We start from the raw sequence: 57671 nt of genomic DNA, 5'->3' as shown, positions 1-57671 counted from the left end.
ATCATTAATAATGTAACGCAACTTTCATCTTATGCTACAACACTTAGCTTGGCTCCGGCTAAGCAGGTGTTGCGGCTTAGGGATGAATTACTTGCCTTACCAAATGAAACTAAGTGGACACTAGGCGGTAAATCAGGATTAAATTCTGATGGAAGCCCTCTTCAATATTGTATTAGCTCTTCTAATAGTGGATTGCAAGGACGGTTTATAAGTGATCCTTCTTGTATAATAGGTCCACCCAAAGAAAGATATCAACATAGCTATTTGGCTTTACAAAAACTCTATAAAAGAACAGGATCCGATGATATCAAGAAGATATGTGAAGAGATGCTTGCATATCATTTACCTAAAGAACAAGAAGTATTAGAAGAGTATCCAGATGGGGTATTTTGGTTAGGAGCTTCACCTGATAGATCGGGAATGGCCGTATATATAGACGGAAGAAGAGGAGGACATGATGCTTCTTGGGAACGCTTAAGAGGTTGGATGACTGATTTAATGCCAAATAATACCGAGGTGGATTCTTTTATTGATTCTGTTAAACCTTTTGCAGATATTATGAGTATAGGTTTAGAGGGTAGTAATTTCGAAAATCTACGAGCTAAAATCTATTTCCGTTTATCAAAGCCTACTTCGCTTATGGATTTAGATATCCCTCTATTAAAGGAAGATAAGTTTACTGCTTTTTTAAATGATGTGGTTGGAGATAATAAGATAAGACTTTCTGGACTTGTTTTTAACATAGGTTTTCATATCGCTTCATCCAAAATGTTTGATGCTAAAATAGATGTATGTGGTTGTAATTCTTGTGTAAAACTGAACTCTAAAGAATGGATTGCTTTACTAAATAAAACAACATTAACGAATGATGTAAAACCATTTCCGGTAGATGATAGTGTTCTTGATAATCAGTGTGCCGTTTCTTATTACGGAATAGGGGTTGATAGAAAAGGTAACGTTAGAATAAATTTATACTTAAAAAATAAATTACCCAGACAAGATGATTAGATACTTCTAAAGACTTTCTAATCAAAAGTAATAGAGTAAAATAAAAATTTATAGATGAAACAAGATGTAATTATTCCTAGAAATAGAATTCTAATTTATTACCAGGGGTATTGTGGGAAATGTAAAGTTTTATCAAAGTTAGTGGTGTTACTTTCTTTCAACTTTGTGAAAAGAATTCCTCTGGAAGTGGATGAAAGTATTAAACTATTTTTTGAAGACTATCCAAAAGCTAAAGGGTATCCTATTCTTTTTTTAGGTGCCAGACCAATATATAATTATTGGGTGTTTCCAGCTGTTCCTTTTGCAATCATGCTATCCTGGGTGTACAGTTTACAAATAATTTTTGGTAAAAAGCAATAATTTTTTATGATCTAAATAGTAACGATTACTAATTAAAATGATGCTATTAAGACAATTTAATATAAACATTATATGAGAACTATTTTTAAAGATCGAAAACTTCAATTAGAATTTGAAGATAAAGGGTATGTGGTTATAGACTTTTTAAATTTAGAAGAAGTAACCCAGTTAAAAGAGATATATAAAGAGCTAAATGGGCAACCTATCCAAATGGGTTTTTCGACATCTAATATGAGTATGGATGCCGATTATAGAAAAAAGGTATCTAATATCATTACTTCGGTATTTGGTAATGCAGTTAACAAACATTTTGATCGATTTAAAATGTTTTTTGGAATATTTACTTCCAAACAACCCAATCAGGAAAAAGGTCTTTGTTCGATGCATCAAGATCCAACATATGTAGATGAAAGTAAATATCAGGGAATTACCATATGGGTGCCATTAATAGATACGGATGAAACTAATGGAGCACTAGAAGTAATTGACAGAAGTCATTTGCTTAATGAATACCCCAGAAGTACATTACCTAGATTTCCATACAACAATTTAGTGCCTTTACTATTAGAAAAGTATTTCAAAAGATTAGACATCAAAGCAGGACAAGCTTATATAGGTAACTCTAAAGTTTTTCATTGGTCACCATCAAATATGAGCAGTCAGGAAAGAGTTGCGGCTTTAGCGTGGATGGCAGAAGAAGAAAGCCAAATGAGATGCTATTATCAAGATTTTAAAAACCCAGGCAAGACCATGGAAGTTTTTGAATTAGAAGCGGGTCATTATATAGAAAATCCACTTTTTAGCAGACCAGATGAAAGTAAAGCAAAAAAAATTGAAGAGGTAGCTAGTCAATTCGAACCACTAAACGAAACAAAAATAGATGCTATTATCAATGGTGTAACAACTGTCTAGTTTAGTGTTTGTTTTAATTGCCTAAAGAGAATTAAATAATAAGAAGTCATGAGCATTAAAGAAGAATTATTAAATAACAATTCTTTTGAAAAGAAGAAAAATACTAGAGTACTTTTTAAAGATGATATTTTAAATAAATTTTTTCTTAAAAATGGTTTTGTAGTTATTGATTTTTTAAATACTTCAGAAGTCCAGGAATTAATAAATTCTTATAGAATGCTTGAAGGTGATTTGGGACAAGCAGCATTTGCTTCTACAATAATGAGTAAGAATACTGAATATCGCTTTGCCGTGTCTTCAATTATAAATACAACTTTTCAGAGAGCGATACAGGGGTTGTTTGTCGATGTCAAGTTCTTCTGGGGAAATTTTAATATAAAGTATCCTAATAAAAATAATGGAGTAGTACCTCTTCATCAAGACCCATCATTTCTAGATGAAAGAAATTTCAACCCTTTAGGGATATGGGTTCCACTTGTAGATACAAATCCAGAAAATGGTGCTTTGGAAGTTATTCCAGGTAGTCATACAATTTTAGATAACCCGAGATGCGGCGGACAATTGTTTCCATATTCATCAATACAAGATTCCTTATTGGAAAATTTCGGGAAATCATTGTCTATGAAAGCTGGCCAGGCATATATAGGAAGTCCAGCTTTATTTCATGCTTCGCCTTCTAACAAGAGTCTACATCCAAGAATTGTTGCTGCTTGTTTGGCAGGACCTAAAGAAAGTGAATTGAGGTACCATCATTATAAAGCTATAGAAGAAAAGGAAGTAGCAGAAATGTTTGAAGTGGATAATTCATACTATTTATCTACTCCGCTATTTAGTAAACCTAATGAGACTGAATATGAATTATTAGAATCGATTAATATTCAAAAATCGCCAAGTAAAGAAGTGCTATTTCAATTATTAAATCAATTTAATAAAAGAGAAGAACATGTTTAAAATAAATAAGGAGGAAAGTAAAGTAGAAAATCTAATTATTCAACAAATAAATTTTTCAACTAAAAAGAATACCTGGAAGAATATGTTCTTGAATGGTGTTGATCATTTGATCGATGAGTATTATAATGGATATGTAAACACAAAACATGTGATGCCTTTTTCTCCCGAAGTTTTTCAGGTAGCAGAAGAATTTCAAGAAGGGGATATTTTTCAAAGAGCTTTAATTTTGGACACTTTCCTTGATGCGAATACCGTACTAGATGATCAACTAGAAAATATTATTAGATCTGAAGCTAATTATCTCATTGAGTCCAGACGAAAAGAAGGAGTAGGTGGTTGGGCCTATTTTCCAAAATTAAGAGAGTTACCTCCTGATGCAGATGATTTAGCACAGGTTATACAAGTACTGTGCAGAAGTGGATACAAAAAAGAAACAACATCCTTATTTGAAGAACCATTAAAAGTATTATTCAGGGATCAAGCTAATATAGATAAAGGATGGGAATCTTGGATTATTCCTCAAGAAAATCAATCATTAGAGGAGCAATTACAAACTATTTGGGTAAATAAAGCTTGGGGTAAAGGATCAGATATTGACGTTGTTGCTAATGTTTTGTATGCATTAAGTATTTATGATGAGGATAGATTTTCTAAAGAAATAAAACAAGGACTGTCTTTCATGTATAATAGTCACGAACAATATTCATGGAAAAGTACCTGGTACTATGGGAAAAATTATGGCACATATATGAGTATAAGAGCTATTTGTGCTAATAATGGGGATAAACAAATTGTAAAAAAAGCGGTAGACTTTTTAATTAATTCGAGAAAAGCAGATGGTGGTTGGGCATTGGAGAATGAAGTATCAAGTTCGTTACAGACAGCCTTAGCTTTATTAGGAATATATGAAGCTAATACATACCTAGGGATTAATATTGATTCTAATTGGTTAGAAAAGAGTCGCGTTTTTTTACAAGAAAAATATAATAAAATACTGGGGTGGGAGTCAAGCCCATTTATCCGCATGCCAATGGGAAGACCGAGTGGTTATATCCATACAATTCTTACTTATGAGAGTGCAACAATTACAAACAATTTTGTAACCAAAGCCTGTCAAAAATTCATATTAAGAACTAATAAAAAATAAGCAGACATGAGTTTTAATTCACACAAAAACAGTAATGAACAAGGTTTGCCGCAGGTAACCACATTTCAGTTTAGCAATGATGCAGTAGGTCAGATAAAAGATAGTGTTAATCTTTTTACCGGAACAGCAAATATTCCTATTAACATAGCTTCTTTTCCTGGGCGAAAAGATTTAGACGTAAACATTGGTGTTATGTATAATAGTAATGTGCAGAATAGTGTTAAAAACTGGAATTTACTTAATCCTACAGGAATATTGGGGTTGGGATGGGATATGTCTTTTGATAAAATTTCAGTCAATAAAAATGGAAGTGGATCTGAATCTTCTAATGAATATTACTTGTTAGATAGTGGTTCTGGTAACCAGTTAGTTCAGGATGGAATTCTTCCCAATAAACCATCAGATATATTATTGTTTCAGTTAAGAAATTTTGAGTTTTGGGATATTAGTTATGATGAAACTAAGGAGAAATGGACTATCGTAAAAGAAGACGGTACTGTTCATATTTATGGAGATAAAAATAGCGGTCGGAATACATTACAATATGGTGTAGAATGGGGTAACTGGCAAGGAGCAACGTCCGTGTTAAACGGTCAGGAACAGTATGTAAGTTCTTGGAATTTGTCAGAAATCAGGAACTCTTGGGGAGAAACTATTTTGTATTCATATGATAATATTGAAGTTAGTGTTGGAGATAAAAATGGATTAAAGTATACGCAAGCATCTTATATAAATACAATTAAGGATAGTTTTAGTAGAACTATTTCTTTTCACTATGGAGAAAAGTTTGGAGCCAATAATGTTGGGAGCAAAAATATTATTGAATATAAGGCTTTGCATACGCAAAAAGACACACCAAATGCGTATCAGGATCAATTAGAAACAAGATTTCTGGATTACATAGAGGTATATAATCATATTGATATACTTCAATTTTCAATTTTATTTGAGTATGATTTTATAAACTTAGGAAACAATAGTCAGGATACCATATATCCACTCATGTGGAAACGAGTTCTAAAAAGTTTTTGGCAAGTACAACCTACAGGAAGTTCACTTCCTGGAATTGAATTTGATTATTATGATAGAGTTCAGGACACGTATCCTGGAGCATTAAAAAGCATTTTGTATCCACAGGGATCAAAAGCTGTTTATACATATAAAGATCAGGCTTTAAATACTGCTCGTAATATAAAACTAGATAGCCCTATAGCAGGAGCAACACCAAGGGTATGGTTTGGTTCAGATTACACGATGGTAACTTGGTATGATAAAACGACGAAAAAGTTAATTGCTAAAGTGCATACATGGTCTGGTAACTGGACAGATTTCCAATTGAATAGTGATGATCCCTCCAATCATTATTTTGATAATGTTGATTTTGATATCGATACATTAGGTGTTATTACTAAAAAAGATTTTATTGGTTTATATTTTACTGAGAAAACAAAAAAACAACTTCAGTTATTCTTATATCGCCGAAATCCTGAAAATTTTGGGGTATTTAATTTAACAAATGGGCCACAATATTTTCCACTTAAATCGGATATATCAAAAGTTAGTGTCGAATCGGGGAAAGATTTTGTAATAGTATCTAGTAAAGATATTACCACCAACCCAATTACAGCTTTTCAGTGGGATTGGAAACAAAGAATTTGGAGTATCTCTCCGTCTAATCAACAAAGTGGAATTTCTATTCTTTTACCATCATCTACAGATGTTGCCAAAGCAACCGATATAAAGATCAATGCAAGAGATAACTATTACATAACCACATTTTATAATAGTAATACTAAATTATTACAGTTTCAATTGTTTCACTATAATGGTAATAATGTATGGAGTAAAAGTCCTTTATACAATACACCAAACGTAACTATTTATCAAAATCCATCGGAAGGCTTGGATTTTGCGTTTAATATTACTTTAAATACCTCTTTCGGAGTTGCTACTTATATTACTAATCAAACGAGTACAGACGTAAATTACACGCTAAGGATTTTGCAATGGGATAAAGACTTTAATTTATTAAGTCCAGGTAATCCATTACTCAATAACTATAAGTCCCCAATTGTCAATGGAGAATCACAGTTTCAATTATTTAATACATTGTTAACTGACGCTTTGGTAGCAAATAATCCTTATTTGAATAGATACACGGGTGGTTTAGGAAATAATAATAATCCAGTAAATTGGAAACAGACTTCGTTTCTTACTGCAAAAGATGATGTAGTAAGTTTTACAGTTGGACAAGATGTCTCTACAATGTCTAAAGAACAAGGGACAGCAAATACAAATCGGTATTTCCAATTCAATCCTAATACAGGTACTTGGGGTATTGAACAAAATTTACCATCAATAGGAAAAAATGTAACAATAAGTGGTAATTACATGACAGCCGGTAAAGATATTTTTTATCAGAATACAGATGGACAATGGATAAAACAAACACAACAGCTTATAAATTTAGGTGCCACAGAAACAGTACAGAATCGAGGATCCATGTATATTGCTTATCAAGATAGCACGGATAATAATGCCCAAACATATTTTACAACTCCTTTAAACAGTGTACCTGGTTCTCCTGTGAAATTACCACTAACCGCTGGAGGTAGTGGTCAAAAAATAATGGTTGATCAAGAAACGGTGAGACCTGGAACTTTGTTAGCGGGCACTGATTCTTTTGTAACATTTCCTGCTGATCAAGATTTTGATACAGCGACTTCTATTGCTTTATACAAGGTAGTAGATCGAAAAGTAACAGATATCGTCCAAGTACAACCAGTATCTTATATTGAAATCTCTGCTGGGTTAGATTTAGAAGAAAAATACTATCAATCATATGATTATGCACGATCAGCACAATCGATAATTACATATGATAGTCGTTCTGGTTTGGCACAATTTCCAAAAGTTACTGTTTTTACAGGGACTAAGATTCCTGATGCAGGATTAACTACAAATGGAATTACAATTAGCTATTTTTCTAATGGAGTTGCAACACAAAACGAAATACCATATAATAATTGGATCTATAATTATAATCAGTTGCTGAATGGAGCTTTACTTCAAAAAGCACAATATGATAAAGCTGGTAATCTCGTAACTAAAGAAACTAATTATTGGAAGATATTTAGCAATGATGTAGTGCAAAAAAGGTATTTATATAGTGCTTTTTTTAGATTAAGTAAATCGGTTACGCTTAGAGACGGTGTTAGTCAAACTTCTAGTATCACATATTATCAAGATCTAGGGTTGCCTATGAATAGTGTAACTACTTATTTTGATTCTAATGGAGTAGAAAAAACCATCACAAGTAATAAAAAATATGCTATTCAAATTTCTGAATATGAAACAGCAATGCGACAAAAACATTTTCTTAATGCGATAGTTCAGGAATCAGTAGCTGTAACAGGAAAAGATGACGTTAAAAAATATATAAACTCTAGGGTGGTTACTTGGAAAAATTGGTCAACTAATAATGAATGGAGATGGTCAGCTCATCAAAATTATGATTGGTTAGATAATTCACAAAATAATCCTGTTTTTGATTTTTCTGTCAAACAAAGTAATCCTGATTGGTTAAAGAAACAAGAAATTATTACAAGAGGTGTGTTCGATACCGTAGACGAAATGATGAACGTAGACGGTGTGAGTTCATCATATATTTATGATAAAAGTGGACAATTTCAAGTTGCAGAATTTATAACAGCAAGTAGAATAGAAGAAGAAGCTTCTTTTTATAGTTTCGAAACATATGAAGAATTAGATGGTTGGGAAATTAATTCAAATGCATCCATAATTCCAAACACTATCGATAATACTATTGATGCAAGAATGGGGGTTTCATCATTAAAAATACAGAAAGGTGCAGGAATTCAACGACAATTTAACCCGACGAATCAAAAACAGGATTATGTCTTTTCTAGTTATATAAAATTACCAGATACTTTCGATAAAAATAAAGGAGAAGCTAATTGGATCATAACCTTTAGTAATAATGGTGTTCCTGTTGGTGACAATATAGTTCTACCTTTCGGAGAAACCGTAGGGTCTTGGCAATATGTTTATTGCGTTTTAAATTTAAAAGATTATAATCCAGCTGGTACAGCTAAATTAATAACAATAACGCTGAAAGCACAAAATGATAATTCAGATGCTACAGTGTTAATAGATTGTTTGCGGTTTTCACCATTACAAAGTCTTTTTTCTGCTATTTCTGTAGACACAAAAGTTGACCTTATAAATGAAAGTCTAGGTTCTAATGGAGAAATAAGAAGTAAATTTTTTGATAATTATCAGAGAGTTATTGCTACCACTGGTTTTTCTGATGAAACAACTTCCATGGCTACAAGTTATTTTTCTCGGACAGGGAATGATAATAAATATGTAGCTGCAGATCCAAATAATAAGCTTAAAGTATTATCAGCAGGTGGAGGTCCAGCACTTTCTTTTACAAAAGGAAACCAATGGAAAGAATTTTGGACACCAAATGATGAATCTGATTGGCAAGTAGAAAATGAAATACTAAAATTTACTCATTCATCATCAGAAGGTACATTAACTTATAAAGAAGAAATGACCAATAAGTATGGAGTAATGTTGAACCTTTCTCCATTAGAAACTATCAATGAATCTCTAGGAATTAAAATAGGTGATCAGTATACAATACAGTGGGATCCATCAGCTGGTCAATGGCAACTGTTAGATAGAAATAATCAAATATTAGAACAAAAAAGTAGTAATACAATTGAGGTTGATATAGCTGCTTCAAAAAATACAGATTATACTTCTGCTCTAAATTCAAAGCTATTAAGATCAGGTTTACATATGAACCCTGAAGTGAATCTGATTGAAGGACAAAGTCATGGTGTATATGATGAAAAATATAGCAGATATTATACTGTAGATAGATCATCTGGTCGTATGATTGTAAGTAACTTAGAAAGTCAATGGTTTTTATTAGTTAATGAAAATAGCATGCTGTTTTTTGCTGATGGAGCTCTTATATTTAATTACGTAAGTAATTCTATAATTTCTGGAAAAGCATCTTTATTTACAAAAAATACAATAGGAATACATTGTCTATTAACCTCTTTTGAGAATTTATCTACACTAACTTTTGCTAATGCTACTGGAAATGATATTCAATCACAGTTATTAGACAATACGAGAATGACAATGGTAGAGAATATCTATAGTAGTCAAGGAATGATAATAGCTAACACAAAACCAGCATTCGTAGAGGCAGATCAAAAGAATTCATTGTTTAAATATAGTAGTGATTTCGCAACTTATAATTCACAAAATGGTATTATAAGCGGGTTAGTTTCTAATTTCTATCCTGAGGATGAGGGGTATCCATATTTTGGATACCGTTATGAAGACTCTCCATTAAATAGGGTAGTAGAAAAATCGATGCCAGGAATAGCATATAAGTTGGGTGCAAATACTCAAAAATTCATGTATGAAGCTAATACGGGAGAATTAGGATTGCCGGTCGGAGAGTATTTCAAAACTACGATTATTGATCAAAATGGAAATAAGTCATATTCTATAGCTGATAAACGACAACAAGAAGTCCGGAAGATAAGTCAAAAAAATACTAATGAAGAGATTATCTCTGCTGTTTATTACGATGATTCTGGTAATCCAATAGCCATGCATACACCAAATGCAATGACCGAACAAAAGGGTAAAGAAAACTGGATAAATCATAGTATTTATAATTTTGTTGGTCAATTGATTACTACCAAATCGAATACAAGTGGTATAACCGAACTAATTTATGATCAAGCTAATAGGTTACGTTTTAGACAAGATGCAGAGGCCAAAACAGAAGGAAATTATCAATACTATAAATATGATAACTCTGGTAGAATTGTAGAAACCGGTTATGTAACTGGTATATGGAATCGGGATGATTTACAAGAAAAAGCTAATCATAACCCGGACTATCCTGTTAATTTGAATACATGGAGATTGAAGACTTTCTACGATTATAATGGTACAGATAGTCCTTTTCAAATTGGTCAAGTAGTTCAAACATTAAATAATCATTCAGACAATGGTTTACCTGATGTAGAAGAGAATTTCTTGTATGACGTATATGGAAACGTGATTTCCAGAAGCCAAAAAGTTATGGAATTTGAAGATACATATTATACTACAAATTTTAGATACAACAATTTAGGGGGAATACTTCGAATTGATTACCCTGTACAGAAAAATAAAACTGCATATAGTGTTTACTACACCTATAATAGTATTGGGCAAATAGAAGGTATAAGCAATTCCCCAACGTTTAGCAATGAGATTGCTGCCTATACATACAATCCAGCTGGGAAACCAGAACAAGAGATTTTGTACCCCAATGGAAGCAACCCAGTGACAAGGAATTATGGATATAATTCTCCAGTTTGGTTAGATGGAATGGAAGATGTAATAAACAGTACGGATCAAGTTTTCAAAGAAACCTTAAAAACGGATGCTAGTAGTAATAATGGACCAAAATACTTTAACGGACAATCAGCCGAAATTGCTTTCCAATACCCCAAAAACATAAAGGCAGGATCTACTTATACAAATTGGTATAATAGTCTTAATGCTTTAGAAAAAGTAGATGAAACAAGTAGTCATATTTCTCCTAAAACAAGACTGTATGATTTTGATAACAATGGTAATTTTGATACGATATCTATAGATGCAGATACGTATAAATTCATATCTGAGCCGGATAAAGGAGATCGTCTTCAGAAAGTAGATAACGGTGTTACTAATAAATCTTTATTTAACCTTTCTTATAATCAGAATGGATCGGTAGATCTTTATACTGCTTCAGGAGCCGATGGATATGAACCACAAAACCTTTCTTTTAAGTATGATGCTGGTAATAGGATGACTTCTAAGATTGAAAATTTAGCTAATTCAAAAGATTATAAATTTTATTATAATAGTTCTAATGATAGAGTATTAAAACAAGAAATATCTGGAACAACCATTGAAAAAACGATATTATATATTAAAAGCTTATCAGGTAATCCTTTAGTGCAAATAGGAAGACAACAAAATAAAGAGGATAGCACGTATATTGTATACGGTCCAATTGGAATTATATCTTTTGTTAAAAATGACAATCAATTTACTACTTTAAAGGATCATTTAGGTTCAGTACGTGTTATTCTGGATGATAAAGCAACTGTAGTTGCAGCTTATGATTATGATATATATGGAAACGTAGAGGTATTAGCAGAACCAGAGAAAGGCTTTTTCCCTTATTTATATACGAGTCAGGAATATGATTTAGAATTAGGGATATACAATTACAAGGCACGTTTCTATTTTAGTAGAATAGGTCGTTTTGGAGTTGTAGATAATTATAATCAATTTTTTAGCCCATATATCTATGCAGGTAATAGTCCTGTAGTTTATATAGATCCATCAGGAAATTTTTCTATTGGTAATTTCTTTTCTGCTATCGGAGGAGCTATTATAGGAGCTTTCGAAATTTTGATAGGTGTAGCCATTGATGCTGTGGCAGGTATACTCGAAGTGGTTACTGGTGGTTTGGCAACACCTGTGAGTATTGGTCTTGCAGCACTAGCCGGAGGTTTTATAGGATCAGGAGTCAGCGCAGTATCTTATTCTGTTGTTAGTCTGATAACCAATGAATTTAGTTGGAAAGAATATGGTATAAATACAGCGATTGGATTTGTTGCTGGAGCAATAACTGGTGGTTTTGGAGCAGCAGGCGCCATTGCTGCAGAAGCTGCAACAGGCGTTAAAGCTGCTGCAGAAGCAGGGCAAGCGGTGAGTACTTTAGCAAAAGTAGCAAATGCAGGTATTAAAGCTGGATTTGCTATTACTGGAGCAGAAATCGCAGGTGTTTCATCTACTTTAATTAATAATGGAGCACACGGTAATAGTTTAACTACTGGTCTAGATGAGGCGTTAGTTAAAGGTGTACTGAGTTCTACTTTATCTTGGGCTATTCCAGGAATAGATTATAAAGCAGGATGGGGAAATCTTTTCAAAAGAATCTCAGCAAGCGTTGCTAAATCCGAAGGAATTGGAGTCTCTATTCAATTAGGGTCTAATGCTGTACATGGTAACAGTTTAGATACCGGATTAATGAATACTGTGATCAAAGGATTTGTGGGAGGAAGTATTGGAGCCTTAGGAACAAAGTCATATGCTAAAGAGAAAACAACAAGTGAGCTTAATTTTATGGGAGCAAGAGCACCACAAAATCAAATTCCTGAAGATGGTATTATTAGACTTTAGCTTTTCACTTCATTAAAGTAAATAAAAATACAACGATGAGTCATCAGGAGCTTGGACAAACTATATGAATTTTTTTTTGAACTAGAATATTAAAATGAAAAAAAAATAGAATGATAAGTACAACTATAGACAGACGAAATCATATAGAATATACTTTTCTAGAAACGATTTATGCTAAAGATGTAAATCATCGAACAAAGGATTTTCATTTGAAAATCACGACCATTAAAGAGATACAGAAGTTAGAAATATATTCATTCACAGAAAAACCTAAGGATGGTTTTTGTCTAGCAGGATGTTATATTCAGGATATTCCTGATCAAAAGTCGGATGTATATTATGAACACACTGACAATCCTTTAGTTTCTTGTATTATTTTATTGACTTTTAATGACCAGTTTGTACATAATTTTTTAATTCCATCCATCCTTGCTAACACCACCATTGCTTATGAAATCATCATTGTATATAATGGTAGTAATGTCAATTTAGAGTTGTTTAAAGATTTTACCATTATTGAATCAGAAACAGGATGTGTATCAAAAGCATACAACATTGGTGTTGCAAAAGCTAAAGGAAAATACATAGCTTTATTTCATGATGATTGTTTAGTTACTTCGTATCAATGGCATGATTTAATGTTAGGAGAACTTAGAAAAGAGACTTTTGCTGTAAGTACAGAAGTAGTATATAATGAGACGTTTGATTTTGATTTTTTAAAAGGAACCCCATTGGTAATGACTAAAGAAGATTATAAAACTATAGGAGGACATGATGAATTTTATTTTGCTGGTATTGAAGATGTTGATTTTTCATATCAAATGATAAAAAAAGGATGGAAGATTAAAAAAGTTATAATGCCTTATAGACATTTTAATGGTATGAGTACGGTTATATTATTGAACGATCAACCTGAAGTTATAAAAACATTATTTGGATATTGCTTAATTCCCGAAAAGGTTATTGAACAGTGGAAAACGCAAGTAATGAGTTTTTCTGAAATAATACTTTTAATTCAGCAAGTCAATGGAGAAAACTTAAAGTATTTCAATAAAAAAAATACTTTTTTGTCAGACGAAAACAAACAATATAAAGCTTCATTAACAGCGACAGATTTTCCTGCTTTATTTTCAATTCGTAAAGTGTATAAAGAATGGCTCGAAAAACAATTTGGATCTTCTCAATACAAGGTAAACAACCCATATTAGAATTCAGTATTTATAGTGTAAAAACAAGGATTTATACGGGTTTATAAAACTAATATTCGACTTAAATTGTAGCGTAAACTATTGCTAATTAGTGTTCTTGATTTAAGAATTGTAAAAGTAATAGCATCATTTTTGTCAATAAATAATTAACTAAAACATATCAATTATGTCTGATTCAAAAACATTTAAAGGAGTAAGTACTTCTACTTGGGAATGTGTAAAAAAAACTAGTTTAAAAGAACATGGAACAATTTATGCTCCGACAGGAGCTAATAAAGGAACAGCAAAAACGAGTACAATTGTTGGTGATGTTGTTCTTGACTTTGACTTTAACTCAACCGAAGAAAGTGTTGCTTATACCATTGTAAAAAAACCTCTTTTAGCACCAAAAAGTGAGATATGGAGTGGTATTCAAGATACTATAAACGGATGTTTAGGGAGTTGAATTAAGGCTAATACGGCCTTGTCAGAATAAACAACAAGTCAAATTATCAACTAGATAGTTTGATTTGTTGATGGTATCAAAGAGTAATAAATCAGCCCTTCAATAGCAATTGTAAACTTTTATACTATTCATATAATATCTTAACCCCCACTTTCCCTAAACCAAACATCCACTTCACTCAATATCGATTGTAATTAGTCACATCTCAGCGTAGTTTTATTTCATAATTAAAAAACTATCCAATATGAAATCACTACACTACTTTATGATCTTATTCTTAATCACAGGAATATTACAAGCACAAGAACTTACCATTACAGGAACTGTTACAGAAAATAATACCAACGATCCAATTCCTGGAGTAAACATATTAATTAAAGCTACAACTACTAGAACCCAGACTGATTTTGATGGAAACTATAAGATAAAAGCTAATATAGGAGATGTTGTATCTTTTTCTTTTGTTGGCTATGAATCAGAGGAAATAGAGGTTAAAAAGGGTAGTTCTATTATCAATGTAACTATGGGCATATTTGCCGCACAGCTAGAAGAAGTTGTTGTCACAGCTTATGGTGCCAGAAAAGCAAGAAAATCATTGAGCTATGCAGTCTCTGCAGTTAGTAGTGAATCTATAAGTATGTCGAGAGCAGAAAGAAGAAAAGCAAGAAAAGCAAGAAAGAAATCAAACACTTCTTTAATAAATGCGCCAAGCGGTCGAGTAGCAGGGGTAAATATAACTAGCAATACTAGTTATGCGAACTCAAATAGCTCTTTACAAATTAGAGGTGCTAGTACTACGTCTCATATACAACAACCCTTATACGTTATTGATGGTATGCCTGTTGACATAAAAGATATAAGTAAGGTTCAACAAATGAATCCATCAAAAATTGCCGATGTACAAGTTTTAAAAGACAAAAAAGCTACTTCATTATATGGGTCTAGAGCTGCTCAAGGATGTATCATCATTACCACACATAAAGGAAATTACAAGTTAGATAATAACGAATCCTATAAAGAGATTGTAGAAAATAACTTCGAAAAAGTACAGACTTCGCCATTATCTACATTCTCTATTGATGTAGATAAAGCATCTTATAGTAATGTACGCAGAATGATTAACAATGGACAACAAATACCTGCAGATGCTGTAAAGATTGAAGAAATGATCAATTATTTTGAGTACGACTATAAACAACCAAAAGGAGATCATCCTTTTGCTATACATACCGAATACGGTAAAACCCCTTGGAATAAAGAAACACAGTTGGTAAAGATAGGTTTAAAAGGAAAAGAAGTTCCACAAGATGCTATTCCTGCATCGAACTTGGTATTTCTACTTGATGTATCAGGTTCTATGAATCAAGCTAATAAATTACCATTATTAAAGAGAGCTTTTAAACTATTGGTAAATCAATTAAGAGAAAAAGATAAGGTTGCTATTGTAGTTTATGCTGGAGCTGCTGGAATGGTATTAGAACCTACATCTGGAGCCTATAAAAATGAAATTAATCAAGCTTTAGATAACATAAGCGCTGGAGGATCTACCGCTGGAGGAGCTGGAATCCAACTGGCTTATAAGATTGCTCAGGAAAATTTTATAAAAAACGGTAATAATCGTGTAATTCTTGCTACAGATGGAGACTTTAATGTTGGAATAAGTAGTGACAAGGATATGAAAACCTTGATAGAAGAAAAGCGTAAATCCGGAGTATTTCTAACTTGTTTAGGTTTTGGTATGAATAATTATAAAGATAGTAAATTAGAAATTTTAGCAGATAAAGGCAATGGAAATCACGCATATATCGATACTATGCAGGAAGCGCAAAGAGTGTTAGGTAAAGAATTTGGAGGAACACTGTATACAATAGCGAAAGATGTTAAAATTCAAGTAGAATTTAATCCTGCAAAAGTACAAGCATATCGTTTGATAGGATATGAAAACAGAATGCTAGCTGATGAAGATTTTGTGGATGACACTAAAGATGCAGGTGAATTGGGAAGTGGTCATACCGTTACCGCATTATATGAAGTTATTCCTGCAGGTATAAAAAGTAAATACTTAAAGCATATTCCGGACCTGAAATATACAGGTTCTCAAACTAATAAAACTTTTGGAGATGAGTTACTAACGGTGAAATTTCGATATAAAAGACCGCAAGAAAATAAAAGTATAGAGATGGTTCATATATTAAATACGGAAGAAAATAAAGTGTCAAAAGATTTCAAATTTGCAGCATCTGTAGCTTGGTTTGGAATGAAAATTAGGAAATCAAAATATATAAATAATGAGCAAATAAAAGATATTGTTGCTTTAGCAGAAGAAAATAGAGCATCAGATAATCAGGGGTATAGAGCTGAATTTATTAGATTAATGAGTAGTTATCAGACATTATAATAAAGTTTGGTGAGTTTGATTGGTAAAGAGACATCGGCAAAGCATTGCAGGTGTCTCTTTTTTGTAATACTTTTATTCGAACTTAATGAATCACGCACATGAAAAAATTACTTGTTCTTACACTACTTATAATTACGAACATATCCAATGCACAAATCCTTCCGGAACGAGAGCGAGCGGATATAGTTGATCAAATCCTTTCTGATAGGTTTAATAATCTATTACCTAAGCTTATGGATCGTACGGATATTGATATGTGGATATTGATTTCCAGAGAATACAATGAAGATCCAGTTCTTAGAACAATGTTACCTGCTAAATGGCTTAATGCCAGAAGAAGAACCATTCTTGTTTTTTATAGAGATAAAGAAAAAAATACGATCGAGCATTTAGCTGTGGCAAGATATAACGTAGGTAAGAATATAGATTCTGCTTGGGATAAAGAGAAACAACCGAATCAGTGGAAAGCACTTATGGATATCATTACAAAAAGAGATCCTAAAAAAATAGGTATTAATTATTCTGAGCATTTTGGTATTGTAGATGGTATTGTGAAAACAGATTATGAAGAGTTCATAAAAGAACTTCCGGAAAATTACCAGTCTAGAGTTACTTCTGCAGAGAAATTAGCAATTGGTTGGATAGAAACGAGAACCGAACAGGAAATGGAACTATATAAAGAATTGGTTCAAACCACACATGATATTATAGCAGAGGCATTTAGTACAAAGGTTATTAAACCAGGAACAACAACAACTGATGATGTTGTTTGGTGGTTACGTCAGAAGGTTACTGATATGGGACTAAAAACGTGGTTTCACCCAACAGTAGATATCCAAAGGGCTGGAGAGAAATTAGAAAGTCATATCACTTCCTTTTCTAATAGGCCTGATAAGAAGATTATTCGCAAAGGAGATTTAATTCATTGTGATTTTGGAATTACATATTTACGATTGAATACGGATTGTCAGCAGCACGCATATATCCTTAATAATGAAGAAATGGTTCCTCCAGAATTTCTGACTAAGGCTTTTTCTGATGGAAATCGTGTTCAGGATATTTTTACTGCAAATTTTGAAACCGGAAAAACTGGAAATCAGATTTTACTAAAATCATTAGAAGAAGGTAGAGCAGAAGGATTAGTACCATCAATATATACTCATCCTTTAGGATTGTATGGACACTCTTCTGGTACAACTCTTGGGATGTGGGATTCACAAGGGGGAGTGCCTGTAAATGGCGACTATCCATTATATGAAAACACTGTGTACGCTATAGAATTAAATACTACTGTTACTTTAACCGAGTGGAATAAAGATATTCGAATTATGCTAGAAGAGGCAGGTTTTTGGGGACCTAAAGGTTTTAGATATGTAAATGAAAGACAAACTGAATTAATAACGATTCCAAAGAGAAAGTAAAAAAAACATCCGTAAAATATATTTTTACGGATGTTAAAGATTTTAAGAAATCAATTTTAAATTTGACTATAAATCAATTTCTTCAGTTGTACCATCTGGATATGTTACAGTTGCTTTGTTATCACAAGTACCATCTCCATAATTAATAGAGGCACTTAATGCATTCTTTGTCATAATTAATGTTCCAGCAGTAATATAACCGCAACTAAAAGTTCCTTCTAAAGTAGGATCAGTCGTTAATGTATATGTATCTGCATCAACAGTTACTGTCCAGTTTCCGTTTAGTGTATAGGCAGCTTCAGTAGTACCAAGTCCTGTTATTGTATATGTCTTAGTTCCTTGTTCTGAAGCAGTAGTTCCGTCTGCAAAAGTTATCGATAAATCCGAAGTGACAGTATACATAAAACTTCCTCCATTAGTGGTATCTAAAGAATACGATGTAGTTTTACTACCATTAATCGAATTTCCAGCATACATTAAATTATCAAAAGTAATAGATGTAGAAACAGCATTATTTTCGATCACTACAGTCACATTAATAGACCCGCTTATCGTTTCACCATCTTCATTGGTACAGTCGGTAAAAGTAAGAGTGTATCCGGTATCAGTAATACTGAAATCTGCACAATCCGGTCTGTTAAATTTTGAAGAAATTTTAGCGTTGGATCTGTTCATAGAAATATTATCTAATGTCAAATCGTCAATAAAATTAGAAATTTCTTCTACTTCTAAACTCTTCATTACATCTTCCTGAGTAATATCAGAAGAAACATTGTTATTACTATCATCGTCACTACAACTCACTACGAATAGAGAAGCCATTATAGCGATACCTAATACTTTAATTTTAAAAAATGGTTTATTCATTACTTTTGCTTTTAAGTTATAAATATTGAACTTAAATATATGTTTTTTAGTATATTATGATCTATCTTTTTAGCAATAAAAGCCGTGCGATACATAAAATATAAAGGCAATACATATTTGCATCACCTTTATAATATTCTTTTAAAGAAATAAAAATTGTTATTCTATTTGGCACATTCCTCTAAAACAGAAAAGAACCTTCTAATTGAAAAAAGGGTGTCGAGCTTAAAGGAATACAATCGGCATCAGTATAGCAACGTATACCTGTATTACCTCCATCAATAGATTTTTGCGCTTGTTTTTTTATAATTTGGATATCAATTTGTAGACTGATTAGTTACGATTTTTTATATCAAAATCACATGAATTAATGATTATCCCATTTCATAATATTTATCATTTGAATTTTGCCAGAAAAATAGAACCTGGTATTTACAGATCCTTGTGGATCTGCCCCGATGACAACAGGACTATTATTTTGTGTTATACCACCAGATATTGATACAGATGGTTGCGCATGGTTTTCGTCTACCCAAAGGTGTACACCTCCATTGCCATCATACGCACCAATTATTACATAAGAATTATTAGTGTCTAATAATGAGGTAGGTAATGAAGAATAATGATATGATCCATTATTATGAATTCCAAACCTTAGTACAGGAACTCCACTATTTGATCGATGAAGTTCCAAAGCAAATCCTGCTGCATCTGCTTTTTGTATAATAGCTTGTGTTTCATTTGGGTTAAGGTTAAGATTGTCGAAATTTACAATCGTAGTAATCAAAAAACCACCATTAAAATTATTGTCTCTATCCCAAGTTTTTATAAACTGATTTTTTGAGGCGTTAAAAACTAAAGACTTTCCATATCTATCTTTCCCAATTGATAAGTTTTCAAGGATAGGGGAGTTAGAAGCGTTTAGATTTAAGCTTCTAAGCACCGTGCTGTCATATATATTATATCTGTTCAAGGAGAATGTTTGCAAAGCAAAATTAGAATATATAAGTTGAGATTGTTCTTGTACTACTTGTCGAGAAAGTGCTATGTTTCCGACTTTACTTCTTTGCCCAGCTTCAATAGTAACAGCATCTAACTCATTACGTAACCCAGCTACATAAACTTCTGCAAAATTAGTCAAGGTGTAGAGGTTAGTTGCTAGACCAAGTGATTTGGAATACATGATTTTTGACATAAGATTTGAAGTCTTATAATTAAATTCAACCATTTTTCTTCCTTTTTGCATTTGTGACCTTATTTCATTATGCCATTGCAATTCATTTGCATACCCATTAGTTTCGCCAAATAATTTACTTAGATACACATAGTTTCTTTTTGAAAAAGAAGGCAAGTAGTTTTTTATATGTTCTAAGTTACAATCTAAAAAAGATCTAATAACCACTGGCCTTTCTTTAGAGATATAATTATACCGATCAAGAAGAGTAATTAATTTTTGACCTATACTTAAAGGATTTGTTCCTTTAATTTCGATAAATAACACTTGATTTCCAGACCTTAACTTATGATCCTTTAATACATTTTCTAGTGTTAATGTGCCCGTTGTTTGTTGTATATGATTAACATAAATGGTATTACGTAGTTCATACACATCTAACTCGATTAAATCAGCTCCTGCATTTTGTGCGGCATGAATTACGTTAAGTGTTGGACTTAACATTGCACTGTTTTCTGGTGCATAACAGTTATGACAAGATATTCCAATTTCATTTCCGGTTGGAGCTTTTGCAAATGATCTATTTACATTTTTCCAAATGGAAGTTATATTTGATTTTCTTTCTTCAGAAAAAGAAGATGTAAGCTCGGTATCAAAACCATTATCAGTAGCACAACTAGTAAAAAGGCTACCGATAATGATAAAAAGAAAGATTTTTTGAATTATTATATACATTTCAATATTACATTAATTTTATATTTAATTAGCAAAAGGCAAATAGTTATTATAATTTCTAGGATAATTCTCACTAAAATGTTGTCTTGGAGCATTTTTTCTTAGCGGCCATTGCATAATGTATCGTACGTTAAGATTATTTCTGTTGATACTAGTTATAAATTCTTGATATTGTACAGCATCATTATAATAAGTTTCTTGAATAATAATTGTTTTATTCGAATCGCCATTTCTATTCAATTCTCTCTTAATATTCTGTATAGCGGCATTAGCACCCCCATAGATATCAACAGCATATTCATTTGGTGTTCGACCTGTTGGCTTTAAAGTTTTAATAAGTTTGTCTAATCTACCCGGAGCATACGCAATAGAAAAACCGTTACTTTTTAGGTTTGGAAATCTAAAAGAAAAATTGCGCCAGAGTTTATCTACATATCGAATTGTTTGTCCACTGGTTAATCCACCTAGTTCAAGTCCAAGGTCATAAACTCGTTTTATAGATAACGGGCTTCCTAATTTAGTTTCAGTGGTATTGATGGTGTTATAAATAAAATTCCAATTTTCCTGAAACTGAGTTTCGTCCCATGTGGCCCAACCTCCTGGATCCGCAGATCCTTGTTGTGCAAAACGTAGTACAACTTCATCAAATCCAATACTTTTTATTTGCCCTAATATATTTTTGAGGTTTTGTTCTTGTTGAGCAGGTAATCTATATGCATTACTTCTAATAGTATGTATATGAGTATTCGTATTTGGCCAATGTGATGGAAAATGCGTATACCAAATAACAAGAGCAATTTTTCTTTGTCCATTTTGATACATTGTTCTTAATTGAGAATTGACTATTGAAGGATTAAGATGATAATGTCCTACCACTAGCTTAAGGTTATCCGGGCTGCTCCAAACCCCAGTATTTTGATAGCCTTGCGTATCAAACATTGGAAAATTGGAACCTCCTACTTCTTTGGATGTAATAGCTATTGGAGGTAAGAAACCTTTGTTTGTAGTTTCTCCGTTCGATTTTGTCTTTTCAGTAGTTAACGTTTCTTGTATATGATCTTTTTCACAAGAAATGAAAACTGTAATGAATACAATTGTATAACAAAAAATAATGATTTTTTTCATGATCAGTGTTTAAAAGTTGTCCTTACTCTCGTTTTGGCTTTTCAGGTACCACCATAATTATTATTTCTATAACAATATTTATATGTTTAAAGGAAGGTGAGTAGATCTATATTATCGTCCTTCTATCTTTCTGTAAATTTTAGATACTAAAAAGTTGAAATCATTTTATAAAATAGTTTAGAACCATCCATAATTGATTGTTTTTAAATTAAGTTGGTAATGATTATTTGGGAAACCATAGTTTTTAAGGCCTAAAATAAATATTCCCGTACTTGATATTAGTTCATCCATATTTGGGTTTACATATTTTCTTACTCTGTCAATAACAATATTATTATTCTGATCAAGTATTCTAAACCATACCCAACCGTTATGATTAGCGTGCAGGATAAAGCTATATTCCTGTGCGTCAAATAATCTCGAATGATTTGCCGGATTAAAATCATCATCCATGAAATCTAGATGATTTCCGCCATTCCAATAAGATTCATAATATGCAGTTGGATAATCAGTCCCTCTAGATTCACTTCCTAAAATAGCTCCAACTCCAGATATATAATTGCTTGCATGTCCTAGTACACCAATGGCAACGTGGGTTCCAGCAAAGTTTGGAAAAATAGGATGACCTCCAAAAAAGTTTTGTCCTGTAAACTTAAAAGTCATCCATTGTGTTTTAGCATTTATTGGTTTTTGTGTGGTATTGAGTATGAGATTTCCACTTACATTTTGAGTGTTAGGGTCGTATTTTATTTGAATTTGAGGAATACTACCTGAAAGAGCTTTACCTGAAGGGTAAGTATTATTTTTAGAATTTTCAGTGAAGATTTCCATTTGTTTTTTCATTTCTGAAAAATTATCAGTATTTGATAAGGAAATAGACTGTTCATCTTCTTTTGGAAAGTTACTTTCCGATTCACAAGAAATCATCATAGTGATTAAGAATGTGAAAAAAATATGGATCAATGATTTTTTCATTTGATTTAAGAGTTTAGTGTTTTTTATGTGATACTACTAAGGTTGAATAAATTCTATTAATTATATGATCAACATGAAGCATTAGGAGTACCAAATTCGAATTCTTTAGAGGGTTATATTTGTTCCGTTTTTCTAAGAATATAAGGCAAAATCAGTTTTATTTCTGCTGGTTGTCTAGCAGTAAACAGAGTGAAATATCCAACTAGAATGCAGTTCTACCATCAGTTGCTTCTTTCGGGAATTCCGAAAGAAGCAACTGATTATCAATTATAGATTAATTATTTTTCCATCCAGAAACATCTTCCAAAAGGACTGCAACTACCTGCACATAATCTTAAACAAGTATCCCTATTACCAAAATCTGTCCCTCCATTAATTGTTTTTTTTGCTTCTTTATTAAGCTTTTCTACTCCTTGTAATTTTAAAATATTATTTAACATACTTATAAGTTTTGATACCTACTCTGTCAATGGCTTTTCGGTTTCCGCACATTTATATAAACTTGTTCTTTAAATTATTTCATAGTTTATGGGCATATAGGATTACAAGGAGGGTCAATAGGATTTCCATTTCCACTACCTGGTCTTTTAACAGTTCTGCCATCAGCCCATTTTCTCGGATCTGGATTTACTACCCAAATACGTAATCCTCGACTGGCAAATTGACTGCGTTCATAAGAAGATCCTAATCGTAATGTAATTACCTGTTGTCCTTGAGTGTTTGTAGTTAATGTGCGGTTAGAGCCTCTATACGTTCCGATAATTGTAGAACCTGTAGTAGTTCGGATATCTACATAAGAGTTGTTGTCAAAATTAGAGCCTTTGATCCAAATACAGTAATTATCATCGCAACCAGCTCCTGCACTAATCAATCTCGGAGTTCCATTTCGTTTTACGATGGCACCATTATAACCTCCTGGGAACAAATTGGTAAATGGGCAGTTATCATTGTATATGTACTCCTCAACAAAGTATCCATTCGGAATTCCATCTACAGAACAAACAATACGATATTCTGGGTTACTTTTTTCGTTAATTTCATTTTCTATTAAGAGATTCTCTTCGAGAATACCGTCATCTTCTTTTTGACAACTAATTACCGCTAATAGGAGGAGCGCGAATATGGTTTTTTTCAAAATATTTTTCATGATATTTAATATAGTTTTAAAATGATTTATGATTTTGCTGGCCAGCATACATTTGTAAAACTATAGGTAAATCACTGATTATAAAAAAGAAGAAAAGTCAGTTTTATAAATTTGATGTTGTTTGTAAACAGAGTATCCCTATGATTTCTTTATCCATGAAAAAAGCGATCTCTTTTACTAAAGAAATCGCTTTTAGGTATTTATATTTCGTAAATACTATTATTTTTTAATTATAGTACCGTAATACTGAATATTGTTAACCAAAATACCATATATATATCTTCCTGCGGGGAGTGTGCTATTGGAATATGATATAGTTATGATACTATTATCTTGGAATTCTAAGTAACCTTGCTCACCACGGAAATTTCCTTTATCATCATAAATATTTAGAATAATCAAAGGATGAGCGTTTTCACTTAGAAAAAATGTAAAATTCACCTTGTCTTTAAAAGGGTTGGGATACGCTTTTATAGTAGTATCGCTTGATTGTAATTCTGGGACATAATACCTAAGCGTGTTATTATAGCTATCTCTTTCAAATATATCATCATCTGCATCTGCTACTATGTATATATAATCATTGACTATGTTTCGATAGGTACTACTTTTAATAGGCAAGGTAACAGATTTCCGTCCATTTTCTTCTAATGGTTCCAGAATTATTGACCCTAGCAATTGAAAATCATCTTCTTTTTTTGAATAAAAGTTTACCTTAGATTTTTTAACCACATCTTTTTCTCCGGTGTTTTCTATATAACTTTTAATTGTTACACCCTCTCTAGTATTCCTAAGACCACTTCTCAATATTTTAGCATTAGTTACTTCTAGATCAGCTAAATCTTGATCATTATATATATCTATAGGTATTTGGACCTTGTCAATTATAGTTTTATAAGAGTTTTCTTCTACTCTTAAAGTAAATATATGATCGCCTGTTGTAACATTATAATTATTATTTAAAAGGTTCAAGTCAAAAAAACCAAGGAAAATTTTATCTGTTTTTGTTAATTGTGATCTAGTAGGTGGAGGAATTATAATAGGTTCTAAAGTTGTATCTATAAAGTTTGGAGATATAGATAACGTAATACTTCTCTCAGTCGGCAATTTTTCTAATTGGGCGGAATCATATGCGCCATATATATTTATTCTTACAGCTCCATATATTAGAACTTTAAGATTCTGTATTTCCAATGGATTAATTTCTATTTCTCCAGAGTTTACATTGACATTTACATCTATATTTATTTCGGAATAATCCCCATGGTTTTGACCATACAAATTTGCTGAGTAAATGATCAAAAAAAATAAGATAGGTATTAGAGTTTTACAGTTCATTTTTTATCTCTTTATTGGTTTATTGTAAAAATAAAGCTTGGACGCAGAGAACTAAACATATTAAAGTCTTATAAACATCAATTTTATAAAATTGATTCAATTTAGTGTTCAAATTAAGACTTTATTCCCATCTTTTGATCAGCGTTAGTGATCTCAGTGTTAACTTTTTTAATATAATAGGAATGACTTAATCCTGTTTGTTTTTTGAATGCAGAAGCAAAAGTGTTTACGCTTCCATATCCGAGTTCACCTGAAATGGCCTTAATAGTATAGGAGCGAAATTTAGCATCAGTACTTAATTTATGTCGGAAATATTTGATTCTTAACTCATTTATATAATCGTTAAATGATTGTTCTTTATATTCATTGATTATTTTGGATAAATAAGTCGTATTTGTTTCTATTTGTTTTGCTGTATTGTAAAGATTACAATCCGAACTCAAATAAAACACTGTTTTCTCTAAAGATGATAGTTTTTGTAATAAAACTTCTGCTTTTTTATCCGTGATATATTCCTTTTTTGAAACAGTTAAAGTCTCTGGTCCAGATGCAACCTCATATATCCTTTCTTTTTTTAATTCTTCATATAAAAGTTTGTTTTTTTGTTTGGTTTTGATATTGTAGACTAAAGCAATAATGGCTAAAATAAGAGCAAGTAGAAAGCTAATAATGTAAAGGGTATTTTTTGAGATCAAATCTTGATTTTGCTCTTCGAGGTTTTCTATATCATGATCATATAGTTTTTCCTGTGCACTCATTTCATTTTGATATAATGAATCAACAATTTTAGTATATGCTGTAATATATTTAAACTGCAAATCGGTATCATTTAGTTTTTCTCCACATTTTTTTGCTAGAACAGAAGCTTCTCTTATTTTCTCAACTTCTACATTCTCTTTTATATGTTCAAAATTGTTTAGTAATAATTCTCTAGCTTCCTTATATTTTTCTTGTGCATAAAAACAAGTTGCTATGTGCAGGTTAGCTGTAAAAAGATCAGGATCATTTTTTTTGTCTTCTTTTAAAACATCAGATTTAGCAATAGTTAAATAAGAAAGCGCCTTATCATATTTTTTCTTTCCAATATATGCCTCTCCTATATTAAGGTTAAAATCAATAATATATTCTTTTAGGTTATGCTTTTCAGCATATTGCAGTCCTTTATAATCGTAGCTCAATGCTTCATCATAGTTATTCATTTTATAATAACAAACCCCAATACCTTGGATGGTAGATAAGTATTTAGCATGATAATTATTCTGTGACTTATATGCTGGTTTTTGAAGTAATTCTAGTCCTTTTTTTAAAGAAACTAAAGCTTTTTTATTTTGATCCAATCGTATTCGGATTTGACCAATACTTATTAAATTATCAATTTCATATTGGGTAAGGTTATATTTTTTAATAACCTCTTTCATGTGTAGGTACTGATTCAGCGCATTTTTACGATCCCTTTTTTTTTGATATGCACCGCCAAGAATAGATAAACCGCTGATGATATAATTTCCGTAGTTTAATTTTTCACCTAGTTGAACAGATGTTTTACCATATTGAATAGCTAAGTCATATTTTTTATTTGAGTAGGAGATACTCCCTAGATAGAAATTAGAAAAAAATTGAATCGTATCGTTTTCTTCTTTAATACCTCTATCTAAATAAACTTTATAACCTAGTTCTGCCTGATCTATTTCTATATTTATTCTTTGAGCCAAGAAAGATTGTACAGTATCCGTGTCTTTTTCATTGGAAATAAACTCTATATCGGCCTTAGAGATGTTTTTTTCTTGAAAAGCTAATCCTTTACAGAAAGATAGTAAGAGTATTATTGATAATAAGGGTACGGTAATAACTCTCATAAGCAAAAGGATGATATATCTAAAAAGTATTATGATGCATTGATTTAATGTTTTACAGTAATTGGATATCATATCCAATTACTGTAAAACATTAACATTCTTTATTTTTTATACCTGTATCACTCCAAGATTAAAAGGCTTTTCGATAGGAGCGTGATCCGCAGCTTCGATACCCATAGAAACCCACTTTCTGGTGTCTAACGGGTCAATAATCCCATCAGTCCAGATCCTTGCCGCTGCATAATAAGGAGATATTTGCTTATCGTATCGGGCTTTTACCTTATCGAATAAAGCTTTTTCATCTTCTTCAGATAGTTTTTCTCCCTTCTTTTTTAAAGAAGCTGTTTCAATTTGCGTCAATACTTTAGCTGCTTGTGCACCTCCCATAACTGCTAATTCGGCACTTGGCCAAGCACAAATCAATCTTGGATCATAGGCTTTACCGCACATTGCATAATTACCGGCACCATAAGAGTTACCAATAACAATAGTGAATTTCGGTACCACACTGTTACTAACAGCATTCACCATTTTCGCACCATCTTTTATAATCCCACCGTGTTCACTTTTACTGCCGACCATAAAGCCAGTTACATCTTGTAAAAAAACTAAAGGAATTTTCTTTTGATTGCAATTAGCTATAAACCGAGTAGCCTTATCCGCAGAATCAGAATAGATGACACCACCAAATTGCATTTCTCCCTTTTTCGTTTTTACCAATTTACGTTGATTAGCAACAATACCAACTGCCCAACCATCAATGCGAGCATATCCGGTGATTATTGTTTGGCCATAACCAGACTTATATTCTTCAAAATCAGAATCATCTACCAAACGATGAATGATTTCCATCATATCATATTGTTCATTTCTTGCTTTTGGCAAAATCCCATAGATATCTTTCGGGTCCTTTTTAGGTTTAGAAGGCTTAATTCTATTATATCCGGCTTTGTCAAAGTCCCCAATTTTAGAAACTATATTTTTTATGGTATCTAATGCAGCCTTATCATCTTTAGATTTATAATCCGTTACACCAGAAACTTCACAATGCGTAGTAGCCCCGCCTAAGGTTTCATTATCAATACTTTCCCCAATAGCAGCTTTTACAAGATAACTACCAGCCAGAAAAATACTTCCTGTTTTATCTACAATTAATGCTTCATCACTCATTATTGGTAAATAGGCCCCTCCTGCTACACAACTTCCCATAACTGCAGAGATCTGTGTAATACCCATACTACTCATAACCGCATTATTTCTAAAAATTCTTCCGAAATGTTCTTTATCTGGAAAAATCTCATCCTGCATAGGAAGATAAACCCCAGCACTATCTACAAGATAAATAATAGGTAATTTATTTTCAATTGATATTTCTTGAGCTCTAAGATTTTTTTTACCCGTAATAGGGAACCAAGCGCCAGCTTTTACAGTAGCATCATTAGCTACTACGATACATTGCTTACCACTAATGTGTCCAATCTTTATAACGACTCCACCACTAGGACATCCCCCGTGTTCAGCATACATATCATCACCAGCAAATGCAGCAATTTCTATTGCTTCAGTATCATCATCTAATAAATACGCTATTCTTTCTCGAGCGGTCATTTTACCTTTGGCATGCAGTTTTTCTATTCGTTTTTCTCCACCACCCAACTTTACTTTACCTAGTTTTTGACGTAATGCAGAGACCAAGAGCTTATTGTGATCTTCGTTCTTATTGAAGTTTATATCCATTTGTGTGTATTGTTTGCACGAAAATACAAAAATCAAGGAATTTTAAATCATTAAAGTTAAAAGCAACTTCATAAACTTATTTTCAAAATTCAGATTTCCTGTAGGTTAATAGATTATTCTCTTATAAGCGATTTTATAACAGTTTACTAACATTTGATTATCTAATAATTAACAATTAGCAAGTAGTTTTAAATATAACTTAAAATCAACTAATTAAATATTAATCTAAAATCAAACTCAACTATGAAGTTATTAAAATTAAACACGCTTTTTTTCTTAATTTTTGTTACACTTTCTATTGTAAGTTGTAATGTAGAAGATGATTCTTTTTATGAGAATATAGAATCTATTCCACTTAAAATAAATGGAGAAATTAAAGCAGAAACAAATTATTATGATAATGAGGGACCTCACGATCATAATTTTTCAGATAAAAGATCCTCTGGGTTTACTGAGACCTATGAATCGGGATCTAAAGAAAGTTATTCTGATGGTAGTGTTAATCTATCTTCTTCAGGAAATTGGTATTTCAGTGATGCCTTGATTGGTACTTCATCTAATGATCGTAAATTTAGTTCTAAATCTATCCGGATTAGAAATACAGGTTATGCGATTATGTCGTTTAATATGGATAATGGAGCGCAAACTATTAGAATACGTCACGCAAAATATGGTAGAGATGGTAATTCTACCTGGAGATTAATCGCGTCATATAACAATGGTTCTTCCTGGTCTTTTGTAGGATCTACGGTTACAACCAGTTCTACAGCATTAAATACCGTCACATTTAACCTAAACGAAACCAGAAGCGTACGTTATGGAGTATACAAGACTTCGGGCGGATCTAACAGAATCAATATAGATAATGTAGAAATTGTTAATGGATCAACTGGAGGAGGAGGTTCTGCATCCAGAGATAGTAATATTACTTTCGGTAATCCTTCTAATGCAGGATCAAGTTCTACTAACTATTATTTATCAAAGCCAGATTTTATTCTTTCTTACAACAATAGTAGAGGAACAGCAAATTGGGTAAGCTGGCACTTAAGTGATGCCTGGACTGGAACTGCAGCAAGATGTAATTGTTTTAAGCAAGATACTTCATTACCAAGTAACTTTTTTAGAGCTAGTACTAGTGATTATACAAATTCTGGATTTGATAGAGGGCACCTATGTCCATCTGCCGATAGGAATGCTTCTTCAATATCCAATTCTAATACTTTCTTTATGACTAATATAGCCCCACAAGCACCAGATAATAATCAAAGGAGTTGGGCAAACTTCGAAAACTATCTTAGATCATTAACTTTAGAAGGTAATGAAGTTCATATCATTGCGGGCGTAGTAGGAAGCGGAGGAAAAGGAAGAAATGGATTTGCTTCTACAATCGATGGAGGAAACATTACAGTACCAGATTCATTTTGGAAAGTTGCACTTATATTACCTAATGGTACTAATGATATCAATCGTGTAACCACATCCACTAGAGTGATTGCTATTAATGTTCCAAACGATCAAGGAATTAATAGTGATTGGACGCAGTTTAGGACATCAGTAAATGCGATAGAAAGTCTAACTGGATACGATCTTTTAGAAAATATAACAAACGCTATAGAATCTGTATTGGAGTCTAGAATCGACAATGGACCTTCTAGTTAAAATATGATTTAACTACATTAAAATAGGGACTTAATATCTAAGTCCCTATTTTTTTTATAAAATCTATTGTATAACCACTTGTTTAACAATAGGTAAGGTGATAAAGTAGCCGAAGATCTCTCTAAAATGCTGTTTTTTGACGATAAAATACCGATATTTGTACGCTGTTTTTGATTTAATATTAAAAACATTTAACTAAATAACTTGCTATGGGAATGAATAAAAATACGGTATTAGCGTGGGCTACATTTATAATGATTCTAGCCGGACTTGGGTTAATAGCCTTAGGAGCGTTTAGATATAGAGATGTTTCCGGATGGGGATTTGCGGCAGTTGGTGTTGGATTTCTAGCGAATGCTTGGGTGTTTAATGCCTTAAAAGGTAGAGTATAACTAATCATATATTATTGAAATTATAAATGATATTATTTAAAATAATTTAAGGGCTTATGTCAGACGATAAAAAAATCATCTTTTCTATGTCTGGAGTAACGAAAACGTATAAAAGCGCAAATACTCCAGTACTAAAAAACATATATTTAAGTTTTTTCTACGGTGCAAAAATTGGAATCCTAGGGCTTAATGGATCTGGGAAATCTACATTGCTTAAGATAATAGCTGGTATTGATAAGAATTATCAAGGAGATGTCGTATTCTCTTCTGATTATTCTGTAGGATATTTAGAACAAGAACCACAATTAGATCCCGAAAAAACAGTTTTGGAAGTTGTAAAAGAAGGAGTGGCTGAAACTGTTGCTGTACTGGATGAGTACAATAAGATCAATGATATGTTTGGTTTAGAAGAAGTCTACAGCGATGCTGATAAGATGGAAAAGTTAATGGATAAGCAAGCCAAATTACAGGATCAGATTGATGCTAGTAATGCTTGGGAACTTGATACTAAACTAGAAATAGCAATGGATGCGTTAAGAACTCCAGACTCTGATAAAAAGATAGGAGTTTTGTCTGGTGGAGAGAAAAGAAGAGTAGCACTTTGTCGTCTTTTACTTCAGGAGCCAGATGTTCTTTTATTAGATGAGCCAACAAACCACTTGGATGCTGAATCAGTACATTGGTTGGAGCATCATTTGGCGCAATATAAAGGAACTGTTATTGCAGTTACGCATGATAGGTATTTCTTAGATAATGTCGCTGGTTGGATTTTGGAATTAGATAGAGGAGAAGGAATCCCTTGGAAAGGAAATTACTCTTCTTGGTTAGATCAAAAATCAAAACGTTTGGCACAAGAAAGTAAATCTGCTTCAAAACGTCAGAAAACATTAGAACGAGAGCTTGATTGGGTACGTCAAGGTGCAAAAGGAAGACAAACCAAACAAAAAGCACGTTTAAAAAATTACGATAAATTAATGAGTCAAGATCAAAAACAACTTGACGAAAAATTAGAAATATATATACCTAACGGGCCACGTTTAGGAACTAATGTACTAGAGGCATCAGGAATTAGCAAAGCATATGGAGATAAATTGCTGTATGAAGATCTTAATTTTAAACTTCCTCAAGCCGGTATTGTAGGGATTATTGGTCCGAATGGCGCAGGAAAAACTACTATTTTTAAAATGATTATGGGAGAAGAAACTCCTGATAAAGGAAATTTTTCTGTAGGTGAAACTGCTAAGATCGCTTATGTGGATCAGGCTCATTCTAATATTGATCCTGATAAATCTATTTGGCAGAACTTTAGCGATGAGCAGGATTTAGTTATGATGGGAGGTAAGGAAGTAAATTCTCGTGCATATCTAAGTCGCTTTAATTTTGGTGGAAGTGAACAAAACAAGAAAGTATCTACGCTTTCTGGTGGAGAACGTAATAGATTACATCTAGCAATGACTCTCAAAGAAGAAGGTAATGTATTACTTTTAGATGAACCAACTAATGATCTTGATGTTAATACTTTACGGGCTCTTGAGGAAGGATTAGAAAACTTTGCAGGTTGTGCAGTTGTGATCTCTCACGACCGTTGGTTTCTAGATCGTATATGTACACATATTTTAGCTTTCGAAGGAGACTCTCAAGTATATTTCTTTGAAGGTAGTTTCTCGGATTATGAAGAGAATAAAAAGAAACGTTTAGGTGGAGATTTAATGCCAAAACGAATCAAATATAAAAAGTTAGTAAGATAGAGTAGTGCATGTGAGTGCTTGAGTAAGTGAGTTATCTCATAGCTCAGCGCTCTCATCTCTAAACATACTCAAAATACTGTTATACAATGTCATTAAGAAATATTAAGGTTATAGCTTTTGATGCAGATGATACCTTATGGGTAAATGAGACTTTTTTTAGGAAAGCTGAAGAGGAATTTTGTGAACTTGTGGCGGATTATCTTCCCAAAGAACAGGCTAATAAACTTCTTTTCGAAGTAGAAATGCAAAATCTTGATTTGTATGGTTATGGTATTAAGCCTTTTACACTTTCGTTAATAGAAGCCGCCATAAAGATTACTAATGGAAATTTGAGCATTCAATTAGTAGAGAATCTTATCGAAAAAGGAAAGCAGATGCTTCAAGAGCCCGTAGAATTATTGGATGGTATCGAAGAAACACTTAAATATTTATCTGAAAAATACCGTTTGGTTATGGCAACCAAAGGTGATTTGTTGGATCAGGAACGCAAATTGATTAAATCAGGATTGTCAACCTATTTTCATCATATAGAAATTGTTTCTGATAAAACTGAGAAGCAATATCAAAAATTAGTACATCATTTAGATATCCACGAAACCGAATTTTTAATGGTTGGTAATTCTTTAAAATCAGATGTTTTACCAGTTTTGAATATTGGCGGACATGCTTGTCATATCCCATTTCATACTACTTGGGTGCATGAAGAATATAATGGGATTATTGATCATTCTAATTTTAGGAGTTTAACTAATTCAAAAGAGCTATTGCAATATCTATAATGAATAAAATGGCTTTGGATCTGACTACTTGGAATAGAAGAGAACATTATGAGTTCTTTAGTAGTTTTGATGAACCATTTTTTGGTATCGTATCAACAGTGGATTTTAGTATTGGATATCAAAAAATTAAAGACAACGGGTATCCATATTTTTTGTATTATTTACACAAAGCAGTAAAAGCAGCCAATCAGGTAACGCCTTTTCGGTACAGGATCGAAGAAGATAAAGTCTATATATACGACCGTGTGCACGCTTCTGCTACAATAGGAAGAGAGGATCATACTTTTGGTTTTTCATTTATAGTGTTTGATGAAGATTTCAAAGTTTTTCAGGTAAATGCTCAAAAAGAAATAGAAGCCGTTAGGAATTCTACAGGATTGCGCTATAATAATGGTGCAAAACGAATGGATAGCTTACATATTTCTTCTATTCCTTGGTATAATTTCACTAGTATCTCGCATGCAAGACATTTTCAATATCGAGATAGTGTGCCAAAAATTTCTTTCGGAAAATACACAAAAGATGGTGATAAAATTAATCTACCTATATCTATTCATGTACATCATGGGTTGATGGACGGTTACCACGTAGGATTGTATCTAGAAGAGTTTCAACGGCTATTAAATGAGGATTTTTAAGGAGGTTGGAATTATAGTTTACGTGTTATGATTTAACAATATAGGTGTCATAAAATCTTCTAAAAAATTAAGGTAAATATTCTAATTAGATGATTTAAGAAGTTTTTTTTGAGTAATTTCCCATGCACTTAATAATGCTTTTATGAAAAAAACAGTACTTTCTGTTCTTGTAGTTTTATTTTCTTTTTTGGTAAACGCTCAAGATTATACCGATATCGTGAGATTAAATATATCTAGAGTAAATCTAGAGGATGTAGAACGGACTTTTGATACTGATATTACGAATATTAATTTTGAATTAATATATCCCAAAGTATTGAATGACAAGTTAGTTTTGCTTACGGGTATAACTGCAGAAAATACAAATTTAAATTTTTCTCAATTAGCTCCTGATGAGAATTTAACCATGGCACGTATAAATGTTGGAGTTAAAGTAAAACATTCGGAAAAATGGTCTGGAACTTATGTGGTTTTACCTAAACTAGCTTCTAATTTTGAGGATGTAGGGTCAAGGGATTTTCAATTTGGTGCAATTGCTCTTTTAGATTTTCAGTATAATAAAATGGTGAGAGCTAAATTTGGATTATATTCTTCTTCCGAAAACTTTGGTACAATTATAACTCCACTTTTGGGCGCTTTTTATAGGTCACCGAATAAGAAATTTCATTTTGATGCTGTTTTTCCAATACGTATGGAAGCAAATTATTTAGTTTCAAACCATTTTAGTTTAGGGATGGATTTAAGAACTTCGGTAAAATCATATAATTTGGTTAATGAAGATGTTGATTTTTATGTTCAAGAGGAATCTATTCGTGCAGCATTTTATGCATCCTATGGATTACTTAATGATTCTTTATTAATAAGAGCTAAACTTGGTTTTGATACTACTGATTATGGAGTGTATGCTGCTAATGATAGAGTAGGTGTTCAAGTTCTTACATTTGCCCTCGATGGTGATGATAGAATTAGATTAAATAATGAGTTTGACAGTAGTTTATTCTTTGGATTAGATTTTATCTATAGATTTGATATTTCGGAAAAACAATAATACCTATTATGTTTTTAAACGATTCAGATAATTAAATACAGTTTTAGAATAATTATAATAAAAGATAATAATTAGCGATATATATATCCTACTGCACCTTCATAAGCATACCCAGCATTTATACCTTCATTGTAATTAGTAGTGTATAAATGATCTGTATAAGAAGATCCATAAAACCTATAAAGTTTTACTCTTCCGTTTCCAGCATTGTTATGGATATAAGAAGCTTTTTTAATATTTTCATATAAAGCTTTAACACTATCGTCTCTAAATCCTCTTCTTAATAAATTAGATTTTTCTGCACCACTAGTGGTCATAACGAAATCTTTATTTCCTGGTGCAAGGAGGAAAAAATTCATTTAGTGCCCGATGGAGGTGCAGAAATGAAGTCATAAGTTCCTAGTTTAAACAGTCTACCTTATATGTTCCTTTGCTTACTGACAGATTCAAAACTCTGTATGTGTGTGCAGTATTTTATCCGTCAGAATAATAACGACTTACAGCGGATATAGTACTTGCTTTTGCATTAATATTTGAAGTTGTGCTTACGTCTTCAGATACGGTACTATTAGAATTGAATTCGTTTTTTCATAAGACGTTAGTGTCAATACAGCAAGTATTGCTGTGTACATAATTGATAATTTCAATGTAATTTTCATAATTTAAGAATGATTAATATGTTATAAGTCAAAGGTGTTGCTTACCTCATTTTCTTAAATCATTTTGTGGTGTTTTTAAAGAAAATTGTAGACTACTTCCTTATTTAAGTGATGTGCGTTTTGAACTCTTTTTTTACTCCGAAATTCATTAAAGTATTCCCATAATTGTTTTATAACAATACTGTTTGTAACTCTTTTACTTCACCAATTAGCATATCATTTAGTTGGATATTTCCTACTCTAACTCTTACCAATCGCAGCGTAGGAAAACCTACTGCAGAAGTCATTTTACGAACTTGTCTGAATTTACCTTCTTTTAGGGTTATTGAAACCCAACTTGTAGGACCATGTCTTTCGTCTCTTATTTTTTTCGCCCTTTCCTGAAAATTAGGTGTTTTATTTACTTTAAAAGCACTACAAGGATTTGTTGTGTATTTTTTTCCATCAAAACCAATTTCAACTCCGTTCGTTAGTTTGGATATGGCTTCATTAGTAATAGCTCCATCTACTTGAGCGTAGTATTCCTTTTCAATACCGCTACTACATATATGATTACTTATTTTTCCGTCAGTAGTTAGTAATAATAAACCTTCAGATTTTTCATCTAATCGACCTATAGCCATAGTTCCATCGGGGAAATCAAATAGTTCACCTAGTAATTTTTTTGAATTTTGTTTTTGTCCATTATTCACAAATTGACTTAAATATCCATAAGGTTTATAGATCATAAAATGCCTATGATTTTTCTTCTCGTCTTCTTGCATTTTTAAACAAACATTTATTGAAAGTATCGTTGACTAGATGTGGCCAAATGTAATAATTGTCAAACAGTATAAGAAAACTTTTACCTTCTTTAGGTTAACCTTTATACTTTATTTTTAACTAATTGATAATCCAACTTGTGTTTTTGTGCTTTAAAAAGGGTTACAATATTTTAATTTAACTAAATAAATTTAACTATGTCAATTCATATGATTGGACAACCATACAATCAAGATATTATTATCGGTGGATATGGCTCAGGAAGAAGAAGAAACAGAGAGCCGAATTATTTTGCTCCTAATTTATTAGATTCTTGGGAACGAGATCCTATAAGAGGATTTTATCAAGTAGTGGAGCATGAGGATTTAATTGATATACACTATTATAGATCAAATGAGAATGTTTCAATTAATATATATGCTGTAAAACAATCTGAAATATTGTTTGTAGAAAGAACACTAGATTTGTTTCCTTCCGGACATCTAAGATGGCTTAAGGAATGTAAGCCAGAAGGAATTATTTTTGCAAATTCTGCCGGAAGAGGAAGATCGGAGCGATATACCGGTGGTTTAAATCCAGGATATGACGATAGAAGTACTCCGTTTTTTGATGAAAGCCAAGGTATTATAATTACGTACGGAGCATTATGGAGATATCAAAATTTAGGGATTTCTCCAACATTAATTCACGAAATAGGTCATGTAATGACTCACGGAGGTAAGATTAGTTATCGATATTTTTCTGAAACGAATAGAGAAACCCTTTCTAATACGAGAGTTTCCAGAAACCCAGGGAGTCTAGAAGCTTTATGCAATGCTTATATGTATTTTATTTGTTATGGCAGTGCAGCTCCCGCAGTGAGACTGTTTGGTAGTAGACCACTAATATTAGAGAGAAGTTCTCAAACCCGTGAAGCTTTAAGAAGATGTCCAGCATTTTCTAGGAGAATGTTATCTCCTTCAGAAATAGCAAGTTTTAGAGAAAGATAACCAATAAACTTGTGTTAATTATAGACAACTTCTATGTTGGTATAGATTAAAATATCTATATCATTACATAAATTAAAATGTATGATCTATCTTTGCAAACATATCGGGTACGTGTTATTTGCTTTTTTTAGCGTATACGTGCCTATAGTCGTTGTAACCACTGGGTCAATTATTAGGTAAAATCAATCTGTTAGAATTGTCATTTTCCAATCATTCGTTTAGTATTTCGATGACAATTATGTTTAACAAAAAAAATAGAAGTTTACCGAATGGCAAAATCACAACAGACATTTAGCAAGATTGAAAAAGAAAAAAAGAAGATTAAAAAGCGCGAGGATAAGCAGAAAAAGAAAGAAGAACGAAGAGCAAATTCTAAAAAAGGAAGCGGTTTCGATAATATGATTGCTTATGTTGATGAAAATGGCCACCTTACTGATACACCACCAGATCCATCAAAAAAGAAAAAGGTTAAGGCCGAGAACATAGAGATAGGTATACCTAAAAGAGAACACGTAGAAGAGGATCCTATTAAAAAAGGTAAAGTTGCTTTTTTCAATGATTCTAAAGGATATGGATTTATTACTGAGCAAGAATCTCAAGAAAAATACTTCGTTCACGTTAATGGTTTAATGCAGGAAGTTAGAGAAGGTGATAAAGTTCAGTTTGAGTTAGAAATGGGGATGAAAGGATTAAATGCCGTACGAGTGAAAAAGATTTAATAACGTTTTATTATACCATTAAAAAAGCATTTGCAGTATCATCTGTAAATGCTTTTTTTTGTTCTTATTTTATTGTAGGATACCAATTTAGCTGTACAACTTCTATTTCAGTATTTCCTTTATTTACAGTTTCTCTAAATTTAATAATATTACTTAACCCATTACTACCTCTATAGTGATAGGGGTAAACTTGCTTGGGCTTAAACTCCAACACAGCATCCGCTGCACTTTCAACAGTCATAGTATATGGTAAGTTCATACAAACAAACGCTTTGTCAATATTTTTAAGAGCTCTCATTTCTGGAATATCTTCTGTGTCTCCAGAGAAATATAAGCGTTCATCACCTAAGGTGATTATATAGCCATTACCGCGCCCTTTATCGTGGAACTTCAGTGCTTCTTCCCTAAGGTTATACATAGGTATAGCTTCAATTGATATTCCGTTTACGTCTTTTACTTCTCCGTTATTTATAATAACTAGTTGTTTTGTATAACTAGCGGGAAGTTTTTCTGCAACTGCTTGTGGTACTATCAATTTTGATTTCTCAAGGTCGAGACTATTTAGAGTTTCAATATTCATATGATCTCCGTGGATATCGGTAATAAGAACTAAGTTTGGTTGTTTTTGATTTTCAAATGCTTTAGCCCCTCCTGTTGGATCTATATAAATGATATTTTCTTTATACTCTACTACTGCTGTAGCGTGTGTGATAGGAATAATTTTTAAATCAGAAACCGGTTTTTCTTTAGATTGATCAGGAGAAACAGTTCCTTGGGAGCTTGTATTGATGGTTGTTTCTTCTTTTTTAGTATCCTTACAACTTGCTATAAAAAGCAAAATTACTAAAAGGAATAGGGTATGTGATTTCATTATATTTTGTTTTAGTTATGTTAACAAGGTATAAAATGACTGTAAAACCAAAAACATTTTAATGTAAGATTAACTATCTATCCATAGCTTAATAGCCATAGCAATTACCATAATGAGTAAGAATACTTTTACAATACCATCTCCTTTTTTAACAGACCATCTACTTGCTATCCAACCACCTGAAGCATTGCCAAAAGCTAAAACAAATCCATATAGATAATTTATTTGATTATCGAAAGCAAAAATGGCTAATGCGCCTATGGTATATATAAAAACTACCACTGCTTTTACCGCGTTAGATTTCACTAACCCTATTCTATTAATTGAAGTAAGTGCTAAGAGAATAAATATTCCTACGCCGGCCTGTATAAAGCCACCATAAATACCAATAACAAAGAATACTAGAATACTTATTAGACGGGATTTACCATGAATACGTTCTGCAAAGTTCTCAACATCCATTTTTGGTTTAAAAACCATAAAGAATACTACAATGAGCATTACTATAGCTAATATTTTATTAAAAGTTTCACCTTTTATATCTATCGCTATTCTTGCTCCAATTAAAGAACCAGCCAGTGCAGATAATCCTAGATAAACACTAAAAAAAGTTGGTTGTATTCCTTTACTTTTAAAACCAGCTACAGAAGTAATACTCTGTATAAAAATCCCAATTCTATTTGTTCCGTTAGCAACTGACGGAGGTAGCCCCATAAAAATTAGCATTGGTAATGTCAATAAGGATCCGCCTCCGGCAATAGTATTAATAACTCCTGCGATAAAACCTACTAAGGCTAGGAGAATGAGAAGTAGTGATTCGTTCATTTGGTTGTGTTACCACCCAAAAATAAGTAAATCTAAAAAATACTAATGCTTTTTGTAATTCATTTAGCATAAAATCTTAAACTATCGTAGATTTACCATACAATTCAAAAATTAAATAACCGTCAAAGCGCTACATAAAATACTTCCTATTTTAGCCTCTTTTAAGGGTTATGATAAAACTACCTTTAGTTCCGATGCTATTGCGGGTATTACTGTGGGAGTAATTCTCATTCCTCAGGCTATCGCGTATGCACTGTTAATGGGAACCCCCCCGATATATGGATTATATGCCTGTTTGATTCCGTTGGTTTTGTATGCCTTTTTTGGTACATCAAGGCAATTAAGTATTGGTCCGGTAGCTGTTACTGCTATTTTAGTAATGAGTGGAGTTAGTCAGATTGCTACGCCATTTACACAAGAATTTACTAACCTGGTTATTTTTTCTGGGTTGTTGATTGGGATATTACAAATAGCGTTAAGTTTGTTAAGAATGGGATTCTTAGTTAATCTAATTTCTCAACCAGTAATTTCTGGATTTATTTCAGCAGCAGCTATCATTATTATTGTTTCTCAGCTTAGTGAATCGTTAGGGATAAACATTCCGAACTTTGATTATACGCACGAGTCTTTATGGTATGTAGTTCAAAATATTTCTTCAATACATTTCATAACTTTCGGTATGTGTGTGGGATCTATAATAATTATGCTTATTCTAAAAAGATGGAAAAAGTCATTTCCAGGAGCACTTTTTGTATTAATTATAAGCACAGTTATTACGATTGTTTTTGATCTAAAAAGTTTAGGACTTTCTGTAATTGAAGATGTTCCAAAAGGGTTGCCATCTTTTACTATTCCTGAAATGAATTACGATTCAATGATAGCATTGATACCTTCTGTGTTTACAGTTACTTTTATCGGTTATGTAGGTAGTATTGGTATAGCTAAATCTTTAGAAATGAAGAATAGGGATCACTTAGTTAGGCCTAATCAGGAATTATTAGCTTTGGGAATAGCTAAATTGATAGGGGCATTTTTTCAGGCTATTCCATCTTCAGGGAGCTATAGTAGGTCTGCTATCAATGATGAAGCGGGAGGAAAGACTACGGTTTCCTCAATAATTACCGTGATCATGGTTGTTATTTCATTATTGTTTTTAACCTCTTTCTTCTATTATATACCCAAAGCAGTTTTAGCAGCTATTATATTGGTTTCTGTTTTTGGTTTAATTAATTTTAGTGAAGCTAAATATCTCCTAAAACTTAGAAGAAGAGAGTTTATTGTGATGATCATTACGTTTGTTGGAACATTGGTTTTTGGAGTAGAGAAAGGAATTTTTATTGGTGTGATATTGTCTTATATTTTCTTGCAATATTATAGCTCCAGACCTCATGTAGCTGAATTAGTAAACATTCCGAACACTAATTATTATCGAAATATTAACAGATTTCCAGAAGCAACAAGATCTTCTGAGTATTTGATCATTCGATTTGATGATCAGTTATATTTTGCGAACACTAGTTTTTTTAAAGATGCAATCTTAAATTATATCGAGAAGCGTGAAGCATTGCCCGAGTTTTTGATTTTGGATAGTACTAATATTCATGATATCGATAGTACAGGTTTACATACTTTAGAGGATGTGCATCTATATTTAGAGGAATTGGGTGTCCAGTTGTTAATCTCAGGAACTATTGGGCCTGTTCGAGATTTTCTCAAAAGATCTGGGTTTACCGATAATTTAGGAGGACAACATAATTTTCTTAATATTGAAGATGCAATACAATACACAGAGAATAAAACAGTTCAGGAAAACTTACTAGAAGTTGCTGTTCAGTATAATAAGAAAAGATCATTTCTGGATTAAAGTTGTTTTTTAGTAGAAGATTTGTGAGATAGCTTACTATTTAATCAATTAGGTCTCGACTCCGATCGACCGGACAGATCAATCATAGATAAGACTCGATTAACCCGTTGTGGATTTAGGCATTTTTGGGATAAGATTCGTCAGTTCGAGTGCTTCGACTTTAGGAGAAGTGTATCGAGAATAGAATTTTAATCCAAAAAAAGCTGTTCTCGATACATTTTGTCTTCATTTCATTAAGACAAAACACTCGAATTGGCGCTTTTTTTAACATAATCATTTCTAAATGTACAACAGGTTCTATTAATAAATTAGTAAGACTGAAAATACGTTAAAACTAAAAATCTTATTTTTCTAATCGTCTAGCCTATTTCTCATACACGTGCATCTTCAGCCCCATACCATAATTCATGAAGCCCTTTTGGATCAAAGTGTTGTTTTCACTGTATTTTTTATCAAAACACTGCCAACTTCTATTTTTAAAGAATATTCTTCTGGTAAATGTGATATTGTTTTCTATTTTATTAGTAAAAGGGAGTAGCGGTCTGAACGTAGTAGAAATTTTCACAATTCCTTTGCGGGTTTCTACTTCATGATATTTTTTAGTATGCTGTAGTTTTCCTTCTTTACCTGTATACCCTAGTACCTGAATGGAAACAAAAACACCATTTTCAGGAATGAACACTTTATATTCAGAAATATCAAGTTCAAAATTGGTTTTATCTTTATTTGTTATTCTAAAGAAGATATCATCGCCTGATATCCTTTTACCTGGGGAACCGTTATCGTTTTCATAGAATTGCATTTTAAACAAGGTAGAAAAAGATTGCTTTCTTCCTGAAGAAGACCCACTAGAAGTTTCCATCATTATAGGTAAAAACACCGAAGCTATTTTAGTAGATTTTAAAGGATCTCTTGGGAAAAAAACAGCAATTTCAGATTCTACTGTAGGAAGCCAACATCTGAAATAATCATCGTGTACCTTAGAATTTTTTTTCTTCGTTTTGTATTTGCCTAAGTTTTCAGCTTTTACTACTACTTCTTGTAGTTCAGCTATATCTGGTATTAATAAAATGGTTTTAGGTAAGTTTCTTGTGCTCAAGCCTTTTTCCTTATATCCAAGTGCCGATATAAATAATGAGTCTATATCCTTATATCTTTTTTGTGAAAACTTAAAAACTCCATCAGCATCAGCAAATAAACCATTACCATTACCAAATGAAACAGTTGCGTATGATATGGGGAATTTTTGATTTTCATCCTGGATTGTATATACCTGGCCATAAATGCCTTTAAACATTAGTAATACAAGTATTATGGATACTCTTTTCATAGGAAAATAGGGGCTTTAATATTGGTTCAAATTAATGAAAATAATTTAAAACAATAATTAATCTAACTAATCTCATAACGTCTTATTGTTTTCATCATTACATTTCTTGTTTTTTCATTATCAAAAAGAAAGCCAAAAAAAGAAAAATCCTTAAAGAACCAGATCTATTTTTTAGAATAATGTAATGAATGTTGAGTAAATAATATATTAACAATTTTTATCTTTGATTCCTATAGAGTATCTCTATTAGATGTTAAAAAAAACAAGTATTTGAAAAAAGCCATCTATTTCATGATTCTGAGTACCATATCCTTCACGGCTATGAATTTACTCGTTAAATATTTGGTTGGTTTTAGTGCGTTTCAGCTTGTGTTTTTTAGATCCATAGGTACATTGTTCTTCACAATGCCGTTTTTGTTCTATCATAAAATTTCTATTCTTGGTAATCAAAAGAAATTACTCATATTTCGTGGTTTAGCGGGAGTTACTTCTATGGGGTTATTTTTCATGTCTGTAGAATATCTTAAGATAGGTTCTGCAGTTTCTCTTCGGTATCTTTCTCCAATTTTCGCAACCATATTGGCAGTTGTCTTTCTCAGAGAGAAGGTGAAAAATATACAATGGTTATTTTTTTTACTTGCCTTTTTTGGTGTCTTAATCATTAAAGGTTTTGATGCAGAAATTAATTCTTTTGGATTGTTACTAATTGTTTTATCAGCTTTGTTTAGTGGAGTGGTCTACGTCTTGATTAATAAGATAGGCTTACGAGATCACCCAGTAGTCATTGTGAATTATTTTATGTGGATAGCAACAATCTTAGGAGGTGTTTTTTCTGTTTTTAATTGGAAGAAAACACCAGAAGGGATCGAGTGGGGATTGTTATTGAGCTTAGGTGTTTTTGGATATTTCGGACAATTATTTATGACTAAAGCTTTTCAGTCACAGGTTACTAATAAGGTCGTTTCTCTAAAATATATGGAAGTTATTTTTACTATGATTGCAGGGATCTTCTTGTTTAGCGACAAGTATCCTTTGTTAAGTATCTTGGGTACCGCTATGGTAATTACTGGATTAGTTCTTAATATGTTTTATCGATCAAAATAAATAGTAATCATTTGTTTTATAATTAATTAAAGGTTTTATTTAAACTATTACTCCAATTTTTTTATTTAATCCACATTGTTCTACAAACTTGTTCGTGAATACTTCTCTTGTATCATCATCTAATAATTTATTCCTAGAGTCTAGCCAATGTTGTACGGTAGCAGCTCCGTACATTTTTTGTATCCTATTAAAATTGAGATTGAAATTTATTTTACCCCAATGTAATGTGTAAAGAATGTTTTTAGTTTCTAGTTTGTTCCATATTTTTTGATAGAAATTTCTGGTAATGTCTGAGTCTACTCCATCTAATTCTAAAACACATGTTTTTGGGAATTTCGTAAAGCCTAATAATGCTTCAGTACCTTTTACATATCGCAAAGAAATTCCACCAGGAAAAGGATCACCTCCATCGATGATATTCAGTATTTCTTGTACAACTTTCGCACTGTCTTTTATATCTATACCTAGTGCAGCACTTGCTACCTTTCCTCTAAATTTAGTATTATTATAAGTTTCGCCTATAGTGCCTTCTAATGCTGCTGTTTCTTTGTATGCGAGCGGAAAGAGTAGATTCACTAAACTCGGTACTATCTTTACAGATAAAGCTCCTAGACTATCCATCATAGTTTGTATTAATCCTAAGAGGTCGTCGCCGTACGTTAATCCGTTGTTGTCTCTATTTCTACGAGTATAATCATCACGATATTTTCGTTTATACGCAACTTTGATGAACACTCCTTTATCTCTATCGTTATGCTTAAAATCGTAGGGGTTAATAAGTACTTCGAAATGATATAATTCTCGATCAAGGGAAAACTGTGGAAAAGGGAGTAGGTTTTCAATAGTAGAAAAATCCTGTGTATTCATCGTATGTATTAATGCATCGTTATAGGCGACTTTATCTATACGGTGTTCTTTTAATAAAAATTTAGATTCTGTTTCTATTAATACTCCATGAATAAAACCAAAGCTACCAAAACTTACTATAGCGGAATTGAACATAATATCATCCTGAATTCTTTCGGCTCCTAACCAATCAATAAATTTATCTGACATTACCGGATTAGAATGACGTTCTAACCAAATATGTTTATCCTTGCCAACGATTAGATGTAAACCTACCACGAAATCTTGCAGTGCTCCCACGTTAAATGCAGCTCCATGTGTCCCTGTTGACAAAGCTCCTGCAATGGTTTGCCCGTTACTAGCTCCTGAAGCTTTAATAGATCTATGGGGTCTTTTTTCTTTTTCAAGTTTTGAGTTTAATTGTAGTATCGACATCCCGCATTGTGTAAAAAAAAGATTCTCTGGTATTCCTCCTTTATTTAAATAAGTGTTATCGACATATGATTTGGAAATAGAGAAGGAGAGACGTAATGATTTAGTGTCAATGATTCCTCCTTCGGATACTGCTACTTTAGAAAATGACCAACCACTGCCCATTGCTCTGAGTCGTATTTTGTTTTTTATAGCGTGCTCAATCAGCCATTGAATATTTTTAGTGGTTGCTTTATATTTTTCAGAGCTTTTGGATAAGGAATGATCGTTTCTAATTTTAAAAGAAGCGTCCTTAGTTAGTTTTTGTGTAAAATTCTGATGTCTGTTTTCCCAAGATGTGATCGGTAATATTTCTATGCCTTTTGGTAATGCCATTTTAACTATTTTTTTATTCTTATGTGTATTACAAATCCTCAATAGGTGTATCTACTGTAGCACATTCCCATTCTATAATTTGTGGTACTACAATGCCGATTGTTATAGCTGATATAAGAATGTAACCTAAATTAGTAGCGCTAGTAACTGAGTTCATTCGTTTAGATTCACAATCAGGGTCAATGTCCTTTGGTGTTACCAATCCCCAAGCGTAACTCCAAGAAGTTTTAGTGTGTTTTATCACAGAGTCATTGTCATACTCACTAACAATACGTGTTGATATACAGCTTTGACAACATAGAATAAGCATAAGTAGTAGACTTATATTTCGTAATCGAACATAATTTTGCATACCTCGTAGTTTTTAAAGGCAATTAGACGAATATTGGGAAGGAGTACGTTATGAGTTAAAAATACATATATAAAATATGTTAAAAAAGGGGGTTTTAACTGTTTTTTATTAAAGCTTACGTCTGTGAGGTAGTTAATACGTTCGCGCAACTAATGGATGTTATTAAAGTATATTTTTTTATACATTAAATAATTATATTAATTTTAAGGTATATTTTCGTATACTTTATTATATTTGTAGTAAAAAACATTAATAAAGTATAAATTTTTATACTTAAATACTGTTATTAAATTATAAAGTATATTTTTTTATACATTAAATAAATAATATGGATTTAATTAGACTTTCTGATGATGATGTATTATCAGAACTCACACAGCGTGTAAAAAAAAGAAGACTCAATCTTAATATAACCCAGGAAGAACTTTCTAAAAGGGCAGGAGTTCACGTACAAACTATCAAAAACTTTGAATCTGGTAAAGCTACAACGTTACTCACTTTTATTCAGATTTTAAGATCATTTGGAGAACTTGATGCGTTAAGTTTATTTTTGCCTGATCCGGGAATTAGCCCTATTGAATTATTGAAATTAAAAGGTAAAGAAAGAGAGAGAGCCTCAGGAAGCCCTAAAAGTAAACCTAATAAATCATCATGGTAGACGTTATTAAAATAACACTTTGGGATCAAGAACTAGGTGCTTTAAGCTGGGATACAGATAAGAAGTATGCTTCTTTTGAGTTTTTTTCTGATTTCTCGAAGAACAATTGGGATGTTTCACCCATACATATGCAGATTCTCAATTCTGACAATCGAATATATAGTTTCCCTCGTCTTAATGAAGATACTTATAAAGGATTACCTGGAATGTTATCAGATGTGTTACCGGATGATTTTGGGAATCGCTTGATTGATCAATGGTTAATGCTCAATGATATTCCTAAGGCTCAGTTTACACCTTTAGATCGATTATGTTATATAGGAAGCCGTGGGATGGGAGCTTTGGAGTTTCAACCAGCGAGGAATATTGGCAAGAAAATATCGAGTACCGTAGAAATAGATAAACTCGTAATACTTGCCCAAAAAGTATTGAATTCACGTGAACAAATAACGTTAAATATTTCTGAAACCGAACACCTAAATGAATTGATCAAGGTTGGTACTTCTGCCGGGGGGCAAAGAGCTAAGGCAATTATTGCATTTAATTCTACAACAAACGAAATTAGATCTGGACAAACCAATGTTCCAGAAGGGTTCGAGCATTACCTTTTTAAGTTTGATGGAGTGAATGATATATCTCTCGGTGATCCACAAGGATATGGAAGGATAGAATACGCATATTATTTGATGGCACTAGATTGTGGGATCGATATGGAACATTCTAGGTTGTTCGAAGAGCACGATCGTGCACATTTTATGACTAAAAGATTTGATCGATTACCTAATAATGAGAAACTGCATATGCAAACATTATGTTCACTGGCTCATTTCGATTATAAATCGCCGGGAGCATATTCTTATGAAAATGCTTTCGAAATTATGAGACAACTTAGGTTGCCTCATCTAGATGCTATTCAACTGTATAAAAGAATGCTATTAAACGTTATAGCTAGAAATCAAGATGACCATACCAAGAATATTTCATTCTTAATGAATAAACAAGGAGCCTGGAAACTATCTCCTGCATATGATATTACGTATTCATATAACCCTACTGGAATATGGACCAGTATGCACCAGATGTCTATAAACGGAAAAAGAGATGATTTTACTTTAAGTGACTTACTTAAAGTAGGAGATAAAATAAGTTATAAAAACAGTAAGGCCGAAATAGAGCAAATTTTAGAAGTAGTAAATAATTGGAGTTATTATGCTGATAAAGCGGGAATTCCTACTGAACAAGCTGCTAAATTGCAAAAAGCATTTAGAATAAATTTATAAAAGTATACAATTAGAAATAGTTTATGACACATGAGTTTTAGAGGTAAATCCAAATTGAAGTATATAACTACCAAAGGGATATTTTATATCACCCTTTTGGTGATTTCTCTTACAATACTATGTGTCTGGCAATTTGGACTGGGAAAAGAAAGAACAATTATTGAAAATTCTATATTATCCACAACGATACTGTCAGTAGTATTCTTTCTTTTTGTAACAATTGGTTTATATAAAGGAGCAAAACTAAAAGATAATCTAGGTAAAATAACAGATCGCTTAGATTTTGATAAGGAAGGAATATCAGATGTTTTTGATATCCCATCTGAGTTCCCCGACCTTGGTGATGGACTAGAGGAAATAGTATTAGGTGTTTTTTTGTGGGTTTTAATAACCATCATAATAGGAGTGTTATTATGGTTGTTTGGGGGCGTATTATGGACGATGGTGATTATATTTTTAGCAATGTTATATTGGATTTTCTTTAGAGCATTACGTTTAGTCTTCAAAAAATCACCTGTTTGTAAGGGATACTTAGTAAAAAGCACGGGGTTTGGGCTAGGTTATACCTTGCTATATAATTGTTGGATTTATATTATTATTCTGATCGCTGAATTCTTGATATAATATTAATGAGCATACGAGTACCGAGAAATTTGGTGAATATCTAGGGCAAATTATTCAAATTTGATTACAATAAGTGGGGTAAAATGTTCTAATAAAGAAACTAAATTAAGTCTCATTGTACTCATACGCTCAAAAAAATATCATGAACGTCTAATTAAAATCTTCTCTTAAATAGAACATTAATTTAGCTTTATCAGTAAAACTTTTTATAGCAAGAATTTCACCATTCAATTTATTATATATTATTTCAGCAAATAGAAAGTCTATATAAAAGACACTATAGTAAAAATCGCGATTAGCATCATTAATAGAAAAAAGATGAATTCCTTGATTCCAAATGTGATGATACTTTTTCGATAAATCTTGTGAATTAAAACGTTTTTCAAGGGTAGTTTTTTGCATAAGTAGGATTTTTAAAATTTAAAGGCAGGTACAATTTACGGAAAAACCGTAATAAAACAAATATAAAAGCTTAAAAAAACCAATAATTCCCCATTTACCACTTATTAATATGTAAAAGATCAATTAAAGTAGTTTTGATAATTAATAGAGAGAATAGAATAATATCTTATTTTCGTAGCCGAAAAATATATAGTATTGGCAACTGTTTCTCAAAATATATTTCTTACTAAAAAAGAAAAATTACATTGTATTTCTTGTGGTAAAAAAATTCCATTAGGGAAATCTTTTGTCGCAGAGAGTGAAAATCATAAAGGTACTTGTTTTGGCTGTTCTCCCTTTATAGATTATATGCTATTACCTCCAGGAAATGCTGCCATGACCAGAAGGTCTAAGAAATATTCTACCCTTTGTGGTGTAGTTCTAGCATGGAATCAACGTAGAAAACGGTATGAGCGCAGAGGACAACTTGTAGAGGAAGTTGCTATAGAAAAAGCTCGTTTAGAATGTGAGAAAGATCAAACATCTAGAGATCTTAAAAATAAGAAAGCAGCAGTGGTGAGGGAGCAAAAGGATCGTGAATTTATATTTAATTTTGCATTAGCGATCAGAGCGCAATATCCTAATTGCCCTGAAAAAAGGGAATTTGCAATTGCCACACATGCTTGTGAAAAATATAGCGGGAGAGTCGGAAGAACAGCGAGCGCAAAAGATTTTGATACGAAAATGATTGATTTGGCAGTAGAAGCACATATTCGACATACGGAAACAAATTATGATGAACAATTTGGTAAAGGAAAACGTAAAAAAGAAATCAGATCTGATATCCGATCCGATATTAACACTGTTTTGAAAAAATGGAAATAGTAAGATTAAGAAGGTTTTATTCTCTATTTTTAAAGATAAAACTTCATCGTATCGAGTAAAATGGCAAAAAAAGGAAGAGAAAAAAACACTCAGAATAAAGCAAAGCATACAAAGCTTCTGAATCGTAAAAAGAATAAACTCCGAAAAGAAAAAGAGCTTAGAGCAGAACGGTTAAAAGCAATTGTACAAAAAGTGAATGAGTCTAAGCAAAATGAATCTGATAATGAGTAAATGTTATTGCGGGAGATCACAAACTTATGATACTTGTTGTGGTAGTATTCATAAAGAGATGACACAAGCATTAAGCGCGGAAGACTTAATGAGGTCTCGTTATAGTGCTTTTGTCTTGGCGAATGGTGATTATTTAATGAAAAGTCACCATCGTTCGACCCGTCCTATTAAAGAAAAGAAATCTATTATAAATTGGGCAAAATCTGTAAAATGGATCAAATTAGAGATTTTGGATAAAACTAAAGGTTTAGAATTCGATGAAGAAGGCACCGTAGCGTTTAAGGCTTTTTATTTTGAAAATGGAGCATTAGAAGTTATTCATGAAAATTCTAGGTTTGTTAAAGAGGACGGCCGTTGGGTATATCTTAGAGAAAATTAATACAATCTAAAGTCAAAACTTATATATGTTTTATAGAAATTACACCTATTTATTTTTAAGTTTCTAAATATATAAACCCTACGACATAATCTCGCAGGGTTATTTATATATTGTAGCGGCAGGTATTCAATAAAGCAGGTTAAAGAAGGGTTAGTTTCCTAAAAATACGGTATATACAACATTGTCTACATTCCAACCTCTTTCATTAAAACATCCATTAGAAGCATCAGCATTAACAAAAGATATTTTCTTTGGTCTGATTTGTCTCTGGATATCAGCAATGTGAGCTTCAAATTGAAATTGATATATGTCCATGTTGATATCTGAGTCGCCATCTATATAATAAGAATAGTTATATGTGAATTGCTGAGCCTCTATTGGAAAGATGATAATTCCTACGGGATAACTAATACATCCTGAAGCATTAATATACTCCTCTATTTCCAATGAAGCATCACTACCACAGCCAATATCACTATTTAATGTACAACCTACTCTTTTCATGGAGGATGTTTCATTCTTTTGTTTTTGTTGTAATTCTTCTAACAATTGTAACGTTTCTTGTTGATTGGAAACATCTTTAACGGTAACAAACTGTTGTGTGTTTGAAGATTTTTGAATCTCAGGTGTTTCATTGTCTTCTTTTTGACAACTCATAATGAATACAAAAGAACAAGCAATAAGACTGAATTTTAATGCGATTTTTTTCATTTTAATAAACTTTTTGATTAAATAAAATTGGTTAATGATTGTATCAAAATTATTTAAAAAAATGAGTTTTTTTCAGTGTAAAAGTATTGTTTACCTAAAGTTAAAGTCCAGAATAAAAAAGTAATTATAAATTAATTGAAATGTCTTGTTTTTGAGGTTCTTATTAGTTTTTGAACAAAGTTTATTTCGTCAAAAAAAATTGTTAAGTATTTATTTTACAGTCTTTTATTTCTTTAAGAAGTAAGATTTTTTGTACAGCTGTTGATAACTGTAGTTTTTCTAATTTTCACTAAAAAGGGTAACAAAATGATTACTCCTGTATATAAAGGTGTAGTATCAAAAAGCGCGCTTGATAGGTACAACTTTTTGAGGCAGCTGAAAATCATAAAGAGTAGGCAAAATCTAAACATACAAATAATGAAAAAGGTATTCTTATTATCAAGAGGCTTAGACAAATTTTCTGCAAAGGAACTTAAAAACATGGAAACTATTTTAGGAGGAACAGTTAATGTTCCTGTAGAGATATATTATCCTACTAGCGGTGGCAGAAGATGTGTAGATGGTCAGATTTGGTCAGAAACATTACAGAAATGTGTTCCAGTTGTTATCGGGGTTCCTATTCAAAGTAGGTAAACGATTCAGGATATGGTATTAATTTTCTTTAGCACTAGTGCCTAATGAACGCTAAATATCACTATTTCGAATTCGTATATAGAAAAAGATTGATGTATCAATCTTTAAAATACTTGGCGAAGTCAGAGAAACTTACTTGTACAACGATATTATCTCTGAACTTCGCTTAGTATGTTAAATAAACAACATTAACTTCTTAAAACACAATTCATGCAATTCGATGCTTTAATACTCAAAGTTGCCAGTAGATGTAATCTTAATTGTTCTTATTGTTTTATGTATAATCTGGGCGATACTACGTATAAAGGACAACCTAAATTTATGTCTTATGATATGATCGATTCTATTTTAGAAAAAACTAAAAAATACATTCAGAAGTATAACAAAAAGGAGTTTTCATTTATCTTTCATGGAGGAGAGCCTTTATTAATAGAAAAAGATTTTTATAGAACTTTTATTACTAAGGCTAATATTATAAAAAAGGAGCTACAAGAGGTCGTTTTTAGATACGATATTCAGACTAATGGAGTTTTGATTGATGAAGATTGGTGCGCATTATTTAGAGAGTTACAAATATATCCAAGCACCAGTGTAGATGGTACTAGAAAAGCGCACGATATGTTCCGAGTAGATCATAAGGGTAATGGAAGTTATGATAAAGTTTTTAATGCAGTAAGATTGCTTAAAAATCAAATTGGATATGCCGATACGGTTTGTGTAATTAATATAGAAGAAGAACCAAAAGTTATTTATGAAAGTTTTAAAGAAATGCAGGTAAATTCTGTAAATTTTTTAATTCCTGATTTCACACATGATAATTATCCTTTTGATAGGGGAAAAAGCGAAATGGCAGATTGGTTGATCGCATTATTTGATATCTGGATAAAGGATCCTAATCGATATAAAATACCAATATTTATTGGAGTAATGAATAGGTTATTGGGTGTTACTGAGAATTCTAGTAATGAATCTACAGTATTAGTAATTGAAACTAATGGCGAAATTGAAGCAATTGACTCATTAAAAGCCTGTGGTCATGGATTTACTAAATCCGGTATGAGTGTATTGAGTGATGACCTTTCTGATATTAAAAATTCACCATTAGGGAAACTATATTTCGAAGATAGTACTACGAAACTGTGTGCTAAATGTTTGGAGTGTCCCATTCGAGATGTTTGTCAAGGTGGAAGATTAGTGCATCGGTTTAAAAAAGAAAATGGGTTTAATAACCCATCAGTATATTGTAAAGATCTTATAAAATTAATAGCTCATATCCAGAATACATTGATCGACCTTTTCCCGGAACTATATTCTAAAGAAAACATTGATCGTATGAAAACAGATGAAATACTAAAATATGTTGATGATACATGTAAAAAAGATCGTATAAATATCAGTTATACTGATGAGCTGGAGTTTTTTGGGCAAAATTAGCGAAATGTAATCCTAAAACTTTTTAAAATTTTGAAAATTAGTATTAATTTTAGGACTGTTTCAATCATTAACTAAATGCAGGTTTTAGTATGAAAGATAGTCTTAAAGAAAAGTATTCCATGGGCGAGTTTGCTATTGTAGATCAATGTAGCATACGAGGACATCTAAAATGTGTGTATACCACCGGAAAAGAAGTTTATCGAGATGGTCGTAATGGTCGTAAAACAATTCATTGGTGGAGAATGTCATATATAGGAAGAGCTTGCACTAGAAAATGGGGTAGACGTGCAGGTGTTTTATATGAGGCATTTTTTGCAATACCACATTATATCGGGATTTTCTTTGGGAATCTAATAGGTTATATTGCTTTTGTTTTTTTAGGAGCTAAAGGACAATGACTTTTTATTTAATTAAAAATCAGGTTAAAATATATTTCCCAACAATAAACTGTTAAAAACTTGTTTTCTTTTTCTCCTAAAAAAACAAGTTCTTTGTTGTCGGAAAAAAAAAGTCATTGGAAGAACAAGTTGTTACAGTAAAGAAATTTACTAGAAATAATTTCTTTAAAAATACCTATTGTGTATTTAAGGGAGTGCGATTAAGAGAAATCTCAAGAAGAAAACTACACTACAGAAGTGAGTCTGGTAGTACCTATTATTATACAACCAATGGAGTTTATCGATTATCGAATCATTGGGGAAGAGCTGCCAAATGTAATTGGAGATTGGTGTCAGAGATTCCTGTAGAGATTGATGATCTTCGTTTGGGTTATGCAGATTGGACAGATTTTAGAGAAAATTTAAGTGAAGATGTAGATGCTTATTATATAGCTGTAGACTTCGAAACGAAAACAGTAAGTTATAAGCATAAAGATAATCCTGCCTATAATTATATTGCTATAATAAGACCGGTAGATGCTACGCGTAAATTGATCAAGCAAATCAAAAATCTGCTAGAAGATCATAAATGGGCAAAATATTATGATTATGATGATTTAGATGAATTTAGAAAAGAAGTAATTCTGGAATTAGTTAATACCAATAAATCATTAAATGAAATACGAAGGGAATTGGCTGCTTATTAACTATTCCTATTCTGGCATCACCACATAACTATCATCATTTGGAACTTTAGGAAATTGTTTGTTTTTCCATTGCTTTTTTGCTTCTTCTAATTTTTCTTTACTGGATGATACAAAGTTCCAATAGATATGTCTTTCTTCAGGAAATGGTTGGCCACCAAATAATAATAGATGCGTATTGGGCTCTAAAATAACAGAACAACTATCTTCAATTTTAGAAACTAACATATTTCCTTTCGAAATAGTGTTTTCACAGGCTTGTATTTCTCCTTCTACAATACAAATACCAATTTCTCCTTCTAGTTCTCCTTTAATCCGTAATTCGTAACGTTCTTCATTCTTTACTTCTACCATAAAAAGTTCTGAATGAACCGGTAATGGAGATTCTTTTCCATATCCTTTTCCGGCAATAAGTTTAAAAGCAGTAGTTCCATCCATCCATTTAGGTAATTCATTATTGTCTAAATGATGAAACTCTGGCATGACATCTTCTAAATCCTTCGGTAGTGCTACCCAAATCTGGTATCCATGAGTTAAGAACTCAGAACCATCACGCATGTCCATTGGGGTTCGTTCTGTGTGTGTAACTCCTTTACCAGCGACCATCCAGTTTACTGATCCTGGAGAAATACGCTGATTCGTTCCGATACTATCCTTATGCATCATCTCTCCATCTAGCAGATAAGTCAAAGTTGATAAACCAATATGAGGATGCTGATCCACATCCATATACTTTCCTTTTTTTATAATTGTAGGACCCATATGGTCTATAAAAATGAAAGGTCCTACCATTCTTTTTTTTCTAAATGGAATGAGTCTTCCTACCAGAAAATCACCAATGTCGCGACTACGTTCTTCTATTATTAATCCTTGGTTAGACATTAAAACAGTTTTTTGTGTTTAGAATTTCTAAAATACATTTTTTATGAAGAGTATGTCGTTAAATAAATATTAACGACTGATAGTATTATGAACAGAAGTTTCTACTTTAAATTATTTTACTATCTTTTCCCAGCCAATCTTAAATAACCTAAACTAACCAATGGAAATATTTTCTTCTTATAATGTAATTATAGGCATTTCTTTGACTATTATTTTATCTTTTATTTTTAATGGAATTGCCAAAAAAACAAATATCCCTGCAGTATTAATGCTGATCATTTTAGGGGTTATTTATCAATATGGTATCAAAGCTATTGGAGGTGAGGAGATTGATTTCTTTCCGATGCTAGAAGTGTTAGGTATTGTTGGTTTAATAATGATCGTACTGGAGGCTGCATTAGAATTAAAACTAAAACGAGAAAAATTAGTTCCTATTCTAAAATCTTTTGGGATAGCTTTAATTGGACTTGTTGCTTCTGCTTATGTTGCTGCAGTTATATTAAAAGCACTAATTGATGGAATGACCTGGCAATCTGCATTGTTATATGCCACGCCTTTGTCTATTCTGTCTAGTGCTATTATTATACCGAGTGTTGCGGGGTTATCAGAAGTTAAAAAAGAGTTTCACGTATATGAGAGTACATTCTCAGATATCTTGGGAATTATGATGTTTTATTTCCTTACCGGAAAATTAAATCCTGCAGAAGATGCTGGAGTAGCAGGTTTTGCTTTTAATCTAATTCTTACCATTATAATTTCTTTAATAGCTAGTTATGGGATTATCCTGATTTTTCAGAAAATTAAAAGTCAGGTTAAGTTATTTCTATTAATTGCTGTTTTATTGCTGTTATATGGTTTGGGGAAAAAGATGCATTTATCGTCATTGATAATTGTATTAATATTTGGACTTGTGATAGCCAATATGAAGTTGTTTTTTAAATGGAAACTGGAAAGTCTTTTAGATTTCGAAAAAGCTAAATCTATTTATCACGAATTACACGTGATTACTGCCGAAACTGCGTTTGTGGTTAGAACATTGTTTTTTGTAATTTTTGGAATTACTATAACACTTTCTTCATTATTAAATCTAAAAGTTACCTTAATAAGCATATTGATTATCATTTCTATCTATATCATCCGATATGTATTATTGCGATTATTTATCGGAAAAGATATTTCGCCACAATTGTTCATTGCACCTAGAGGATTAATCACGGTACTATTATTTTATGCAATTCCAGCAGAAGCAATGGTTCCCGGATTCGAACCGGGAATTTTATTATTTGTAATTATCGGAACGAGCTTAATTATGACAGGTGGAATGATACGTGATAAAAGAATTAAAGGAGCAGCACTTACTCCAGAGCAAGTCGAAGCAGCAGCGGATGCAGAAATGGAATTTATCATGAATACGACTACGGATCTCAGTGAAATAGAAGATGCTGATAATGATGAAGAAGAAGAAATCCTAGAATAAGTAATTACAATGAAACGATTACATCGGTTAACAGCGATCTTGGTAAAATTACAATCTAAAAAAGTGGTTCAAGCTTCCGATTTGGCTGATAAATTCGATGTGAGTGTACGGACTATCTATCGGGATATGCTAGCATTATCTGATGCTGGAGTCCCGATAGGAGCAGAAGCTGGTACGGGTTATTTTTTGGTTGATGGATATTCACTACCTCCAATTATGTTTAGCGAAAAAGAAGCCAATGCTCTGATAACAGCTTCTAAAATAATACAAACTAACAATGATGAATCCCTAATTTCTGATTTTATTGAAGCTATAGAAAAGGTGAAGGCGATTTTAAATACAACCCAAAAAGAAAAATTAGAACTTTTAGAAAAACGAATCGTTAGTCCTCCCAATAAAAAATCTCCGTCTAGTTCATATTTATCCGTTATCCAGAAGGCTATTACTGATGTAAGAGTTCTTAAAATCCAATATACATCGGCATCTAAGGAATATACCGAACGCACAATAGAACCACTTGGAGTATATTTCACCAA

51 protein-coding genes (2 of these 51 running past the window's edge) are annotated in these 57671 nt (G+C 32.1%); 32 read left to right on the top strand and 19 right to left on the bottom strand.

Annotation, left to right across the window (positions count from 1 at the left end; genetic code table 11):
• The 10 genes from Q0921_RS03275 to Q0921_RS03230 all read left to right on the top strand — a co-directional run.
• Nucleotides 1-1008: the 3' portion of a hypothetical protein gene (locus Q0921_RS03275; RefSeq protein ID WP_299253235.1), read on the top strand. Its footprint begins 21 nt before the window's first position; the window shows 1008 of its 1029 coding nt (coding positions 22-1029); its start codon lies beyond the left edge, outside the window; it ends in the stop codon at nucleotides 1006-1008.
• Nucleotides 1009-1062: 54 nt separating this feature from the next.
• The gene (locus Q0921_RS03270; protein WP_299253233.1) at nucleotides 1063-1368 is read left to right on the top strand and encodes a hypothetical protein; all 306 of its coding nucleotides are present in this window, start codon (nucleotides 1063-1065) and stop codon (nucleotides 1366-1368) included.
• Between the two features lie 72 nt (nucleotides 1369-1440).
• The gene (locus Q0921_RS03265; protein ID WP_299253230.1) at nucleotides 1441-2280 is read left to right on the top strand and encodes a phytanoyl-CoA dioxygenase family protein; all 840 of its coding nucleotides are present in this window, start codon (nucleotides 1441-1443) and stop codon (nucleotides 2278-2280) included.
• A 48-nt stretch (nucleotides 2281-2328) separates the two neighbouring features.
• The gene (locus tag Q0921_RS03260) at nucleotides 2329-3231 is read left to right on the top strand and encodes a phytanoyl-CoA dioxygenase family protein (RefSeq protein ID WP_299253227.1); all 903 of its coding nucleotides are present in this window, start codon (nucleotides 2329-2331) and stop codon (nucleotides 3229-3231) included.
• Nucleotides 3224-4378: a prenyltransferase/squalene oxidase repeat-containing protein gene (locus tag Q0921_RS03255; RefSeq protein ID WP_299253224.1), complete on the top strand. Its 1155-nt coding sequence runs from the start codon at nucleotides 3224-3226 to the stop codon at nucleotides 4376-4378. Before Q0921_RS03260 ends, Q0921_RS03255 begins: the two co-directional genes overlap by 8 nt.
• Before the next feature lie 6 nt (nucleotides 4379-4384).
• Nucleotides 4385-12661, top strand: a complete 8277-nt coding sequence (locus Q0921_RS03250) for an RHS repeat-associated core domain-containing protein (RefSeq protein ID WP_299253221.1) — start codon at nucleotides 4385-4387, stop codon at nucleotides 12659-12661.
• 110 nt (nucleotides 12662-12771) lie between these two features.
• Entirely contained in the window at nucleotides 12772-13869 is a 1098-nt protein-coding gene (locus Q0921_RS03245; protein ID WP_299253218.1) for a glycosyltransferase, read from the top strand.
• 166 nt (nucleotides 13870-14035) lie between these two features.
• Complete coding sequence (locus Q0921_RS03240; protein WP_299253216.1) at nucleotides 14036-14314, top strand: hypothetical protein; 279 nt, start codon at nucleotides 14036-14038, stop codon at nucleotides 14312-14314.
• A 244-nt stretch (nucleotides 14315-14558) separates the two neighbouring features.
• Nucleotides 14559-16712, top strand: coding sequence for a von Willebrand factor type A domain-containing protein (locus Q0921_RS03235; protein ID WP_299253213.1), 2154 nt, complete (start codon nucleotides 14559-14561; stop codon nucleotides 16710-16712).
• A 98-nt stretch (nucleotides 16713-16810) separates the two neighbouring features.
• Entirely contained in the window at nucleotides 16811-18133 is a 1323-nt protein-coding gene (locus Q0921_RS03230; protein ID WP_299253210.1) for a M24 family metallopeptidase, read from the top strand.
• Nucleotides 18134-18199: 66 nt separating this feature from the next.
• On the opposite strand, the gene Q0921_RS03225 is transcribed toward Q0921_RS03230, so the two are convergent.
• The 9 genes from Q0921_RS03225 to Q0921_RS03185 form a co-directional block, all read right to left on the bottom strand.
• Nucleotides 18200-19000 (bottom strand): hypothetical protein, encoded by an 801-nt coding sequence (locus Q0921_RS03225; RefSeq protein WP_299253207.1) that lies wholly within the window; start codon nucleotides 18998-19000, stop codon nucleotides 18200-18202.
• 367 nt (nucleotides 19001-19367) lie between these two features.
• Nucleotides 19368-20909 (bottom strand): LamG-like jellyroll fold domain-containing protein, encoded by a 1542-nt coding sequence (locus Q0921_RS03220; protein ID WP_299253204.1) that lies wholly within the window; start codon nucleotides 20907-20909, stop codon nucleotides 19368-19370.
• A gap of 24 nt (nucleotides 20910-20933) precedes the next feature.
• Nucleotides 20934-22034: a hypothetical protein gene (locus Q0921_RS03215; protein ID WP_299253201.1), complete on the bottom strand. Its 1101-nt coding sequence runs from the start codon at nucleotides 22032-22034 to the stop codon at nucleotides 20934-20936.
• A 177-nt stretch (nucleotides 22035-22211) separates the two neighbouring features.
• Nucleotides 22212-23009 (bottom strand): hypothetical protein, encoded by a 798-nt coding sequence (locus tag Q0921_RS03210; RefSeq protein WP_299253198.1) that lies wholly within the window; start codon nucleotides 23007-23009, stop codon nucleotides 22212-22214.
• Nucleotides 23010-23287: 278 nt separating this feature from the next.
• Complete coding sequence (locus Q0921_RS03205; RefSeq protein WP_299253195.1) at nucleotides 23288-23449, bottom strand: hypothetical protein; 162 nt, start codon at nucleotides 23447-23449, stop codon at nucleotides 23288-23290.
• Nucleotides 23450-23535: 86 nt separating this feature from the next.
• Nucleotides 23536-24156 carry a hypothetical protein gene (locus Q0921_RS03200; protein ID WP_299253192.1) on the bottom strand — a complete coding sequence of 207 codons (621 nt, stop codon included), beginning with the start codon at nucleotides 24154-24156 and terminating at the stop codon, nucleotides 23536-23538.
• A gap of 219 nt (nucleotides 24157-24375) precedes the next feature.
• The gene (locus Q0921_RS03195; protein ID WP_299253187.1) at nucleotides 24376-25494 is read right to left on the bottom strand and encodes a CARDB domain-containing protein; all 1119 of its coding nucleotides are present in this window, start codon (nucleotides 25492-25494) and stop codon (nucleotides 24376-24378) included.
• Between the two features lie 113 nt (nucleotides 25495-25607).
• The gene (locus Q0921_RS03190; RefSeq protein WP_299253184.1) at nucleotides 25608-27350 is read right to left on the bottom strand and encodes an AraC family transcriptional regulator; all 1743 of its coding nucleotides are present in this window, start codon (nucleotides 27348-27350) and stop codon (nucleotides 25608-25610) included.
• 108 nt (nucleotides 27351-27458) lie between these two features.
• The gene (locus Q0921_RS03185; RefSeq protein ID WP_299253182.1) at nucleotides 27459-29087 is read right to left on the bottom strand and encodes an acyl-CoA carboxylase subunit beta; all 1629 of its coding nucleotides are present in this window, start codon (nucleotides 29085-29087) and stop codon (nucleotides 27459-27461) included.
• Nucleotides 29088-29330: 243 nt separating this feature from the next.
• Here Q0921_RS03185 and Q0921_RS03180 point away from each other — a divergent pair, with 243 nt between their 5' ends.
• The 6 genes from Q0921_RS03180 (at nucleotide 29331) to Q0921_RS03155 (ending at nucleotide 35351) form a co-directional block, all read left to right on the top strand.
• Nucleotides 29331-30746 carry a DNA/RNA non-specific endonuclease gene (locus Q0921_RS03180; protein WP_299253179.1) on the top strand — a complete coding sequence of 472 codons (1416 nt, stop codon included), beginning with the start codon at nucleotides 29331-29333 and terminating at the stop codon, nucleotides 30744-30746.
• Between the two features lie 209 nt (nucleotides 30747-30955).
• Nucleotides 30956-31138, top strand: coding sequence for a CAL67264 family membrane protein (locus tag Q0921_RS03175; RefSeq protein ID WP_211073417.1), 183 nt, complete (start codon nucleotides 30956-30958; stop codon nucleotides 31136-31138).
• Between the two features lie 56 nt (nucleotides 31139-31194).
• Nucleotides 31195-32886, top strand: a complete 1692-nt coding sequence (gene ettA, locus Q0921_RS03170; protein ID WP_299253176.1) for an energy-dependent translational throttle protein EttA — start codon at nucleotides 31195-31197, stop codon at nucleotides 32884-32886.
• Nucleotides 32887-32972: 86 nt separating this feature from the next.
• Nucleotides 32973-33665 (top strand): HAD family hydrolase, encoded by a 693-nt coding sequence (locus tag Q0921_RS03165; protein ID WP_299253173.1) that lies wholly within the window; start codon nucleotides 32973-32975, stop codon nucleotides 33663-33665.
• A gap of 8 nt (nucleotides 33666-33673) precedes the next feature.
• Complete coding sequence (locus tag Q0921_RS03160; RefSeq protein WP_366519986.1) at nucleotides 33674-34303, top strand: chloramphenicol acetyltransferase; 630 nt, start codon at nucleotides 33674-33676, stop codon at nucleotides 34301-34303.
• A 142-nt stretch (nucleotides 34304-34445) separates the two neighbouring features.
• Nucleotides 34446-35351 carry a DUF6268 family outer membrane beta-barrel protein gene (locus Q0921_RS03155; protein WP_299253167.1) on the top strand — a complete coding sequence of 302 codons (906 nt, stop codon included), beginning with the start codon at nucleotides 34446-34448 and terminating at the stop codon, nucleotides 35349-35351.
• A 71-nt stretch (nucleotides 35352-35422) separates the two neighbouring features.
• On the opposite strand, the gene Q0921_RS03150 is transcribed toward Q0921_RS03155, so the two are convergent.
• The gene (locus Q0921_RS03150; RefSeq protein ID WP_299253164.1) at nucleotides 35423-35710 is read right to left on the bottom strand and encodes a hypothetical protein; all 288 of its coding nucleotides are present in this window, start codon (nucleotides 35708-35710) and stop codon (nucleotides 35423-35425) included.
• A 470-nt stretch (nucleotides 35711-36180) separates the two neighbouring features.
• Nucleotides 36181-36774, bottom strand: a complete 594-nt coding sequence (locus tag Q0921_RS03145; RefSeq protein ID WP_299253161.1) for a pseudouridine synthase — start codon at nucleotides 36772-36774, stop codon at nucleotides 36181-36183.
• A 195-nt stretch (nucleotides 36775-36969) separates the two neighbouring features.
• Here Q0921_RS03145 and Q0921_RS03140 point away from each other — a divergent pair, with 195 nt between their 5' ends.
• Nucleotides 36970-37761 (top strand): hypothetical protein, encoded by a 792-nt coding sequence (locus Q0921_RS03140; RefSeq protein WP_299253156.1) that lies wholly within the window; start codon nucleotides 36970-36972, stop codon nucleotides 37759-37761.
• A gap of 269 nt (nucleotides 37762-38030) precedes the next feature.
• On the top strand, nucleotides 38031-38480 hold the full coding sequence (locus Q0921_RS03135; RefSeq protein ID WP_118455832.1) for a cold-shock protein: 450 nt from the start codon (nucleotides 38031-38033) through the stop codon (nucleotides 38478-38480).
• A 64-nt stretch (nucleotides 38481-38544) separates the two neighbouring features.
• Here Q0921_RS03135 and Q0921_RS03130 read toward each other — a convergent pair whose 3' ends face one another.
• Together Q0921_RS03130 and Q0921_RS03125 are read right to left on the bottom strand one after the other, a co-directional pair.
• Nucleotides 38545-39351, bottom strand: coding sequence for an MBL fold metallo-hydrolase (locus Q0921_RS03130; protein ID WP_299253150.1), 807 nt, complete (start codon nucleotides 39349-39351; stop codon nucleotides 38545-38547).
• A 69-nt stretch (nucleotides 39352-39420) separates the two neighbouring features.
• Complete coding sequence (locus tag Q0921_RS03125; protein ID WP_299253147.1) at nucleotides 39421-40176, bottom strand: sulfite exporter TauE/SafE family protein; 756 nt, start codon at nucleotides 40174-40176, stop codon at nucleotides 39421-39423.
• 115 nt (nucleotides 40177-40291) lie between these two features.
• On the opposite strand from Q0921_RS03125, the gene Q0921_RS03120 reads away from it, so the two are divergent.
• Complete coding sequence (locus Q0921_RS03120) at nucleotides 40292-42040, top strand: SulP family inorganic anion transporter (protein WP_367183320.1); 1749 nt, start codon at nucleotides 40292-40294, stop codon at nucleotides 42038-42040.
• A gap of 364 nt (nucleotides 42041-42404) precedes the next feature.
• On the opposite strand, the gene Q0921_RS03115 is transcribed toward Q0921_RS03120, so the two are convergent.
• Nucleotides 42405-43370, bottom strand: a complete 966-nt coding sequence (locus Q0921_RS03115; protein WP_299253144.1) for a hypothetical protein — start codon at nucleotides 43368-43370, stop codon at nucleotides 42405-42407.
• 204 nt (nucleotides 43371-43574) lie between these two features.
• On the opposite strand from Q0921_RS03115, the gene Q0921_RS03110 reads away from it, so the two are divergent.
• Entirely contained in the window at nucleotides 43575-44474 is a 900-nt protein-coding gene (locus Q0921_RS03110; RefSeq protein WP_367183319.1) for a DMT family transporter, read from the top strand.
• 39 nt (nucleotides 44475-44513) lie between these two features.
• Here Q0921_RS03110 and Q0921_RS03105 read toward each other — a convergent pair whose 3' ends face one another.
• Nucleotides 44514-46127: a hypothetical protein gene (locus Q0921_RS03105; protein ID WP_299253141.1), complete on the bottom strand. Its 1614-nt coding sequence runs from the start codon at nucleotides 46125-46127 to the stop codon at nucleotides 44514-44516.
• 28 nt (nucleotides 46128-46155) lie between these two features.
• Entirely contained in the window at nucleotides 46156-46479 is a 324-nt protein-coding gene (locus Q0921_RS03100; protein ID WP_299253138.1) for a hypothetical protein, read from the bottom strand.
• Nucleotides 46480-46807: 328 nt separating this feature from the next.
• Here Q0921_RS03100 and Q0921_RS03095 point away from each other — a divergent pair, with 328 nt between their 5' ends.
• The 3 genes from Q0921_RS03095 to Q0921_RS03085 are packed head-to-tail and all read left to right on the top strand — an operon-like array spanning nucleotide 46808 to nucleotide 49041.
• Nucleotides 46808-47137 carry a helix-turn-helix transcriptional regulator gene (locus tag Q0921_RS03095; RefSeq protein WP_299253135.1) on the top strand — a complete coding sequence of 110 codons (330 nt, stop codon included), beginning with the start codon at nucleotides 46808-46810 and terminating at the stop codon, nucleotides 47135-47137.
• Nucleotides 47131-48417: a type II toxin-antitoxin system HipA family toxin gene (locus Q0921_RS03090; RefSeq protein ID WP_299253132.1), complete on the top strand. Its 1287-nt coding sequence runs from the start codon at nucleotides 47131-47133 to the stop codon at nucleotides 48415-48417. Before Q0921_RS03095 ends, Q0921_RS03090 begins: the two co-directional genes overlap by 7 nt.
• A gap of 30 nt (nucleotides 48418-48447) precedes the next feature.
• On the top strand, nucleotides 48448-49041 hold the full coding sequence (locus tag Q0921_RS03085) for a hypothetical protein (RefSeq protein WP_299253129.1): 594 nt from the start codon (nucleotides 48448-48450) through the stop codon (nucleotides 49039-49041).
• Between the two features lie 150 nt (nucleotides 49042-49191).
• On the opposite strand, the gene Q0921_RS03080 is transcribed toward Q0921_RS03085, so the two are convergent.
• Nucleotides 49192-49443 (bottom strand): hypothetical protein, encoded by a 252-nt coding sequence (locus Q0921_RS03080; RefSeq protein WP_299253126.1) that lies wholly within the window; start codon nucleotides 49441-49443, stop codon nucleotides 49192-49194.
• A 195-nt stretch (nucleotides 49444-49638) separates the two neighbouring features.
• Here Q0921_RS03080 and Q0921_RS03075 point away from each other — a divergent pair, with 195 nt between their 5' ends.
• The 3 genes from Q0921_RS03075 to Q0921_RS03065 are packed head-to-tail and all read left to right on the top strand — an operon-like array spanning nucleotide 49639 to nucleotide 50917.
• A complete protein-coding gene (locus Q0921_RS03075) occupies nucleotides 49639-50307 on the top strand; it encodes a DUF2293 domain-containing protein (RefSeq protein ID WP_299253123.1) in 669 nt (222 codons plus the stop codon).
• 60 nt (nucleotides 50308-50367) lie between these two features.
• Nucleotides 50368-50538: a hypothetical protein gene (locus Q0921_RS03070; RefSeq protein ID WP_299253121.1), complete on the top strand. Its 171-nt coding sequence runs from the start codon at nucleotides 50368-50370 to the stop codon at nucleotides 50536-50538.
• A complete protein-coding gene (locus tag Q0921_RS03065; protein ID WP_299253118.1) occupies nucleotides 50531-50917 on the top strand; it encodes a YchJ family metal-binding protein in 387 nt (128 codons plus the stop codon). The genes Q0921_RS03070 and Q0921_RS03065 overlap by 8 nt, the downstream gene beginning before the upstream one ends.
• Nucleotides 50918-51067: 150 nt before the next feature.
• Here Q0921_RS03065 and Q0921_RS03060 read toward each other — a convergent pair whose 3' ends face one another.
• Nucleotides 51068-51628: a hypothetical protein gene (locus Q0921_RS03060; RefSeq protein ID WP_299253115.1), complete on the bottom strand. Its 561-nt coding sequence runs from the start codon at nucleotides 51626-51628 to the stop codon at nucleotides 51068-51070.
• Nucleotides 51629-52045: 417 nt separating this feature from the next.
• On the opposite strand from Q0921_RS03060, the gene Q0921_RS03055 reads away from it, so the two are divergent.
• From Q0921_RS03055 to Q0921_RS03040, 4 genes are all read left to right on the top strand, one after another.
• Nucleotides 52046-52261, top strand: coding sequence for a hypothetical protein (locus Q0921_RS03055; protein ID WP_299253112.1), 216 nt, complete (start codon nucleotides 52046-52048; stop codon nucleotides 52259-52261).
• Between the two features lie 210 nt (nucleotides 52262-52471).
• Nucleotides 52472-53695, top strand: coding sequence for a radical SAM protein (locus tag Q0921_RS03050; protein ID WP_299253108.1), 1224 nt, complete (start codon nucleotides 52472-52474; stop codon nucleotides 53693-53695).
• Between the two features lie 89 nt (nucleotides 53696-53784).
• A complete protein-coding gene (locus Q0921_RS03045; protein ID WP_299253105.1) occupies nucleotides 53785-54093 on the top strand; it encodes a hypothetical protein in 309 nt (102 codons plus the stop codon).
• A 116-nt stretch (nucleotides 54094-54209) separates the two neighbouring features.
• Nucleotides 54210-54779, top strand: a complete 570-nt coding sequence (locus tag Q0921_RS03040) for a hypothetical protein (RefSeq protein WP_299253102.1) — start codon at nucleotides 54210-54212, stop codon at nucleotides 54777-54779.
• Between the two features lie 6 nt (nucleotides 54780-54785).
• On the opposite strand, the gene Q0921_RS03035 is transcribed toward Q0921_RS03040, so the two are convergent.
• Nucleotides 54786-55658 carry a pirin family protein gene (locus Q0921_RS03035; RefSeq protein WP_299253099.1) on the bottom strand — a complete coding sequence of 291 codons (873 nt, stop codon included), beginning with the start codon at nucleotides 55656-55658 and terminating at the stop codon, nucleotides 54786-54788.
• Nucleotides 55659-55818: 160 nt separating this feature from the next.
• Between Q0921_RS03035 and Q0921_RS03030 the strand changes: the two genes are divergently transcribed.
• Complete coding sequence (locus Q0921_RS03030; protein WP_299253096.1) at nucleotides 55819-57135, top strand: cation:proton antiporter; 1317 nt, start codon at nucleotides 55819-55821, stop codon at nucleotides 57133-57135.
• A 9-nt stretch (nucleotides 57136-57144) separates the two neighbouring features.
• Nucleotides 57145-57671 carry the 5' portion of a YafY family protein gene (locus tag Q0921_RS03025; protein WP_299253093.1) on the top strand. 154 nt of this gene lie beyond the right edge of the window, so 527 of the gene's 681 nt are visible here — the first part of the coding sequence; the start codon lies at nucleotides 57145-57147; its stop codon lies off the right edge, out of view.

Source organism: uncultured Aquimarina sp. (assembly GCF_947496855.1).
In the GTDB taxonomy this organism is placed as follows: domain Bacteria; phylum Bacteroidota; class Bacteroidia; order Flavobacteriales; family Flavobacteriaceae; genus Aquimarina.
This window is presented reverse-complemented; position numbering and strand designations above follow the sequence as displayed.

Excerpts from the sequence above, each read along its gene's own strand:
- Q0921_RS03095 (WP_299253135.1), top strand. The coding sequence starts at position 46,808 with ATGGATTTAATTAGACTTTCTGATGATGATGTATTATCAGAACTCACA.
- Q0921_RS03140 (WP_299253156.1), top strand. The coding sequence starts at position 36,970 with ATGTCAATTCATATGATTGGACAACCATACAATCAAGATATTATTATC.
- Q0921_RS03090 (WP_299253132.1), top strand. The coding sequence starts at position 47,131 with ATGGTAGACGTTATTAAAATAACACTTTGGGATCAAGAACTAGGTGCT.
- Q0921_RS03065 (WP_299253118.1), top strand. The coding sequence starts at position 50,531 with ATGAGTAAATGTTATTGCGGGAGATCACAAACTTATGATACTTGTTGT.
- Q0921_RS03255 (WP_299253224.1), top strand. The coding sequence starts at position 3,224 with ATGTTTAAAATAAATAAGGAGGAAAGTAAAGTAGAAAATCTAATTATT.
- ettA (WP_299253176.1), top strand. The coding sequence starts at position 31,195 with ATGTCAGACGATAAAAAAATCATCTTTTCTATGTCTGGAGTAACGAAA.
- Q0921_RS03060 (WP_299253115.1), bottom strand. The coding sequence starts at position 51,628 with ATGAAAAAAATCGCATTAAAATTCAGTCTTATTGCTTGTTCTTTTGTA.
- Q0921_RS03210 (WP_299253198.1), bottom strand. The coding sequence starts at position 23,009 with ATGAAAAAATCATTGATCCATATTTTTTTCACATTCTTAATCACTATG.
- Q0921_RS03245 (WP_299253218.1), top strand. The coding sequence starts at position 12,772 with ATGATAAGTACAACTATAGACAGACGAAATCATATAGAATATACTTTT.
- Q0921_RS03160 (WP_366519986.1), top strand. The coding sequence starts at position 33,674 with ATGGCTTTGGATCTGACTACTTGGAATAGAAGAGAACATTATGAGTTC.
- Q0921_RS03165 (WP_299253173.1), top strand. The coding sequence starts at position 32,973 with ATGTCATTAAGAAATATTAAGGTTATAGCTTTTGATGCAGATGATACC.
- Q0921_RS03265 (WP_299253230.1), top strand. The coding sequence starts at position 1,441 with ATGAGAACTATTTTTAAAGATCGAAAACTTCAATTAGAATTTGAAGAT.
- Q0921_RS03115 (WP_299253144.1), bottom strand. The coding sequence starts at position 43,370 with ATGAAAAGAGTATCCATAATACTTGTATTACTAATGTTTAAAGGCATT.
- Q0921_RS03155 (WP_299253167.1), top strand. The coding sequence starts at position 34,446 with ATGAAAAAAACAGTACTTTCTGTTCTTGTAGTTTTATTTTCTTTTTTG.
- Q0921_RS03045 (WP_299253105.1), top strand. The coding sequence starts at position 53,785 with ATGAAAGATAGTCTTAAAGAAAAGTATTCCATGGGCGAGTTTGCTATT.
- Q0921_RS03220 (WP_299253204.1), bottom strand. The coding sequence starts at position 20,909 with ATGTATATAATAATTCAAAAAATCTTTCTTTTTATCATTATCGGTAGC.
- Q0921_RS03145 (WP_299253161.1), bottom strand. The coding sequence starts at position 36,774 with ATGCAAGAAGACGAGAAGAAAAATCATAGGCATTTTATGATCTATAAA.
- Q0921_RS03260 (WP_299253227.1), top strand. The coding sequence starts at position 2,329 with ATGAGCATTAAAGAAGAATTATTAAATAACAATTCTTTTGAAAAGAAG.
- Q0921_RS03190 (WP_299253184.1), bottom strand. The coding sequence starts at position 27,350 with ATGAGAGTTATTACCGTACCCTTATTATCAATAATACTCTTACTATCT.
- Q0921_RS03270 (WP_299253233.1), top strand. The coding sequence starts at position 1,063 with ATGAAACAAGATGTAATTATTCCTAGAAATAGAATTCTAATTTATTAC.
- Q0921_RS03185 (WP_299253182.1), bottom strand. The coding sequence starts at position 29,087 with ATGGATATAAACTTCAATAAGAACGAAGATCACAATAAGCTCTTGGTC.
- Q0921_RS03175 (WP_211073417.1), top strand. The coding sequence starts at position 30,956 with ATGGGAATGAATAAAAATACGGTATTAGCGTGGGCTACATTTATAATG.
- Q0921_RS03105 (WP_299253141.1), bottom strand. The coding sequence starts at position 46,127 with ATGGCATTACCAAAAGGCATAGAAATATTACCGATCACATCTTGGGAA.
- Q0921_RS03250 (WP_299253221.1), top strand. The coding sequence starts at position 4,385 with ATGAGTTTTAATTCACACAAAAACAGTAATGAACAAGGTTTGCCGCAG.
- Q0921_RS03200 (WP_299253192.1), bottom strand. The coding sequence starts at position 24,156 with ATGAAAAATATTTTGAAAAAAACCATATTCGCGCTCCTCCTATTAGCG.
- Q0921_RS03035 (WP_299253099.1), bottom strand. The coding sequence starts at position 55,658 with ATGTCTAACCAAGGATTAATAATAGAAGAACGTAGTCGCGACATTGGT.
- Q0921_RS03085 (WP_299253129.1), top strand. The coding sequence starts at position 48,448 with ATGAGTTTTAGAGGTAAATCCAAATTGAAGTATATAACTACCAAAGGG.
- Q0921_RS03030 (WP_299253096.1), top strand. The coding sequence starts at position 55,819 with ATGGAAATATTTTCTTCTTATAATGTAATTATAGGCATTTCTTTGACT.
- Q0921_RS03215 (WP_299253201.1), bottom strand. The coding sequence starts at position 22,034 with ATGAAAAAAATCATTATTTTTTGTTATACAATTGTATTCATTACAGTT.
- Q0921_RS03150 (WP_299253164.1), bottom strand. The coding sequence starts at position 35,710 with ATGAATTTTTTCCTCCTTGCACCAGGAAATAAAGATTTCGTTATGACC.
- Q0921_RS03100 (WP_299253138.1), bottom strand. The coding sequence starts at position 46,479 with ATGCAAAATTATGTTCGATTACGAAATATAAGTCTACTACTTATGCTT.
- Q0921_RS03050 (WP_299253108.1), top strand. The coding sequence starts at position 52,472 with ATGCAATTCGATGCTTTAATACTCAAAGTTGCCAGTAGATGTAATCTT.
- Q0921_RS03205 (WP_299253195.1), bottom strand. The coding sequence starts at position 23,449 with ATGTTAAATAATATTTTAAAATTACAAGGAGTAGAAAAGCTTAATAAA.
- Q0921_RS03230 (WP_299253210.1), top strand. The coding sequence starts at position 16,811 with ATGAAAAAATTACTTGTTCTTACACTACTTATAATTACGAACATATCC.
- Q0921_RS03135 (WP_118455832.1), top strand. The coding sequence starts at position 38,031 with ATGGCAAAATCACAACAGACATTTAGCAAGATTGAAAAAGAAAAAAAG.
- Q0921_RS03240 (WP_299253216.1), top strand. The coding sequence starts at position 14,036 with ATGTCTGATTCAAAAACATTTAAAGGAGTAAGTACTTCTACTTGGGAA.
- Q0921_RS03080 (WP_299253126.1), bottom strand. The coding sequence starts at position 49,443 with ATGCAAAAAACTACCCTTGAAAAACGTTTTAATTCACAAGATTTATCG.
- Q0921_RS03055 (WP_299253112.1), top strand. The coding sequence starts at position 52,046 with ATGAAAAAGGTATTCTTATTATCAAGAGGCTTAGACAAATTTTCTGCA.
- Q0921_RS03125 (WP_299253147.1), bottom strand. The coding sequence starts at position 40,176 with ATGAACGAATCACTACTTCTCATTCTCCTAGCCTTAGTAGGTTTTATC.
- Q0921_RS03070 (WP_299253121.1), top strand. The coding sequence starts at position 50,368 with ATGGCAAAAAAAGGAAGAGAAAAAAACACTCAGAATAAAGCAAAGCAT.
- Q0921_RS03225 (WP_299253207.1), bottom strand. The coding sequence starts at position 19,000 with ATGAATAAACCATTTTTTAAAATTAAAGTATTAGGTATCGCTATAATG.
- Q0921_RS03235 (WP_299253213.1), top strand. The coding sequence starts at position 14,559 with ATGAAATCACTACACTACTTTATGATCTTATTCTTAATCACAGGAATA.
- Q0921_RS03195 (WP_299253187.1), bottom strand. The coding sequence starts at position 25,494 with ATGAACTGTAAAACTCTAATACCTATCTTATTTTTTTTGATCATTTAC.
- Q0921_RS03130 (WP_299253150.1), bottom strand. The coding sequence starts at position 39,351 with ATGAAATCACATACCCTATTCCTTTTAGTAATTTTGCTTTTTATAGCA.
- Q0921_RS03180 (WP_299253179.1), top strand. The coding sequence starts at position 29,331 with ATGAAGTTATTAAAATTAAACACGCTTTTTTTCTTAATTTTTGTTACA.